Genomic DNA, 56,762 nt, shown 5'->3' on the forward strand with positions numbered 1-56,762 from the left:
GGGCCGGGTGTCACCGGCCTTGACCGTCCCGACGTCGGCGAAGGTCTTGAACTCGATGTCGGCGTAGCGGTTGCCGGTGAAGTAGAGGTAGGCGGCGGCCACGACCGCCACGACCGCGACCGCGGCGCCGGCACCCATCCACCACGACCGCCGGTGCCGCCACCCGTGGACGTCCACCGGTTCCCGGTCCGGCTCGGTCGGACGCGGGGGCGGGCCGCCGTAGCGGGAAGCGGACGGCGCCGCGGACACCGGGGCGGCGGGTTGCGGTGCCGGCCGGCTCGCCGGGGAGACCGGATACCCGACCGGACCACCCGACGGGTACGGCTGGCCGGGCGCCGCCGGCCCGCCCTGGCCGTACGGGGCCCCGGACCGGTACGGCGGCGCGGAGGCCACCCCCTGCTGGTACGGCGGCCCGGAGGAGGAATCCGGCCGGTACGGCGGCACGGACGCGACTCCGGCCCCCGGCGCCGGGCCGGGGCTGACCGGCGGTGCGGCGGGCGAACCGGCGGCATTCGACGCGTACGTCCCGGCCTGGTAGGTGGTGCCCGACTGGTACGGCGGGGCGGAGGTGACCGGCGGCCCGGACGGCGACGGCACCACCGCGCCGGCCGGCCCGACACCGGCACCGCCCGGCACCGTACCGGCGCCGGCCGGCCCGCCACCGGCCGGCGGGGCGCCGGGAACGCCCGGACCGGCCACGCCGGGCCCCGGCAGGCCCGGACCGGGAGCGGCCGGACCAGGAGCGAACGGACCGGAAGCGGCCGGACCGGAGCCGAGGCCGGCGACCACCGGGCCGCCGGCGGCGAGTCCGCCGGCCGCCAGGTCTCCGGCGCCCAGCGGACCGACCGGCCCGGCGACGGTCGCCGGCGACGGGGCCGGCGCGACGAGTTCGGCCAGGGCCCCCTCGGCCACCGGCAGCTCGGGCTGCTCCAGCACCGTCGGCGCGATGCCCAGTTCGGAGTGCAGGAGCCGGGCGACGAGCGGCACCCGCGACGAGCCGCCCACCAGGAACAGTCCCGCGAGTTCGTCGCTGGTCATCCGGCAGTTCGTGATGACGGTGCCCGCCTCCATGACCCCGCGTCGCAGCAGCGGGGTGGCCAGCCGCTCCAGTTCGTCACGGGTCAGGTGGACGGCCTGGTCGACGCCGGGGACCGGAACGGGGGCGACCGTGCTGCGCGACAGCATCTCCTTGGCGCCGCGTACGTCGTCCCAGAACTGGCGGCGGTTGCGCGACTGGGCCGGGGTGGCCGGCCGGGCGAGTTGCTGCCACGCTCCCGGGTCGGCGGTGTTCAGCAGCTGGCCGAGGTGGTCGACGAGGGCGGAGTCGAGGTCGAGACCGCCCAGCTCGGCGACGCCACCGGAGCCGACGACCACGAACCGGGGCCGGCCCCCGCCGTCCGTGCCCTCGTTGCGGACCACGGCGATGTCGAGGGTGCCGCCACCGAAGTCGAACACCGCGATCGCCTTGCCGACCGGCACCGGCCGGCGCAGTACGTCGGCGAAGTAGCGGGCGGCGGCGACCGGTTCGGGGAGCAGGATGGTGCCGGTGCCCTGGCGGACCTCGCCGCTGGCGACGGTGGCCGGGTCGACGGGCGGCCAGCCGGCGCGGCCGACCGCGGTGGCGAGCACCTCCCGGCGGCGGGCGCCCCACGCCGCCGGGTATGTCACCACCGCCGGCGGCAGGAAGCCGACGGCTTCGACCGCGGCCCGGGCGACGGCGCCGAGCAGCGCGCCGAGCAGGTCGACGGTGGCCACCTCGCGGTCGCCGAGCAGCGCCCCGGCCTCGTCGATCCGCCGCTTCGGGTTGGGCTCGTAGCGGGCCGGGTCGGCCTGGGCGAGCCGCTGCGCGTCCCGGCCGACGTGGAACCGACCGGACTCGTCGAGGAAGACCCCGGACGGCATGACCGGCTGGCCGTCGAACAGCAGGGGGCGGGTACGGCCGTCCGGCCAACGCAGCACGGCGACGGTGTTCGACGTGCCGAGGTCGACGCCGAGCGCGTAGCCGTCCTGGTCTGCCATCTGCCGACTCCTCCGGGGCGAGGGGATGCCCGGCCCTGCATGTTACGGGGGCCGCGCCGCCCCGAAACCGGTCCGGGGCCGCACGGCCCGTGGCAGTGGCTCCGCGGGTCAGGACTCCCGGCGCCGCCGGGCGATCTCGGCCAGCGACACGGCGGCGGCCACCGAGGCGTTGAGCGACTCGATCTCCGACACCATCGGGATGCTCACCCGCAGGTCGCAGGTTTCGCCGACCAGCCGGGACAGCCCGCGCCCCTCGGAGCCGACGACCACCACCAGCGGTCCGACCGCGGCTTCCAGGTCGTAGAGCCCGGTCTCGCCGTCGGCGTCGAGCCCGACCACCATGAAGCCGGCCTGCTGGCAGGCTTTGACGGCCCGGGTCAGGTTGGTCACCTGGCTCACCGGGACCCGGGCGGCGGCGCCGGCGCTGGTGCGCCAGGCGGTGGCGGTGATACCGGCCGCGCGGCGTTCGGGCATGAAGACGCCCTGCGCGCCGAAGGCGGCCGCCGAGCGGATCACCGCACCGAGGTTGCGCGGGTCGGTGACCCCGTCGAGCGCGACGAGCAGCGGCGCGGTGTGCTCGACCGACGCCGCGAGCAGGTCCTCGAAGATCTCGTACGCGAACGGCGGCACCTGCAGGCCGACGCCCTGGTGGAGCACGCCGCCGGTCATCCGGTCCAGTTCGGGCCGGCTGACCTCAAGGATCGCGATGCCCCGGTCGGCGGCGGTCCGGACCAGTTCGTTGACCCGGTCGTCGATGTCGATGCCGTGTGCGACGTACAGCGCGGTCGCCGGGACGTGCGTGCGCAGCGCCTCCACGACCGGGTTACGCCCGACGAGCAGTTCGGGGGCGTCCTTCGCCGGCATCGACTTGCGGCCGGGCGCCACCCGTGGCCCGCTGCGGGTCGGAGTCCGGGAACCGGCGCGGCCACCCGCCTTGCCGGCGGCCGCGCGGGCCGGCTTGCCGGCGCCCCGCTGGCCGACGCCCCAGGTGGTGTCCTTCGAGCCCGGTGTACCGATCTTGGGCGCCCGGCCCTCCTCGGCCGCCGCCCGCCGCTCCTTGTCCTGCTTCCAGGCGGTGCGCTGGGGCAGCTTCTCGGTGCCCGAGTACGCCTTGTGCCACGGACGCTCGTCGGCCGGGAGGGTCTTGCCCTTGCCGGCCAGACCCGCGCGGTTCTTGCCGCCCGAGCCGATCGTGGCGCCCTTCTTCGGGGTCACCCGACGCCCACGGCGTTGCGAGTTGCCAGCCATCAGTCCTGTTCTCCAATGGTCCAACGCGGGCCGTGTGGGGTGTCCTCCACCACGACTCCGGCGTGCTTGAGCTGGTCGCGCACCGCGTCGGCGGCGGCCCAGTCCTTCCGTTGCCGGGCCTGGGCGCGTTGCTCCAGGGCCAGCGCGACCAGCGAGTCGACGACCCCTCTCAGGTCGCCGCCCCGCTCACCGCCGATGTTTCCCGGGTCGAGCGGGTCGACGCCGAGGATGTCGAGCATGGCCCGTACCGTGGCCAGCGCGACGCGGGTGGCGTCGTCGTCGCCGTCCGCCAGCGCCGTGTTGCCGTCGCGCAGCGCGTCGTGCAGCACCGCCGTCGCCGCCGAGGTGTTGAGGTCGTCGTCCATCGCGGCGGCGAACGCCGCCGGCACCGCACCCGCACCGATGCGGCCGACGCGTTCCACGGCCCGCTGCACGAAGCCCTCGATCCGCCGGTAGGCGACCGCCGCCTCGCGCAGCGCCTCGTCGGAGTAGTCGATCCGGGACCGGTAGTGCGGGGACACGAGGTAGTAGCGCAGCTCGACCGGGCGGACCCCGATCGCGGTGACGTGGGCCAGGTCGATGACGTTGCCCAGGGACTTGCTCATCTTGGCCGGGCCGAGGTTGAGCAGGCCGTGGTGCACCCAGTAGCGGGCGAACCCGAAGCCGGCGGCCCTGGACTGGGCCACCTCGTTCTCGTGGTGCGGGAAGGTCAGGTCGAGCCCGCCGCCGTGGATGTCGAACTCGGTGCCCAGGTAGCGCCAGCACATCGCGGAGCACTCGATGTGCCAGCCGGGCCGGCCCCGGCCCCACGGCGACGGCCAGGAGGCGTCCGCCGGTTCGCTGGGCTTGTGCCCCTTCCACAGCGCGAAGTCGCGCGGGTCGCGCTTGGCGAACCCGGGCGCGTCCTCGGCCGCCCGCATCGCGTCCGGCTGCTGCCCGGACAGTTCCCCGTACGCGGGGTAGGAGCTGACGTCGAAGTAGACGTCGCCGGAGCCGTCCAGCGCCGGGTAGGCGTGCCCGTCGGCGATCAGCCGGGCGATCAGCTCGTGCATCTCCGGCACGTGCCCGGTGGCCCGTGGCTCGTAAGTCGGCGGCAGCACGTTGAGGCTGCGGTAGGCGGCCGAGAGGATCAGCTCGTTGGCGTACGAGATCGACCAGAACGGCCGGTCCTGTTCGCACGCCTTGTCGAGGATCTTGTCGTCGATGTCGGTGATGTTGCGGACGAAGGTCACCTCGTAGCCGTTGCGCAGGAACCAGCGCCGGAGCACGTCGTAGTTGACGCCGGAACGGAGGTGGCCGATGTGCGGCGGGGCCTGCACGGTCAGCCCACAGAGGTAGACGCCCACCTTGCCGCTCTCGCGCGGGACGAAGTCCCGCACCGATCGGGTCGCGGTGTCGTAAAGGCGTAGCGTCACCGTACAAGGGTAGCCGCAGCGGCCTTCCCGGCGGCGTCCGGACATACCTCTGATCCACCTTATCCGATCTTGGCGGCCGGCAGGGGCCGGCGTGGCGCCGGCCGACCCGCTCCGCGCGTAGGGTCTCGGTCGTGGAGAGCGCGCCCCGCCCGGGTGAGACGGCACAGACCCTCGACCGGGGGCTACGACTGCTGCAACTGGTCGCCGACGCACCCGCCGGGCTGACCGTCACCGAGGCCGCGGCCCGGCTCGGTGTCGGCCGTACGGTCGTCTACCGGCTGGTCACCGCGCTGGTCCAGCACGGCCTGGTCCGCCGCGACACGGCCGGCCGGCTCCGGCTCGGGGTGGGGGTGCTGCAACTCGCCCGCCGGGCGCAGCCGCTGCTCGCCGACGCCGCCCTGCCGGCACTGCGCCGGCTGGCCGAGCAGGTCGGCGCGACCGCCCACCTGACCGTGGCCGAGGGTGACGAGGGAGTCGCGCTGGCGGTCGTCGAGCCGAGCTGGACCGCGTTCCACGTCGCCTACCGGGCCGGGTCGCGGCATCCGCTCGACCGGGGCGCGGCGGGCCGGGCGATCCTCGCCGGCCGGCTCGGCGACCTCGGCCCGGTCGCCACCGTCGGCGAGCTGCAACCCGGGGCGTACGGCGTGGCCGCCCCGGTCCCCGGCGTCGAGGGTCTGGCCGCGAGCGTAGGCGTGGTGGCGCTCGCCGCCCTGGACATCGAATCGGTCGGCCCGCAGGTGACCGCCGCCGCCACCGCGATCGCCACCGCCCTCGGCTGAAGCACCCTCAAGATCCGCGTGATCAGGGGCTTTGCATGCCGGCGCACCGACGACACGCCAGACTTAGTCCCTGATCACGCGGATCTTGGCGGCTGGGCGTCCGGCCGGGGTCGCGTCGAGGGTCGGGCTGGCAGGGCGGCGATCGCGGCGGGCAACTCGGCGAGTGACCGGACCTGGCCGTCCGGGCGCAGCCCGGCCGGCACCGGGGCGCCGGAGCGGTTGAGCCAGATCGCCCGCAGCCCGGCCGCCTGGGCGCCGGTCACATCGTGTTCCGGCGAGTCGCCGACGTAGACCACCGCCGCCGGATCGACCGCGGCCGCCGACACCACGGTCGCGTAGAAGGCCGGGTCCGGCTTCTTCGGCACCCCGCCGACATGGGCGTAGATCTCGAACGCGAACTCGCCGGACAGCCCGCACCGCTCCGCCCGGCTGTTGCCGTTGGTGGCGAACCCCAGCGTGTACGTCTCCCGCAGCCGCCGCAGCGCCGGCAGCGCGTCCGGGAACGGGCGGGTCAGCTCGAAGCGCCGGGCGAAGAACAGCTCGGCCAGCCGGTCGAGTTCCGTCTCCAGGCCGGCCCGGGCCAACGACCGGGCCAGCGCGGCCCGCCGGATCTCGGTCACCGGCGCCGACGCCAACTCGCCGAAGACGGCGCCCCAGTCCGACTCCAGGTCGGCGAGTGTGACGTCCGCCGCCATCGGGGTCAGCCGCCACATCTCCTCGAGTACGGCCACCAGCCCGCCGGTCACCGCCGGCCGCAGGTCGATCAGCGTCTCGTCGGCGTCGAAGACCACAGTGGAGATCACATCGTCGAGGGTAGGCCGACGGCGGCCCCGGGCTCAGGGACGGGTCATCCGCAACACGTCGAGCGCCTCGTCGAGCTGCCGTTCGGTGAGCCGGCCCGACTCGACGTGGCCGCGCTCGATCACCACCTCGCGGATGGTCAACCCCTCGGCCAGCGCCTGCTTGGCGATCGAGGCGGCCTCGTCGTACCCGAGGTGGCGGTTGAGGGGGGTGACGATCGACGGCGAACTCTCCGCGTACGTCCGGGCGACCTTCTCGTCGGCGACCAGGCCGGCCACGCAGCGGTCGGCGAGCAGGCGACCGGCGGCGGCCAGGAGGCGGATGGACTCCAGCAGGTTGCGGGCCATCACCGGGAGCATCACGTTGAGTTCGAAGTCGCCCTGGGTGCCGGCGAACGACACCGTGGCGTCGTTGCCGATCACCTGGGCGCAGACCTGCCGGACCGCCTCGGGCACCACCGGGTTGACCTTGCCGGGCATGATCGACGAACCCGGCTGGAGGTCGGGGATCAGCAGCTCGCGCAGCCCGGCGGTGGGGCCGGAACCCATCCAGCGGATGTCGTTGACGATCTTGTAGAGGCTGACCGCGACGGTCTTGAGCTGCCCGGACGCCTCGACCAGCGCGTCGCGGGCGCCCTGCGCCTCGAAGTGGTCGCGGGCCTCGGTCAGCGGCAGTCCGGTCTCCTGGCGGAGCCGTTCGATGACCGCCGCGGCGAACCCGGGTGGCGTGTTGATGCCGGTGCCGACCGCGGTGCCGCCGAGCGGCAGTTCGCCGAGCCTCGGCAGGACGGACTCCAGCCGATCGACACCGAGCCGCACCTGAGTGGCGTACCCGCCGAACTCCTGGCCGAGGGTCACCGGCGTGGCGTCCATCAGGTGGGTACGGCCGGCCTTGACGACGGTGGCGAACTCGCCGGACTTCGCCGCCAGGGCGGCGTGCAGGTGCCGCAGCGCCGGCAGGAGATCGTGTACGACCGCCTGGGTGGCCGCCAGGTGGATCGACGACGGGAAGACGTCGTTGCTCGACTGCGACGCGTTGACGTGGTCGTTCGGGTGCACCTTCCGGCCGAGTTCACGCTCGGCGAGGGTGGCGATCACCTCGTTGGTGTTCATGTTCGACGAGGTGCCGGAGCCGGTCTGGAAGACGTCGATCGGGAACTGGTCGTCGTAGCCGCCGTCGGCCACGTGCGCCGCGGCGGTGGCGACGGCGTCGGCGATGTCCGGGTCGAGCACCCCGAGTTCGGCGTTGACCTCTGCCGCCGCCCCCTTGATCTGGGCGAGGGCGCGGATGTGCGCGGATTCCAGCCCGCGTCCGGAGATCGGGAAGTTCTCCACCGCGCGCTGGGTCTGGGCCCGCCAGAGAGCGTCGGCGGGCACCTGGACCTCGCCCATCGTGTCGCGTTCGATCCGGTAGCCCACAGCCTCAGGAGAAGTCACGTACTCCATCCTGCCCCGCGCGGCGCCGGCACGCAGAGATCCCCGCGATCTTGCACCTATCGCCCGACAGAACCGACAAAAGGAGGAGATAACTGCAAGATCGCGGGGAGCGGGGTGGTGGCGGTGAGGGTCAGCGGCGGCCGACCGTGAGGACGGGCTTGGTCACCTCGGCGAAGAAGTCGTTGCCCTTGTCGTCGACGACGATGAAGGCCGGGAAGTCCTCGACCTCGATCTTCCAGACCGCCTCCATGCCCAACTCCGGGTACTCCAGCACCTCCACGTGCCGGATGCAGTCCTGGGCCAGCCGGGCCGCCGGGCCGCCGATCGACCCGAGGTAGAAGCCGCCGTGCTGGTGGCAGGAACGGGTCACCTGGCCGGACCGGTTGCCCTTGGCGAGCATGACCTGCGAGCCGCCGGCGGCCTGGAACTTCTCCACGTACGCGTCCATCCGGCCGGCCGTCGTCGGGCCGAACGAACCCGACGCGTAGCCCTCGGGGGTCTTGGCCGGGCCGGCGTAGTAGACGGCGTGGTCGCGCAGGTACTGCGGCATCGGCTCGCCGGCGTCCAGCCGTTCGGCGATCTTCGCGTGGGCGATGTCGCGGGCGACGACCAGCGGCCCGGTCAGCGAGAGCCGGGTCTTCACCGGATAGCGGGAGAGTTCGGCCCGGATCTCGTCCATCGGCCGGTTGAGGTCGACGCGGACCACGTCGGAGTCGCCGCCGAGGGTCTCCTCGGTCACGTCGGGCAGGAAGCGGGCCGGGTCGGTCTCCAGCCGCTCCAGCCAGACCCCGGACGGGGTGATCTTCGCCACCGCCTGCCGGTCGGCGGAGCAGGACACCGCGATCGCGACCGGGCAGGAGGCACCGTGCCGGGGCAGCCGGACCACCCGTACGTCGTGGCAGAAGTACCGCCCGCCGAACTGGGCACCGATGCCGAACTGCCGGGTCAGCTCCAGCACCTCGGCCTCCAGCTCGACGTCACGGAAGCCGTGCGCCAGCATCGAGCCCTCGGTCGGCAGGTTGTCCAGGTACTTCGCCGAGGCGAGCTTCGCGGTCTTCAGCGCGTGCTCGGCGGACGTACCACCGATCACGACGGCCAGGTGGTAGGGCGGGCAGGCCGAGGTGCCGATCAGCCGCAGCTTCTCTTCCAGGAACTGCATCATCCTGGTCGGATTCAGCAGCGCCTTGGTCTCCTGGTAGAGGTAGGACTTGTTGGCCGAGCCGCCGCCCTTGGCCATGAAGAGGAACTTGTAGGCGTCCGGGTGGCCGCCCGGGTCCTCGGCGTACAACTCGATCTGCGCCGGCAGGTTGGTGCCGGTGTTGCGCTCCTCCCACATCGTGATCGGGGCGAGCTGCGAGTAGCGCAGGTTGAGCCGGGTGTACGCCTGGTAGACACCGCGGGCGATGGCCTCCTCGTCGGAGCCGTCGGTGAGCACGTGCCGGCCGCGCTTGCCCATCACGATCGCGGTGCCGGTGTCCTGGCACATCGGCAGTACGCCACCGGCCGCGATGTTCGCGTTGCGCAGCAGGTCGAGGGCGACGAACCGGTCGTTGGGCGAGGCCGCCGGATCGTCGATGATCGACCGGAGCTGGGCCAGGTGAGCGGGGCGCAGGAAGTGCGCGATGTCGTGCATCGCCTCGGCGGTCAGGGCGGTGAGCGCCGCCGGGTCGACGGTCAGGAACCGCCGGCCACCGGGACCGTTGACCACGTCGACGCCCTCGTCGGTGATCAGCCGGTATTCGGTCTGGTCGGCACCGAGGGGCAGCAGGGGAGAGTAGGAGAAGGCGGCGGCACTGCTCATGAACGGAGAGCCTAAGCCAGCGCGGCCGTCCGCTCCCACCCGCCGGCACCACGCATGTCCGCCGTCACCGAAGTACGCCGGTCACCCGTCCTTGGGCTGCGATGATTCACACTCCGGCTCCTTGGCGCCGCCGCACGACCCGCTGCCGTCGCCGTTGCCGCCGGGGTCGCCGTTGCCGCCGGGCGGTGGCCCGCCGCCACCCGGCTGGTCGGGCGCGGAGCCGTTGAAGGGGACGTACCCGATGTCGCGACCCTCGCCGATGATCATGCCGGCCGGGCCGACCGCGAGGACCTTCGCGGTCGTACGGAGGTTGACCAACTCCCGGCCGGTCGCCGGATCCAGGGCGATCACCCGGTCCGGGTCGCTGTCCACCACGACCGCCGCGAAGCGGGCCAGGGCCATCTCGGCGTCCGGGTGGACCGGCCGGTCCCAGCGCGGGCCGTCGACCGACAGCCGGTGCCCCGTCACCGACCTGCCGTCGGCGGCGCGGACCAGGGCGTAATGATCGTCGACCGCCCGCAGCCGCTCGCCCTGCGTGCCGACCCACAGGTAGCGCCCGTCGTACGCGTCGATCACCGTCTCGCGGGCGTCCGGGGCGATGCCGACGATGACGTTGAGCCCGCCCTGCGGATCCTCCCGCTGCACGCAGCCGGCGCCGTCCGCCGTACGCAGGTTGATCCCGGCCCGCTGCCAGATCCGCTGCCCGGTGTTGGGGTCGTGGGCCTCGACGTTGAAGTAGCAGGTGCCGTCCTCGGAACGGGCGGTTATCTTCAGCACCCGGCCGCCGACCACGACCAGCCGGTCACGCCGGTCCGGTTCCAGCCGCTGCACCACCCGGCCGGTGGCGGTGTCGACGACGTGCACCCGACCGTCGATCGGGAAGCCGATCAGGGCCGGCATGGGCTCGGGGCCGCCGGCGCCGGGGTCGACGCCGTCGGCGGTGAGCTTGCGGGTACCCAGCACGTCCGGGTTGTCGGCGAAGAGCACGAATCCCACGCCGGGGATGTCGGTGGACCACCGCGGGGTGGTGCCGCGCGGGTCCCAGGCGGTCAGCGTGCAGTCCTTCGGGTCCGAGCAGCGCACGTCGAGCAGGGCGTTGCGGTACGTCCACACGGCGACCGCCTCGGTGTCCTTGCGCCGTACGGCCCCGGTCGCCGGGTCGAGCACCTCGTAGCCCTTGATGAGCAGTTTGCCGACCGCGACCACGGGATCGCGGGCGTCACCGGCGACGGCGCTCCAGTCCGCCTTGCGGTCCCACAGCCGTACGCCGGAGGAGAGGTTGAGCGCCTCGACGGAGGTCCGGTGCTCGACCACGACGGCGTTGCCGGCTATCGTCACGCTCTTCGGCGTGCCACCGACCCGCTGCTGCCAGGCGACGTCCGGTTTGGACAGTGGTTGGCTACGATTCACCCAGTCCCACATCGTCGGGAACGGGTTCCACACCCCGGTGGCGGCGAGCGCGACGACGACGGCCAGCGCGAAGACGAGGTAGTACCGCACCCTCGGCTTCCCGTTCGCCATGCGGCACACGGTAGTGACGCCGGACCGCAGATTCCGCCAGCGCGATTCGTCCGTGTCGATCGGGTAAGGCACCTTATGTGCGATAGATCCGGCCGAGCCGGTGGCGCCGCGACCCGCTTCACCTGACCCGTACGGCTCCGGAACACGGCCACGGCGGGGCACCCACAGAACCGATGGTTAAGGTTCCAGCGTGAGAGCGAGCAGCGGACACCCCGGATCGGCGACGGCCACGACCCTACGGCTGGCGCCGTGAGCGAGCGAACCATCAGGCTCAGTGCCAAGCACGGTGCCGCCGAGCGGAGCGAGGTGACACCGTGAGCGTCGATCCTGGGTGGTACAAGGACCCGGCAGACCCGACCACCCAGCGTTACTGGGACGGCGAGGGCTGGATCGGCAAGCCGCTGCCCGCCGACGCCACCCCGCCCGCCGGCCCGCCGCCGCCCGAGCCGGAGGAACCGCCGGCCGCCGCCGAACCGGCACCGCAGGCACCGGCCGGCAACCAGCCGGTCACCGGACCTCCGGCCGGTCCCGTCGCGGCGCCCCCGCCCCACCACCCACCGGCCGGCCCTCCGCCGCCGGACTGGCACCCCGGCGCCCACCCCGGGGCGGCCCCCCACCAGCCGATGCCCGGTGCGCCCTATCCGCCGTACGGTTACCCGCCGTACGGATTCCAGCCGCCCCAGCCCCCGCCCCGGCCGCACGGGTTGGCACTGGCCCCGCTCGGCGGCCGGCTGCTCGCCCGGCTGATCGACATCGGGGCCGTCTTCGCGCTCAACGTCGTCGTCAACGGCTGGTTCGTGTGGCAGTACATCCAGGAACTCTCCCCGCTGTTCGCCGAGAGCTGGCGCCGGGCCATGGCCGGGGACCGCTCGACCGAGGGGCTTCCCCAACTGGACGCGCGGGCCGACGGGCTCCTGCTGACGATCCTGCTGCTCGCCACCGCGCTGTGGTTCGCGTACGAGGTGCCGGCGGTCGGCAACAGCGGCCAGACGCTCGGCAAGCGGATCGTCGGCATCAAGGTCGTGCCGTTGGAGGCCGACGAACGGATCGGCTTCGGCCGTTCGTTCCGCCGCTGGATCCGGATGGGCCTGCCGACCCTGCTCTGGTACTGCTGCGTCGGGTTCATCCTGCAACTCGTCGACTCGGCCTTCCTGCTCTTCGACCGGCCGCTGCGCCAGGCGCTGCACGACAAGTCGGCGCGTACGGTCGTGGTGCAGGTGCCGAAGAGTCCCGCCCCGCCGAAGGCCGGCGCCCCGTCCCCGCCGGCCGGTGACCGCACCGACACCCCAGGAGGCTCCGCATGACCAGCCCCCGTTCCGCCGAGCCGCAGCGACTCACCCGGGCCGACCTCGAGGCGCTGCCGAACTACGTACCCGGTCGCAGCCCCGCCGACCTCGCCCGGGAACTCGGCCTACCCGAGGCGATCAAGCTGGCGAGCAACGAGGTGCCGTACGGTCCGTTGCCCGGTGTGGTCGGGGCGGTGACCGATGCGGTCGCCAGTGCCCACCGTTATCCGGACATGGGCGTCGTCGCGCTGCGTGCGGCGCTCGCCGAGCGGTACGGCGTCGCCCCGGACCGGATCGCCACCGGCTGCGGCTCGGTCGCGCTCTGCGAGCACCTGGTGCGCGCGACCTGCCTGCCCGGCGACGAGGTGCTCTACTCGTGGCGTTCCTTCGAGGCGTACCCCATCATCGCGGCGACCAGCGGCGCGACCAGCGTGCGGGTGCCGAACGACGCCGGGCACGGTCACGATCTGGCGGCGATGGCCGCGGCCGTGACCGACCGGACCCGGATCGTGCTGGTCTGCAACCCCAACAACCCGACCGGCACCAGCCTGCGCCGGGCGCAGCTGGACCGGTTCCTCGACGCGGTCGGCGACGACGTGCTGGTGGTGCTCGACGAGGCATACCGCGAGTTCGTCACCGACGCCGAGGTGCCGGACGGCATCGAGGAGTACGCCGACCGGCCGAACGTGGTCGTGCTGCGCACCCTGTCCAAGGCGTGGGGGCTGGCCGGGCTGCGGATCGGCTTCATGGTTGGGCAGCCGGCCGTCGCCGCCGCCGTCCGCAAGGTGGTCACCCCGTTCTCGACCAACCTGGTCGCGCAGGCCGCCGCGCTCGCCGCGCTCGGCCAGGAAGACGAGGTACGCCGCCGCTGCGCGCTGGTCGTCGCCGAGCGGGACCGGGTCACCGAGGCGATGCGCAAGCTGGTCCCGGACGTGCCGGACAGCCAGGCCAACTTCGTCTGGCTGCCGTTGCGCGACCGGGCGGCGGCGTTCGGGGCGGCCTGCGAGGCACGCGGGGTGATCGTACGGCCGTTCCCGGGCGACGGGGTTCGGGTCACGATCGGCACGCCGGCGGAGAACGACGCGTTCCTGGCGGCGGCCGAAGCGGCTCTCTGACGCCTGGCGGCCCGACCGGCCGGCATCGACGTCCGGTCCGGCACCTGAGCCGGCGCCGGCTCAGGTGCCGGCGAGGATCATCGGCTGGACGACAAAGAAGCCGCCGGGGTCGGTGCCCTCCGGGTCGCCCTCGTGGGGCAGCCGCTCGATGCAGACCAGGCCGGCTTCGGCGTACACGTGACCGGGTTGCCAGTCGGTCTTCTGCCGGTTGGTGATGCCGACGGTGAGCACCGAGCGGGACAGTTCGGCGCCGGTGGCCGGGTCGAGGGTGACCAGTTGCCCGCCGGTGACCAGCAGGTGCAGCCGGCCAGGCTGGCTGGCCAGCAGGCGCACCGGCGGCACCGACAGGCCGGCGACCGCCGGCCCCGACGGTGCGGGTGTCCCGGTCGGCGCGGTGGTGTCGACGTCGCGGCTCCACCGCGGCGCACCGCCGTCCAGCGAGGTGGCGACGACCGTCGTGGGGTCGTCGCCGGGGGCGACGACCGTGTCCCCGGCGACGAGCGCCGTGGGCGGGTCGAGGGCGGGCACCGGCACCGGCGTCGGGCCGGCCGTCGACCAGCCGCGCCGCGCACCGGCGCTGAGAATCCGTACGGCGGGGCAGTCGGACGCGGCCGCCGCGCAGCTCACCCCGGTCACCTGGAGCGGTTTGCGGGCTTCCTCGGGCTGCCAGCGGGTCATCGCGCCGGTCGTCACGTCGTACAACTCGACCGGCGGCTCCTCGGTGGCGCAGACGTCGACGGTCAGGAAGGCTCCGCCGGTCGTGGTGAACCCGGTCGCCCGGCAGTTGGGTCGGTCGTACCTGGCCTGCCAGAGTTCGCGGCCGGTGGCGGCGTCGAAGCCGCGTACCTCGGTGGAGTTGCCGGCGATCAGCACCGGCGTGCCACCGGGCGGGTTCGCGGTGTGCAGCCCGTGCGGCCGGTAGACGATGTCGGCGCCGGTACGGCCGCCGGTGTATCCGGAGTCGATCGGCTCGGGTCCGGGGGTGCGCCAGCGCACCTCGCCGGTCAGGCCGTCGAGTCCGACGAGTTGGCCGTCGGACCACCGGCTGACGACGGTGTCGCCGGTGACGACCACCCCGACGAGTTGTTCCGGCCACCGGCGGTACGACCAGTACGGGCTGCGTTCGGTCTTGGCGTCGACCGGCCCGTCGGCGCGTACCTGGCGGGTGGCGGCGTAGATCCGCAGCTGGCCGGCGACGACCAGCGGGGCCGAGGTCAGTACGCCCCGGACGCCGGGACCGGGCTGCTCGCTGGCCGCCGGGAACGGCCCGGCCTGTGTCGTGCTCACCTCGGCCGGGGCGAGGACCCGTACGGCGATGGCGGCGGTGCCGGCGATGACCCCGGCCGCCAGGGCTGTGGCGGCGGTGATCCGCAGCCAGCGGGGTCCGCTCGACACGAACCGGCGAATCCCCATCTGCGCACCTCCGCGGGAACCCTATCCAGCGGAGATCGACCCGGTCTTGCCTCCCCCCTCGGCGGGGCTGCCTCGGAGGCAAGCGCTAGGTCGTCAGGTGCGTGGTTCAGACGGCGGCGATGCCACCGGTGTAGCTGGCGTCGGCGATCCCGTCGTAGTTGGTGTCGACCTCGGCGTACTCGGCCACGCCGTCGCCGTTCACGTCGTAGGTGACGATGTCGACGAGGCCGTCGCCGTTGGTGTCGGCCTGGGCCAGGATGCCGCCGTGCTCGTCGACCTCGACCCGGACCAGGTCGTCGTAGCCGTCGCCGTCGACGTCGGTCTCGATGAACTCAACCATTTCGCTGTCTCCTCTGTGTCGTACTGACAGGGAGAAGATTAGAAGCATCCGCGCGCCGGCGACTCCCCGATCAGTGCCAGCCGGCGCACCCTGATCGGCCGGCGGTCACCTGGCTGGCCGGACGGTGCCGCGGACCTCGCCGAGCGCCACGGTCGTGCCGTTCGGGCCGGGCGCGGTCGCGGTGACCGTCACGCTGTCGCCGTCTTCGAGGAAGGTGCGTGACGTGCCGTCGTCGAGCTGTACCGGCTCGCTGCCGCCCCAGGTCAGTTCGAGGAAGGAGCCGGTCTGCGACCGGTCCGGGCCGGAGACGGTGCCCGAGGCGAAGAGGTCGCCGGCGCGCACCGACGCCCCGTTCACGGTGAGGTGGGCGAGTTGCTGCGCCGGGGTCCAGTACATGGTCGCGAACGGTGGCCGGCTGACCGTGGTGCCGTTCCAGTCGACGGTCAGCCGCAGGTCGAGCCCGAGGTGCGGCGCGTCGGCGAGGTAGTCGAGCACCGCCGGGTCCTGCGCCGGGGCCGGCACCCAGGCGTCGGCGAGCGCCTCCAGCGGGGTGACCCAGGCCGACACCGAGGTGGCGAAGGACTTGCCGAGGAACGGCCCGAGCGGCTGGTATTCCCAGGCCTGGATGTCGCGCGCCGACCAGTCGTTGACCAGCACGATGCCGAAGACGTGGTCGGTGAACCGGTCGACGGGCACGGGTTCGCCGAGTTCGGTCGGTACGCCCACCACGAAGCCGACCTCGGCCTCGATGTCGAGGCGCCGGCTGGGGCCGAAGACCGGACCGTCGGGGGTGCCGCGCTGCCCGGACGGGCGGACCACCGGCGTATCGGAGACCACCACCGTGCCGGCCCGCCCGTGGTAGCCGATCGGCAGGTGTTTCCAGTTCGGCAGCAGGGGCGGCTGGCCGGGGCGGAAGATCTGCCCGACGTTGGCCGCGTGGTGTTCGGAGGAGTAGAAGTCGACGTAGTCGCCGACGGCGAACGGCAGCAGCAGCTCGACCTCGGCGAGCGGGACGAGCAGCGGCTCGACGGCGGCCCGGTGGTCGTCGTCGGTGAGCAGTTCGACGATCCGGCTGCGCACGGCCGTCCACTGCGGACGGCCGAGGGTCAGGAACTGGTTGAGCACCGGCTCGCGCAGCGCGCCGCCGGCGAGGATCAGTTCGGCGGCTTCGGCGCCGTCGAGGTCGAGCACGAGGTCGGCGATCCGTACGCCGATCCGGGCCCGGCCGTCCGCGGGGCGGAACACCCCGTACGGCAGGTTGTGCACCCCGTACGGCGATCCGGCCGCACCGTCCACCCAGCTCATCACTCGAATCCCCCGTCCACCAGGCCGAGCCTGATCAGGTCGGTCAGCGGTTCCAGGATGCTGCACGAGCCGAAGCCGATCCACAGCGGCCGGTCGGCGGCGCGGCTGGCCCGGGCCGGTTCGATCAGCGGCACCGGATCGGTGGCCGCGAGCAGTTCAGCGACCTCGGCGACCTCGGCGCCCCGCTCGGCGGCGAGGGTGCCGGCCAGCACGTTGAGGAAGCCGTGGTGGGTGAAGCCGGTCTCCGGGTCGGTGTGCCGCAGCGCGTGGTGCAGCCCGGCGGTGAGTTTGAACGGCAGGCGCCGGTCGCGGCAGGCGCAGACGACGGCGGCCAGTTCGACGGGGGTGGGGAAGAGTTCGGCGGCGAGTCCGCCGGTGCGGAACTTCGCCGCGACCGGGACGCCGTCGGCGCGGGCCGCGGCGAGGGTGTCGAGGGCGGCGAGCAGCCCCCAGGTCAGGGGCACCTCGGCGTAGACGGGGACGTCGGGCCAGTCCTGCCGCATGGCGAGCAACGCCTGGAGGCCGGGCTGCGGGTCCTGGCTGCGTTTGGCGACGGCGGCCTCGACCTGGCGGACGGCGAGCCGGGGGTCGGCGCCGGCGACCGTCGCGGGCAACTTCTCCAGCGGTACGTCGGCGACGACGCCGATCTCCAGCCGCTCGTCGGCGGCCAGGAGGGCGGGCACGTTGCCGAGGTCGGACGCCGGCACCAGCAGCGGGCCGACGAGTGACGCGTACCAGCCGCCGCGGTGCCCGCGGTGGGCGGTGACCGCGTCGGTCAGCGTGGCGCTGCCGGGCGGGAAGACGGCGGCGTCGTCGACGAGGCCGGTGTAGAGCGCGGGAATCAGCGCCGATGGTGAGTCGGTGGGGGACGAGGCCCGGCGTCCGTGCGTTGACACAAGCAGAGAACCTACGGGACGCTACGAGGAGCGGACAATAGTGTCCGATAATAGGACGACACCGTTCGGTGTTCGGAACGGAACGGAGGGTGGCCATGCCCTACTACCGCACCGTAGGCGAGATCCCCCGCAAGCGGCACACCCAGTTCCGCCAGCCCGACGGCAGCCTCTACGCCGAGGAGCTGATGGGCCAGGAAGGCTTCTCCTCCGACTCGTCCCTGCTCTACCACCGTCACCTGCCGACCGCGATCGTGGCGGCCGAGGAGTTCACCCCACCCGCCTGGTCACGGGTGCCCAACCTGCCGCTCAAGCCCCGTCACCTGCGTACCCACAAGCTCGACACACCCGGCGCCGACCCGGTGCTCGGCCGGCACCCGCTGCTCGCCAACGACGACGTCACCATCTCGTACGTCGTCGCCGACCGCCCGTCGCCGCTCTACCGCAACGCGGTGGGCGACGAGTGCCTCTACGTCGAGTCCGGCGCCGCCCAGATCGAGTCGACCTTCGGGGTGCTCGGGGTGACCGCCGGCGACTATGTGATCATCCCCACCTCGGTGATCCACCGGATCGTGCCGGTCGCGCCGGTCCCGCTGCGCCTGTTGACGATCGAGGCGACCGGGCACATCGGCCCGCCGAAGCGCTACCTGTCCGTACGCGGGCAGTTCCTGGAGCACGCCCCCTACTGCGAGCGCGACGTACGCGGCCCGGCCGAACCACTGCTGGTCGACGGCACCGACGTCGAGGTGCTGGTCCGGCACCGGCGCGGCTGGACCAACCACGTCTACGCCAACCACCCGTTCGACGTGGTCGGCTGGGACGGTCACCTCTACCCCTGGGCGTTCTCGATCCACGACTTCGAGCCGATCACCGGCCGGGTGCACCAGCCGCCACCGGTCCACCAGACGTTCGAGGGCCCCAACTTCGTCATCTGCTCGTTCGTCCCCCGCAAGGTCGACTACCACCCGCAGGCGATCCCGGTGCCCTACAACCACCACAACGTCGACTCCGACGAGATGCTCTTCTACACCGGCGGCAACTACGAGGCCAGGCACGGCTCCGGCATCGAGCAGGGCTCGATCTCGCTGCACCCGTCCGGCTTCACGCACGGCCCGCAGCCGGGCGCGGTCGAGCGGGCCATCGGGGTCGACTACTTCGACGAGCTCGCCGTCATGGTCGACACCTTCCGGCCGCTCGACCTATGCGAGCCGGCGCTGTCCTGCGAAGACGCCGGCTACGCCTGGACCTGGGCCCGCAACCCCGGCCGCTGACGGTCGGCGTCGGCCGGCGGCAGCGGTCGGCGGCAGCGGTCGGCGGCAGCGGTCGGCGTCCGGCCGGGCGCCGGCCCGGTCACGGCTGCCGGGTACGGAACACCGCGAGCTGGGCCACCGCCGTCGCCACGATCGCCAGCACCAGCGGCCACGGCGTGCCGACCGCCGCGTAGAGCAGGACCAGGAACGGGCCGGCGATCGAGGCGTACACCGCCAGGGCCATCAGCCGGTCCGTGCGCAACAGCTCCGACAGCATCCTGCCGATCGCGCCCGGCACCCGGGCGGCCATCACGCCGACGACCACGAAGCCGACCACGCCGGCGAACCCGGCCATGAAGCGGGAGATCGGCTCGTTCGCCGCGGCCATGAACGCGACCAGGACCGCGCCGACGATCGTGTAGCCGGCGCCGTAGACCACGAGCTGCCGGACCGTCTCGCCGACGGTCCGCTTGACCGGCTGCGGCTCCGCGACCGGGGTCAGGTCGACCCGGTCGGCCAGTTCCTCCAGGGCCAGCGCGTAGCGTTTGCGCTCCAGCCGGATGACGCCGGTGTCTTCGCGGGCGTCGGCGAGCGACGGGTCGAGCCGCAGCGCCTCCTGGTAGGCCCGTTCCGCCAGGTCGAAGAGCTGCAGCCGGGCCGCGACCAGGGCGAGCACCAGGTGCGCCTGCGGTTCCTCCGGGGCCAGTTCGGCACCCCGCCACGCCGCGTTGATCGACTTCTGGCCGTTGCGGGAGCCGGCCAGGATCGCGGCCGCGCTGCGGTGGGCGTACGCGTCGTCGGGTGCGCGGGCCAGGATCTCGTCGGCGACCTGGGCCGCCTCGCCGAACCGTCGCAGGTCGACGAGTGCCATCCCGCGGGCCACCAGCGCGCCGGGCAGTCCCGGCGCCGCGGCCAGGGCGGCGTCCGCGGCCGCCAGGGCCTCCGCCGGCCGCTCCGCCGCCAGGTGTACGCGGGCCAGCACGGTCAGCGTCGTCGGGTCGCCCGGCCGGCCGCCGCTCCCGTCGGTCAGCTCGTCGGCGGCCTCGTCGTATCGGCCCAGGTCGGCGAGCATCTCGGCCCGTCGTACGTGGCCGTCGTCGGACATGGCGTCCGGGTGGGGTGTGGCGTCGCTGGACACCGTCCGAGCCTAGCCGGCACCGTCACCTACCCCGCCGGTGCCTTTCAGCCGGCCGCGAGCCGGCCGTGCCGGTGGTGGCCGGGGATCAGCGTGGCAGCGCCGGGTCGGCGTGGATCAGCGCGTCAGCGCCGGGTCGGCGTGGATCAGCGCGTCAGCGCCGGGTCGGCGTGGATCAGCGCGCCAGCGCCGGGTCGGCGTGGATCAGCGCGCCAGCGCCGGGTCGGCGTGGATCAGCGCGACGGCGATGGCGGCCAACCCCTCCGCGCGGCCGGTCAGCCCCAGGCCGTCGGTGGTGGTGCCGGCCACGGTCACGGGTGCCCCGGCGGCCCCGCCGAGCGCCCGCTGCGCCTCGTCACGCCTGGTGCCGATCTTCGGGCGTACGCCGACGACCTGGATGGAGATGTTGCCGATCTCGAAGCCGGCGTCGCGTACCCGGCGGGCGGTCTCGGCGAGCAGCACCACACCGGCCGCTCCGGCCCACTCCGGCCGGTCGGTGCCGTAGTTCGAGCCCAGGTCGCCGAGCCGGGCGGCGGACAGCAACGCGTCGCAGGCCGCGTGGGCGGCCACGTCGCCGTCGGAATGCCCGGCCAGGCCGTCCTGGTCGGGCCAGAGCAGGCCGGCCACCCAGCACGGCCGGCCGGCCTCGAACGCGTGCACGTCGGTGCCGATGCCGACCCGGGGAACGATCACGGGTCGAAGCGTACGCCGCCGGACAGAAGGTGCTCGGCGAGCATCAGGTCGAACGGCCGGGTGATCTTCAGCGCCAGTTCGGAGCCCGGTACGCAGGTGACCGTACCGCCGCTCTTCTCGACCAGGCCGGCGTCGTCGGTGAGCGGGTCGAGGGCGGCGGCGTGGGCGGCGACGAGCACCGACCGGCGGAAGCCCTGCGGCGTCTGTACGGCCCGCAGCACCGACCGGTCGACGGTGCCGAGCACGACGTCGTCGGCCGACACCTCCTTGATCGTGTCGGTCACCGGCAGCACCGGAATCACCGCGTCGTGGCCGGCGCGGACCCGGGCGGCGACCAACTCGACGAGCGTCGCCGGGGTCAGCGCGCGGGCCGCGTCGTGGACCAGCACGATCTGCGGCCCGGGCGGTACGGCGGCCAGTGCGGCGGCGACCGACTGCTGGCGGTCCGCTCCGCCGGGTACCACCGTCACCGGGGCGACCGGGGCGAGCAGTCGACGTACGTGGTCGACGTCGGCGGCCGGCGCGGCGACCACGATCGTCGCGACGGACGGCGCCTCGGCGACGCGGCGTACGGCGTGGACCAGAAGCGGCTCGCCACCGAGTAGCCGCAGCGCCTTGGGGCCGCCGGGGCCGAGCCGGACGCCGGCACCCGCCGCAGGAACGAGGACCGCGACGTCACCGCGCGGGTTGAGCTGCGCGGTCACGTCGCGGTCCTCGTCGAAAACAGTGTGTGGGTTGTGGGCCGGGCTTCTCAGGCCTCGGTCAGCACCTTGTCGAGCAGCGTCTCCGCCTCGTCTTTGGTGCTCTTCTCGGCGAGCGCGACTTCGCCGACGAGGATGTCACGAGCCTTGGCGAGCATCCGCTTCTCCCCCGCCGACAGGCCGCGCTCCCGCTCCCGGCGCCACAGGTCACGCACGACCTCGGCGACCTTGAGGGGGTTACCGGAAGCCAGCTTCTCCAGGTTTGCCTTGTAACGCCGCGACCAGTTGGTCGGCTCCTCGGTGTGCGGAGCCCGGAGCACGTCGAAGACCTTACCCAGACCTTCTTCGCCGACCACCTCGCGCACGCCCACGATCTCGGCATTCTCGGCGGGCACCCGGACCGTCAGGTCACCCTGAGCGACCCGCAGGACGAGGTATTGCTTAGGCTCGCCCTTGATGACCCGAGTCTCGATTGCCTCGATGAGTGCGGCCCCGTGGTGGGGGTAAACAACGGTCTCGCCGACACTGAAATCCATAGGTTCGAAACCCCTTTCGCTGTGTCTAGGGTAACACGCTCAGGCACCGATGTCCCACTCCGGTCCTGACCATTAGCGCAGCTCAGAGGCCATGTGAGAGGTCTTGCTCCAGCTTGACAACCGGCCAATTCGCCATTTCCGCCACTCTCCGTGACGCCCGGATCACCAGCGCGCCGCCGAGCTGGAAAAATCGGATCTAGGACGTTGCGGTCATTCCATCATATCTCGGGTCGCTCGCCGGGTGCCGGCACTGGCAATCCCCCCGTCGTTGGGCGAGGCTGGACGACAGGGTTCTGATCGACTCCACGGTTCCGATCGACACCACGGTTCCGATCGATTCCGCGCGGAAAACCCCAGGGGGCGCCATGGGCACACCCGGCAACGGTGACAGCCGACCCGACCGCGAAGGCCTACCTGACCTGCCCGCCGAATGGGGCACGATCGTCGTTCCCGACGACGCGTCCGCACTCGACGCCGAGGCCGCCCAGGTCCGCCGCGAACTCCGTCGGCGTCGCAGGGTCGTACGCCCCGGCGCGGGTCCCGTCGACGGCCACCCCGGGAGGTTCGAACCCGCCTCCCTGCGCATCCCGCTGCTCATCGTCTCGCTCGCGGTCCTGGCGGCACTGACCAGCCTGATCGCCGTCATCTGGCAGGGCCAACGCCAGTCCGACGACACCCCGGGCACCAGCGGTGGCGGCGCCGTCCCGGCCGCCACCCTGCCGGCCCTGGACCTGACCGGCCCCGACGGCGCCCCGGTGCCCGTACGCGGCCTGCTGCCCGCCGTACTCGTGCTCGTCAAGGACTGCGCCTGCGACGCCCAGATACAGGCCGTCGCGGCCGGCGCACCGGCACAGGTCACCGTCGTACCGGTCGGCGGCCGACCGGCCCCCACCGGCGCCCCCGGGCCGGGCACCGCCCCGATCCGTCCACTGGGCGACCCGGACGCCCGGCTGGACGCGTTCGTCGACGGGCTCGTCCCCGGCCAACCCGGCCCCACGGTGCTGCTCGTCGCCGCGTCGGGACGGATCGTCCGGACCCTGCCCGCGACGACACCGGTCGAGGCGTACCGGGAAGACCTGGCCCTGCTCCCGAGCCGCTGACCGACCGGTCAGGGCACCGCCACGATCTGCACGGCGGCCTCCACCGGCCCCGGGCCGATCCTGCGGAAGGCGACGGTCATGGTGTCCTCCGCCGCCGTGACGTCGACCGACTCGAACGTGTCGCCACAGCTCAGCCGATGCCGCCGGCCCTCCGGCCCGACACCGCCCAGGCGGACCTCCAGCACACCGTTCCCCACGCACACGAACTGCACCAGGAAGCGGGCTCCGGAATCCGTCGAAATCGCCCAGCGCTGCCAATCGTCCGAATCGAACCCCCACACCTCGCGCCGTACGGTGCCGGCGAACTGCGGCAGCCGGTTGTCGGCGCTCTCCCCCAGGACGACGATTCCCGCCCCGTCGGTCACCGGCGGACTGCCGGCTTCCGGCGACCAGTCACTCTCCTCACCCACCACCGGTGAGCCGCCCAACTCCGGCCGCGGCACCCCCGCAGGCGCGGCGGACACCCACCACCCGACCCCGACGACCAGCGCCGCAACCGTCAGGAAAGCGAGCACGGCCCCGGAATACCGCTGCGAATCGTCGGTCTGCACCCGGCGACTATATGGGGCGCTTCCGGACACCGGACGAGACACTTCAGGGCTCCGGAATCCACTCCAGCAACGCCGCGTAGAGCGTCAGACCGGGACCGAACGCCAGCATCACCACGCGGCGCGGCGGACGCGCGGAACGCCGCAGCCGGTCGAGGATCAGCAGCACCGTCGGTGACGAACAGTTGCCCCGCTCCGCCAGGATCGCCCGCGACACCGCCATCGCCTCGGCCGGCAACCCCAACTCCCGCTCGACCACGCCGAGAATCCGCGGCCCGCCCGGATGCACCGCCCAACCATCCACGTCGGACAGTCGAAGGTCGTGCCGGCCCAGCAGGTCGTCGACGAGCCCGCGTACGTGCATCGACAGGACCTTCGGCACCCGTGGCGACAACCCCATCCGGAACCCGAGATCGGTCACCTCCCACGTCATGTGGTCGGCCGTCGACGTGTCCGTCACCGCGGCGACCTCCCGGACCGCGTACCCGCCGGCCCGCGACGGCAGCACCACCGCCGCCGCCGCCGCGTCCGAGAAGAGGGCGTGCGCCACGATCTGCTGGGTGTCCACCCGCGCCGACGCGGGCTGTACGTGCAGACTGGTCAACTCGACACAGAGCAGCAACGCCGGTCGCCCCCGGGCGGTGACGAAATCGCCCACCGTCCCCAGCCCGGGCAGGGCCGCGTAGCAGCCCATGTGCCCGACGAAGAGCCGCTGCGTGTCAGGCGCCATGCCCAGATCCCGGGCGAGCAGGATGTCCAGCCCCGGAGTGGCGTAGCCGGTGCACGAACACACCGCGAACAGGCCGAGGTCGCCCGCTGCCACGCCGGCGTCGGTCAGCGCCCGGCCGACCGCCTCCTTGCCCAGCGGAAGCGCCTCGACCAGATACCGCGCCATCCGCCGCTCCGTGGACCAGCCGGACAGGTCCTCCAGCAGTGGATTGACCACCGCCTGCCGGGTCGTCACCCCGGAGTTGGTGAAGATCCGTTCAGCGAGGGACCGGGTCGCACCCCCGTAGTAGCCGGCGAAATACCCCTCCCACAGATCATGCTGGGCCGCGGTGGGCGGCAGCGCCACACCCAATCCGGCGACCACCGGAACGATCCTCCGTTCACCCACCGATACGGCCTCCCGTCACCCGCCACGCTTCCGCCCGCTCACCGTGCCAACTCTTGTCCACACCGCGGGGCTCACTCGCTACGCTCGCTCACTCCTCGTACTCACCGTGCCGACCTTTGTTCACACTCCGGGGCTCACTCGCTACGCTCGCTCACTCCTCGTACTCACCGTGCCAACCTCTGTTCACACTCCGGGGCTCACTCGCTACGCTCGCTCACTCCTCGTGCTCACCAACGCGGGGTGGTTGTGTCGCGGTCCGGATCACCGCCCAGCGCCGCGACCCCCAACCAGTCGGCGCACACGTCGGACGTCGCCGGGTGCAGCGAGCCGCACCTGGCGTCGCGGTAGAGACGTTCGAGCGGATGACCACGCCGCGTCGCCGAGGTGCCCGCCGCCTCCAGCATCGACGCCGCGACCTCGGCCGCCGTCGTGCCGGCCAGCAGCTTCGCCCGCCACACCCAGCGGTTGGTCTCCGCGTCGCCGGGCGCCGCGTCGACCCGGTTGGCCGCCTCGTCGACCACCAGCCGGGCTGCCGCGACCGCCGCGTCGGCCCGGCCGATCCGGGCCCGTACGGCCGGCAGCCCGGCCAGGCCCCGCGCGTTCACGTGCTCCACCGCCGCGTCGACCGCCGCCCGCGCCACCCCGACGTAGACCGCGGCGTAGCTGGCGATCAGCCAGTGCGGCATCAGCTGGGCGATCACCAGGGCCAGCCCCTCAACACCACCGAGCAGCGTGTCGGCCGGCACCCGTACGTCGAGATGCAGGTCGTGCGAGGAGGTCGCGCGCATGCCCAGCGAATCCCAGGTCGGCTCGACCTCGATCCCGGCCAGGGTCGCCGGCACCAGGAACTGCGACACCACGTCCGGATCGGCGGCGCTGCGGGCCGCGACCAGGTAGGCGTCGGCGTTGCCGGCACCGGAGCAGAACGTCTTCGCGCCCTTGATGTGGTAGCCGCCGTCGACCGGCTCGTAGACGGTGGCGAGCTGCGACAGGCGGGAGCCGGCCCGCCGCTCGCTCATCGCCACGCCGTACCAGGATCCGGCCGCCGCGGCGGCGAGCAGCCGGTCGCGGGCGGCCAGGGCCTCGTCCGGCACGCCCAGCGCCTCCGCGGTCTGCTCGTCGACCGCGCCGAGCGCCCCGGTCACCGAGGCGTGCATGTTGAAGACCAGGGCGGTGGCCCCGTTGCCGCGGGCCAGCTCGTAGGCGACCGCGGTGTATTCGGCGAAGCTCGCCCCCACTCCGCCCAGTTCGCCCGGGACCATGAGGCCGAAGAGCCCGGCCCGACGCAGGTCGGCGAAGTCCTCGACCGGGAAGGTGCCGTCCCGGTCGTGTCCGGCCGCCCGGGCCGCCAGCCGCGGCGCCAATCGACGTGCGGCACCGATCGCATCCACCGCCATGCCTCCCCTTCCGCCCGCGGATCACGCTTCAGCTCTGCTTGACGCCACGCCCCTGGTAGAGGACCGCCGTGGACCAGGTGGGAACGATGCGGGGCGCCGGCCGGTCGACGGTCGACGCCGAACGTCCGGTAGCCGTCCGAACTACCCAGCCGGCGGTACGCCAGAACGTCGGCCGTACCCCGCGCACCCACAGACGTACGCCGTGCCGGGCGCACAGCCGGGTCAGCTCGCGCGGGTCGACGAACAGGGCCGGGTCGTGGATGCCCCGGGGCACCCCCGGCACCAGTTCGGCCAGCCGTACGGCGAGCAGCCGGCTCAGCGCGGTCGCGTTGAGGGTGTCGATGACCAGCAGGCCGCCCGGCCGCAGGATCCGGCAGATCCCGGCCACCGTGGCCGGCAGGTCCGGCACGTGTTCGAGCAGCTCGCCGGCGACCACCACGTCGGCGCAGCCGTCGGCCAGCGGCACCGCGGTCGCGTCACCGGCGACCGGGACGACGCCGTGACCGGCGGCCTGCACGAGGGCCGAGCGCACCAGGTCGACGCCGACGTGCCGGTAGCCCTTGCCGCGCAGGTGCGGGGCGAGCAGGCCGGCGCCGCAGCCGACGTCGACGAGCAGCGCGTCGGCGCGGGTGGCCGGCGGGACGAGCCGGGCCCGGGCCGCGGCCAGCCAGTGCAGCATGGCGAACGCGCCGTCCGGCTGCCACCACTGGTCCGCGAGGTCGTCGTACTGCCGGGGGTCGTTGGGCGGCAGGGCCCGCGGCCCGGCGCGGTCGTGTTCCGCGTCGACCGCCCCGGAGCTGTCCATGGGTCGAGCGTGGCACGACGGGCCGGTAACAACCAGACTTCCTCTATGTCGCGGACGGTGTTAGGGCTGATACGAGCGAGCCACCCCGAGCCGGCGGTGGCGGTGACCACGGTGTCCGCCCTGCTGGCGTGGGGGGTCGGTCACGGACCTTCCGGAATCGTCCGGGTCGCGGCGGCGGTCCTGGCCAGCCAGCTCGCGGTCGGTTGGGTCAACGACCGGCTCGACGCCGACCGGGACGCGCTCGTCGGCCGCCCGGACAAGCCGCTGGTCACCGGCGCGGCCGGCCGGCGCGCGGTGGCGATGGCGGGCCTGCTGGCGGCGGTGGCCACCCCGCTGCTGGCCGCCACGACCACCTGGCCGGCCGCGGCCTGTGCCACGCTCGCCCTGGTGTCGGCCCTGCTCTACGACTGGCCGCTCAAGTCGACCCCGGTGTCGGTGCTGCCGTATGCGGTCTCGTTCGGCGCGCTGCCCGCGTTCGTGGTGCTGGCCCTGCCGGGGGCGCCGGCGCCCCCGGTGTGGCTGGTCGGGGCGGCCGCGCTGCTGGGCGCGGGTGCCCACTTCGCGAACGTACTGCCCGACCTCGACGACGACGGGCGGACCGGCGTACGCGGGCTCGCACACCGGATCGGTGCGGCCTGGTCGCGGGGCGCCGCCGGAACGCTGCTGCTCGCGGCGACGGCGACGCTGGTGTTCGGCCCGCCGGGGCCGCCGTCGTGGGTCGGGCTCGCGGCGATCGTCGCCGCCGTCGTGGTGCTGCCCACCGGCTGGTACGCCGCGCGCCGGGCGGCCCGGCGGGGTGGTCGCCAGGTCGCCGTGTTCCGGGCCGTCATGCTGATCGCGTTGATCGACGTCGTGCTGCTCGTCGCCGGCGGCCGGGGCCTCTGACCCCGTCCGCCCGGGCCGGATCCGGCGAGGTGGCGGGCCGGATCGGGGTACGGACGGGCCGCCAACTAGTCTGGTGCGTGGTCTGTACGGGTGTGCCCACCACGCCCGGGCCGATCGGGCGCCGCCCGACGCGTCGACAGACCACGCCCCGATGTGCCGGCCGGTTCCGTGACCGGGCGGGATCGCGACGAGGAGGACCGACGTGACGCGCTCGATCAGTGGGACCCGCCACCGGGCGGCTCTGCTGGGCGGGGTGGCTCTCGCCACCGCACTGCTGGTGTCGGGTTGCGGCGCGGGCCAGATCGCCGAAACCGCGGCGAAGGCGCCGTCGGTGCCCGGCGTCAACGTCCAGTCCTCCGACGGTTCCGTCCTGATCCGGAACCTGCACGTCGTCTACCAGGGTCCCGAGGGCTACCCGGCCGGCGGCGACGCGCCGCTGGCGCTCAGCCTCTACAACCAGTCCGACCAGCCGGTGATGGTCCGGATCACCCCGGCCGCCCCCTCGGGCTCGGACAACCAGGCGACGGTGGTCTCGGGCAGCTCGGTCGTGTTCAGCGACCTGACGACTCCCGCGCCGCCGCCCGCCTCGCCGTCGGCGCCCGCGTCCCCGTCGGCGCCCGCCTCGCCGTCGGTGCCGGCCTCCACCGACACCGCCTCCCCGTCGGCCCCCGCCTCGCCGTCCGCTCCGGCTTCCCCGACCACGCCGCCGGCCCCGGCGACCCGGCCGGCCGTGATCGAGATTCCGGCGCTGGGCTCCGTCGTCATCTCCGGGACCGGCGACGAACTCCTCCAGGTCGAGGGCCTGACCACGGCGCTCACCCCGGGCAAGTCGGTCAGCCTGACGTTCGAGTTCAGCAACGGGGCGCCGCCGCTGGTCACGTCCGCGCCGACCGGGGTGCCGCTGTCGCCGGCCCCGCGCGCGACCTCGGTGACCGGCGACGAAGGACACTGACCCCCACACCGGCAACCCGGGCGGGCCACCACCTCCTCACGGCGGTTGGTGCCCGCCCGCGTCGTACCCGCTGTCTAGAGTCGTGGCGTGACCTCCCGACCCGCGTCGCGGCCCCGGGCCGCAGCCCGTGACCCGCGTCCCGCGTACGAGTGCGACGCCTGCGGCCACCAGCCACCGAAATGGGTCGGCCGCTGCCCCGAGTGCGGTGAGTGGGGCTCGGTGGTCGAGTCCACCGTCACCGGCCCGCTGGTCTCCGGGCGGGTGGTCACCTCCCGCCTGCCGTCGGAGCCGGCCCGGCCCATCGCCACGATCAGTGCCGCGCCGGCGAAGGCCCGTCCGACCGGCGTGACCGAACTCGACCGGGTGCTCGGTGGTGGCCTGGTGCCCGGCGCGGTGGTCCTGCTGGCCGGCGAACCAGGGGTGGGCAAGTCGACGCTGCTGCTCGACGTGGCCCAGCAGTGGGCGGCCGGAGCGGGCAGCCCCTCGCTGGTGGTCAGCGGCGAGGAGTCGGTGAGCCAGATCCGGTTGCGCGCCGAACGGATGGGCACCCTGCACGAGCGCCTCTACCTGGCCGCCGAGAGCGACCTCGGGGCGGTCATCGGGCACCTCGACGCGGTCAAGCCCGGCCTGCTGGTGCTCGACTCGGTGCAGACCATCTCCACCCCCGGCACCGAGGGGGTGCCGGGCGGGGTGACCCAGGTGCGGGCGGTGACCGCCGCCCTGGTCGCCATCGCCAAGGAGCGCGGGGTGGCGACCGTCCTGGTCGGCCACGTCACGAAGGACGGGCAGGTCGCCGGTCCCCGGGTGCTGGAGCACCTGGTCGACGTGGTGCTCCACTTCGAGGGCGACAAGCACTCGTCGCTGCGGATGGTCCGCGGCGTCAAGAACCGGTTCGGGGCCGCCGACGAGGTCGGCTGCTTCGAGATGCACGAGGGCGGCATCAGCAGCCTGCCCGACCCGTCCGGCCTGTTCCTGACCCGCTACTCCGAGGCCGTGCCGGGCACCTGTGTCACGGTGGCGATGGAGGGCCGGCGGGCCCTGGTGACCGAGGTGCAGGCGCTGATCGGCGCCACCGTGGCCGGTTCGCCGCGGCGGACCGTGTCCGGCCTGGACAGCGCCCGGCTGGCGATGGTGCTGGCCGTGCTGCAGCGGCGCACCGAACGGCTCACGCTGCACGACCGGGAGGTCTTCGCGGCCACCGTCGGCGGGATCCGGGTGGTGGAGCCGGCGGCGGACCTGGCGGTCGCGCTGGCCGTGGCCTCCGGCGGCCTCAACCTCGCGATCGCGCCGAATCTCGTCGCGATCGGCGAGGTGGGGCTCACCGGCGAGGTACGCCGGGTCGGCGCGGTTCCCCGCCGGCTGGCGGAGGCGGCCCGGCTCGGCTTCCGGTTCGCCATCGTGCCCAACGGCTGCGGGCCGGAGTCGACGGGAGTGAAATCCGACACGATCCGGGTGGTGGAGGTCGCCGACGTACGGGCGGCTCTCCAGTGGGCGGCCCGGGCCTCGGCCGAGTAGCCGGACCGGTAGGCGGCGACCGTCCTCTGCCCGCGCGTCGACGGGGTGCCGGCGGGACCGGCCGCCCACGTGGATGACGTCCGGATTCGAGTTGACTGTCGTCGCCCGGCCCGCGCCGGCGCCGAGTCGACCGGCGCCGGCACCGCCACGACGCACAGTGGGAGGTCACGGCAGCGCGACCGAGCCAACCGCGACCGCAGCGGGCGGGTGACGATCCGTAGACTGTCCAGGTGCCGATCGACCGCGATGCGAACAAAACCGCTGGCGTCAGCCCTCCGGGGCGCGCCGGCGTCGTCGGCTCGCCCGTCCGCGTGAGTGCCAGTTCCTCCGCGCTCGCCGGCTCCGGGGCGACCGGCGACCCGTTGCGCGCCAACCTGGCGCTGATGGCACCGGGCACCGCGCTGCGCGACGGGCTGGAGCGGATCCTGCGTGGCCGCACCGGGGCGCTGATCGTGCTCGGCTACGACAAGGTCGTGGAGGGGCTGTGCACCGGCGGCTTCCCACTCGACGTCGAGTTCTCCGCGACCCGGGTACGTGAGCTGTGCAAGATGGACGGCGCGGTGGTGCTCTCCAGCGACGGCACCCGGATCGTACGGGCCGCCGTCCACCTGATGCCCGACCCGACCATCCCCACCGAGGAGTCCGGCACGCGGCACCGCAGCGCGGAGCGGGTCGCCCGGCAGACCGGCTATCCCGTGATCTCGGTGAGCCAGTCGATGCGGATCATCAGCCTCTACGTCAACGGGCAGCGTCACGTGCTCGACGACTCGGCCGCCATCCTGTCGCGCGCCAACCAGGCGCTGGCCACCCTCGAACGCTACAAACTGCGGCTCGACGAGGTCTCCGGCACCCTGTCCGCGCTGGAGATCGAAGACCTGGTGACCGTACGTGACGCGGTGGCCGTCGTGCAGCGGTTGGAGATGGTGCGCCGGATCGCCGACGAGATCGCCGGCTACGTCGTCGAACTGGGCACCGACGGGCGGCTGCTGGCGCTGCAACTCGACGAGCTGATGGCCGGCGTCGACTCCGACCGCACCCTGGTGATCCGCGACTACCTGCCGGTCGGGCGCAAGGCCCGGACCCTGGACGAGGCGCTGGTCGAACTCGACCTGCTGACCGCGACCGAGCTGATCGACCTGGTGGCGGTGGCGAAGGCGATCGGCTACCCGGGTGCGTCCGACGCCCTCGACGCGGCGGTGAGCCCGCGCGGCTTCCGGCTGCTGGCGAAGGTGCCCCGGCTGCCCGGCACGGTCGTCGACCGGCTGGTCAACCACTTCGGCAGCCTGCAGCGGCTGCTCGGCGCGACGGTCGAGGACCTCCAGGCGGTCGACGGGGTCGGCGACGCGCGGGCCCGGGGCGTACGGGAGGGACTTTCCCGGCTCGCCGAGGCATCCATCCTGGAGCGGTACGTCTGACCTGGCCGGTCACTTGCCGTGACAGGTCCGACCTGGCCGGTCAGTTGGTGACGGTGAACTTCACCGGCTCGCTGAGCTTCTGGTCCAGTCGCCCGATGATCTGGTATTCGCCGGGCTTGGGGGGATCGCCACCGGCCAGGTTGCCGTTGCACGTGCTGGTGGTCTTGCCGTTCCAGCCGACCCGGAACTCCATCTCGTGGTTCGGGATGAACGACTGGACGTCGTTGCCGCGGGCGGCGCCACACGTGTCCGACGACCACACCTTCTCGGCGCCCTGCTTGATGTAGATCTCCTGCATGTCGGCACCGACGTCCCGCGTGCACGTACGGCTGGAAATGTTCTTGATCTTCAGCCGGATGTCGATGGTGACGCCCGGCTGGGCGGAGGCCCGCGCCGGCACCGGGATCACCGACATCTCCGCGTCGGTGCAGGTGTCGCCCGTCGGCGGGTTCTGCGGTGCGGGGTTCTGCGGCACCTGCTCCGAAGGAGCGGCCGAAGTTGGGGCGGCGGTGGGCGGCGGAAGGACGGGCGTTTCGCCGGTCGGCGGCGCGCCGGTCTCCGGCGTCAGCAGCGTCGCCGTCGCCTCGGGGGTCGGCGTGGGCTCGTTGCCGACCGGTGAGGTGTTCGGATCGTCACCGCCGCTGCACGAGTAGAGCAGCACGATCACCGGCAGCAGGATGGCGACGAGCACGATGGCCCGTCGCCGCCAGTAGACGGCGGACGGCAGTGGGCCGACCGTCAATCGCATGATGCCCTCACCGTATCGGGATGGGATGTGGTGGCTCGGACGACGCGCCGGAGGGGACCCACGCACACCTCTGCCGCCCACGGCACCGTCAGAGATAGACCTTCCGTTGGTAGATCGCGTGGGCGCCAGCGACGCGGTCGAGGAACAGCAGACCGGCACAATGGTCGATCTCGTGTTGCAGCGCGCGCGCTTCGAAACCGTCCGTCGCCAAGCGTACCGGTTGTCCGGTTCCGGGCAGCACGCCCTCGACCGTGACCCGGCTGGCCCGTTTCACGTCACCGGTAAGGTCCGGCACCGACATGCAGCCCTCACGACCGAGCCGCCACCGGCTGGCCTCGACCAGCTTGGCATTGCACAGCACGAACGTGCCGTGCAAGGTGACCGACTTCGGGTGGCCGGTCACGTCGACCGCGAACATCTGCGCGGCGACCCCGACCTGCGGGGCGGCCAGACCGACGCAACCGGGCGCCGACCGCATCGTCGCGACCAGGTCGGCGGCCAACCGGACGACCTCGTCGGACAGCGGGTCGACCTCCGGCCCACCGCCGCTGAGCACCTGCGCCGGCGCCGTCACGACCGGAAGTATCCGGCCCGGCCCACCCAGCGCGTCGAGGGTCCACCCACCCAGCGCCCCCGTCACAGCAGATCGGATCCCGCCGGGCGCAGGGTGACCCCGACCTCCAGCGCGGTCGCCACCTCGGTCAGCCGCGCGGACACCTCGGCCGCGCTCCCCGCCGGCAGTTCGACCTCGGCGACCAGCACGTAGAGCGGGCCGGCCAGCCGGGTGGTCAGGTCGGTGACGTTGCCGCCCGCCTCGGCCAGCACCCGGGTCACCGCGGCGACGATGCCGAGCCGGTCGGCGCCGTGCACGCTGACGACGTACGGCTCACCGGCCGGGGTCTGCGGGCCGTCCGGCCGGACCTCGCGTACGGTCGACACGAGCTGGCCGTCCGCGCTCAGCGGGGCCAGCGCGGCCTCGACCTCGGCCACCCCCGGCCCGGAACAGACCAGGGTCATCGCGAAGTGGCCACGGAGCCTGGTCATGGTCGAATCCGTCAGGTTGGCGCCGAGGCCCGCGAGAAGTTCGGCCACGTCGGCAACGATGCCCGGCCGGTCCGGGCCGATCACGGTGATCGCGAGCTCGCTCATCCGGGCAGTCTGCCTGATCGGGGCCGTCCGATGTCGCCGCCGTCGACGCGCCGCCCACGTTACGGGACGGGCGGCGGCCGACTGGGTGCCGCCCGCCCTGGGCTCGTCCGGCCGGCGTGCGAGGATCGGCGGCGAGATGGCGGAGAAGGAACTGGCTGCGACGGCGATGCGGTGGTTCGACGAGAACGCGCGCGACCTGCCGTGGCGCGAACCGGATGTCGGCGCCTGGGCGATCCTGGTCAGCGAGGTCATGCTCCAGCAGACCCCGGTCGTACGGGTGCTGCCGGCGTGGCGGGCCTGGCTGGCCCGGTGGCCGGTGCCGGCCGCACTGGCGGCGGACCCGCCGGCCGAGGCGATCCGGATGTGGGGACGGCTCGGCTATCCCCGCCGCGCGTTGCGGCTGCGCGAGTGCGCCGTGGCGATCGTCGAGCGGCACGGCGGGCAGGTGCCGACCCAGCTCGACGAACTGCTCGCCCTGCCCGGTGTGGGCACGTACACGGCGCGGGCGGTGGCCGCCTTCGCGTACGGGCAGCGGCATCCGGTCGTCGACACCAACGTACGGCGGCTGGTGGCCCGGGCGGTCGCCGGGGAACCCGACGCCGGTCCGGCGACCCGGCCGGCGGATCTCGTCGCGACCGCCGAACTGTTGCCGGTGGAGCCGGCCCGGGCGGCGCGGGCGAGTGCCGCGTTCATGGAACTGGGGGCGCTGGTGTGCGTGGCCCGGGCACCCCGGTGCGTCGACTGCCCGCTGGCTTCGATGTGCGCGTGGCGGGCGTCGGGGCGTACGGCCCCGGTGGGGCCGACCCGCCGCCCGCAGCGGTACGCCGGCACGGACCGCCAAGTACGCGGGATGCTGCTGGCGGTGTTGCGGGAGACGACGGGGCCGGTGCACCGGGACCGCCTCGACCTGGTGTGGGACGACGACGCGCAGCGCGCCCGGGCGCTGGCCGGTCTGGTCGACGACGGTCTGGTCGAGCCGGTCGGCGAGGCGTACGTCCTCGCCGGCGACCGTCACCTCGCCGATCGCCGCATTCCCGGGCCTCGGCCGGCGGCCGGTCCGGAAGCCGGTGTCGATCCGGTCTGAGACACGGAAAAGCCGGGCCGGAGTGGGAACTCCGACCCGGCTTCTCTGCCGTTGTTACTCGGTCGTCTCGGCCGTCTTGGTCAGGTTGGCCGGAACGGCGTCCGGGACCTCGACCGGCTTGTCGGCGCCGCGGAACACGAGCTTGGACTTGTCGATGTCCTCCGGGTCGCCTTCGCAGTCGATGACGACGATCTGGCCCGGCTTCAACTCGTTGAACAGGATCCGCTCGGACAGGTTGTCCTCGATGTCACGCTGGATCGTCCGACGCAACGGACGCGCACCCAACACAGGGTCGAACCCCTTCTTCGCCAGATACCGCTTGGCGTCGTCGGTCAACTCCATACTCATGTCCTTGTTCCGCAACTGCGTCTCGATCCGACCGATCATGATGTCCACAATCGAAAGGATCTCCGTCTGCCGCAACTGATGGAACACGATCGTGTCATCGATCCGGTTCAGGAACTCCGGCCGGAAATGCTGCTTCAACTCATCGTTGACCTTCGTCTTCATCCGCTCGTAGTTCGACTCCGAGTCCTCAGAAGCCTGGAAACCAAGAGACACAGCCTTCGCCACATCCCGCGTACCCAGGTTCGTCGTCAGGATGATCACCGTGTTCTTGAAGTCCACGATCCGACCCTGACCATCAGTCAACCGACCGTCCTCCAGGATCTGCAACAACGTGTTGAACACATCCGGATGAGCCTTCTCGATCTCATCGAACAACACCACCGAGAACGGCCGACGACGGACCTTCTCCGTCAACTGCCCACCCTCGTCGTAGCCGACGTAACCAGGAGGCGCACCCACCAGCCGCGACACCGTGTACCGGTCATGGAACTCACTCATGTCCAACTGGATGAGCGCGTCCTCACTACCGAACAGGAACTCCGCCAAAGCCTTCGACAGCTCCGTCTTACCAACCCCGGACGGGCCGGCGAAGATGAACGAACCCGACGGACGCTTCGGATCCTTCAACCCGGCACGGGTACGACGGATCGCCTTGGAGACCGCCCTGACCGCGTCCTCCTGACCGATGACCCGCTTGTGCAGCTCGGCCTCCATACGCAGCAGCCGCGAAGTCTCCTCCTCGGTCAGCTTGTACACCGGAATACCCGTCCAGTTCGCCAGGACCTCGGCGATCTGCTCGTCGTCGACCTCGGACACCACGTCCAGGTCCCCGGCCTTCCACTCCTTCTCCCGCTGCGCCTTCTGACCCAGCAGCTGCTTCTCCTTGTCCCGCAACTGCGCCGCCCGCTCGAAATCCTGCGCGTCGATCGCGGACTCCTTGTCCCGACGCACCTGCGCGATCCGCTCGTCGAAGTCCCGCAGGTCCGGCGGCGCCGTCATCCGACGGATCCGCATCCGCGCACCCGCCTCGTCGATCAGGTCGATCGCCTTGTCCGGCAGGAACCGGTCCGAGATATACCGGTCCGCCAGCGTCGCCGCCGCGACCAACGCCGCGTCGGTGATCGTCACCCGGTGATGCGCCTCGTAACGATCCCGCAAACCCTTCAGGATCTCGATCGTGTGCGCCAGCGACGGCTCACCCACCTGGATCGGCTGGAACCGCCGCTCCAACGCCGCGTCCTTCTCCACATACTTGCGGTACTCGTCCAGCGTCGTCGCACCGATCGTCTGCAACTCACCACGAGCCAACATCGGCTTCAGAATCGACGCCGCGTCGATCGCACCCTCCGCGGCACCCGCACCCACCAACGTGTGAATCTCGTCGATGAACAGGATGATGTCACCACGGGTACGGATCTCCTTGAGCACCTTCTTCAAGCGCTCCTCGAAATCACCCCGATACCGCGAACCCGCGACCAGAGCACCCAGATCAAGCGTGTAAAGCTGCTTGTCCTTCAGCGTCTCCGGCACCTCACCCTTGATGATCTTCTGGGACAAACCCTCGACCACCGCGGTCTTGCCGACGCCGGGCTCACCGATCAGCACCGGGTTGTTCTTGGTGCGGCGGGACAGCACCTGCATGACCCGCTCGATTTCCTTCTCGCGCTCGATGACCGGGTCGAGCTTGCCCTCACGGGCCGCCTGGGTCAGGTTACGACCGAACTGGTCCAGCACGAGGCTCGTCGACGGGGCGGCCTCGCCGGTGGTGGCGCCGGCCGCGGCGGGCTCCTTGCCGCCCTGGTAGCCGGACAGGAGCTGGATCACCTGCTGGCGGACCCGGTTGAGGTCGGCGCCGAGCTTGACCAGCACCTGGGCGGCCACGCCCTCGCCCTCACGGATCAGCCCGAGCAGGATGTGCTCCGTACCGATGTAGTTGTGCCCGAGCTGCAACGCCTCACGCAGCGACAGCTCCAGGACCTTCTTCGCCCGCGGCGTGAACGGGATGTGCCCGCTCGGCGCCTGCTGGCCTTGGCCGATGATCTCCTCGACCTGCTGGCGAACGCCCTCCAGGGAGATACCGAGACTCTCCAGGGCCTTCGCAGCCACGCCCTCACCCTCGTGGATGAGGCCGAGCAGGATGTGCTCCGTGCCGATGTAGTTGTGGTTGAGCATCCGGGCTTCTTCCTGAGCCAGGACGACAACCCGTCGCGCTCGGTCGGTGAACCGCTCGAACATGCCCTCGTGCTCCTCACGTGCCGTGCGCCAGTGGTCGTGGCGGGGCCAGCGCCCGGAACGTCCAGGCGGACGCCCGTGGCATTACTCTATCGTCGCGAGCCGACTCTGCTGTGGTCGTGCGTGCCGGACCGGGTCGGGTACGCGATGATTTATCCAACTCTGCACGCTCACCGGGTGTTCCCGGGGGCCGTGCTGTACGCGCAGAGCGAAATTGGCACCTCGCGGAGCGACGGGAAACCTCGGCCGACGTTCTCCACAGGATGTGGACAACGTCTTCCACCGACTGTGGAGAACTTCCGGCATACCTCTCAAGCAGGCACAAAACACGCCCGGGTCCGAGGTGTGACACCTCGGACCCGGGCGAAGGACCGGAGAACCCGCGGCCGGCTCAGCGCCCGGCCTTCTGGTGGTACTCGTCCACGATCTCCTGGGGAATCCGCCCCCGGTCGGAGATCTCCTTGCCTTCCTTCTTGGCCCAGGACCGGATCGCCTTGTTCTGCTCCCGGTCGGCGGCCGCCCCGCCCCGGCCACGGGCGGCCCGCCCGCCGACCACGACTCCGCCCCGTCCGATCTTCGAGCCGGCGGTGACGTACGGGGCGAAAAGATCCCGCAATTTACCGGCGTTCTTGTTGGAGAGGTCGATCTCGTACTGAACGCCGTCGAGCGAGAACTTGACGGTCTCGTCCGCGTCGCCGCCGTCCAGGTCATCGACCAGCTTGTGAATGATGTGCTTCGCCACGTGCCACAATCCTTTCGCGCAGGTTCACCCGCAAACAAGAGAACAATAGCCCGATAGGCGCACGGCACGTCAATAGGACACGGAAACTGTGTCGAATCTACTGGGCCCGGGTGAGCGGGAAGAGGATGGTTTCCCGAATTCCCAAGCCGGTCAGCGCCATCAGGAGCCGGTCGATTCCGAATCCCATGCCCCCGGACGGCGGCATTCCGTACTCGATCGCACGCAGGAAGTCCTCGTCGAGCGGCATGGCCTCGCTGTCGCCACGGGCCGCCAGCCGGGCCTGGGCGATCAGCCGTTCCCGCTGCACGACCGGGTCCACCAGCTCCGAGTAGGCCGTACCGAGCTCGAAGCCGAGCACGTAGGCGTCCCACTTCTCGGTCAGGCCCGGCTCGCTGCGATGTGCCCGGGTCAGTGGGCTGGTCTCCTCCGGATAGTCGCGCACGAAAGTGGGCTCACGCAGCCCCGGCACGACCAACTCCTCGAACAGCTCCTCGGCGAGCTTGCCCGGCCCCCACTTCGGGTCGACCGCGAGATCGTGCTTCTCCGCGTAACGGACCAGGTGCGCCATGTCGGTGCGGACCGTGACCTCTTCGCCGAGCGCTTCGGAAAGCGATCCGTAGAGCGTGATCGACCGCCACTCACCGCCGAGGTCGAACTCCTGCCCATCGGCGTGGGTGACTACGTGCGAACCGCTGGCGGCCATAGCCGCCTCTTGGACGAGTTCCCGCAGGAGGACGGCCATCGTGTCGTAGTCGCCGTAGGCCTCGTAAACCTCGAGCATCGCGAACTCCGGCGAGTGGGACGAGTCCACGCCCTCATTGCGGAAGTTGCGGTTGATCTCGAAGACCCGCTCGATCCCGCCCACCACGGAGCGCTTCAGAAACAACTCCGGAGCGATTCGGAGATACAGATCGGTGTCCAGCGCATTGCTGTGCGTCACGAATGGCCGAGCCGCGGCGCCGCCATGGACCAACTGAAGCATCGGGGTCTCGACTTCAATGAAGTCCCGCCGGTGCAACGAATCCCGCAGGCTGCGCACGACCGCGGACCGGGTGCGGACGGTCTGCCGCGCCTGGGGGCGGACGACGAGGTCGACGTAACGCTGCCGGACCCGGGCCTCCTCGCTCAGCGGCTTGTGCGCGACCGGGAGCGGGCGGAGCGCCTTCGCGGTGACCGCCCACGAGTCGGCGAGCACCGACAGTTCGCCGCGCCGGCTGGTGATGACCTCGCCGGTGACCCCGACGTGGTCGCCGAGGTCGATCAGCCGCTTCCAGTCCTCCAACCGGTCGGCACCGACCCGGTCGAGGGAGAACATCGCCTGCAACTCCGTGCCGTCACCCTCACGCAACGTGGCGAACGCCAGCTTCCCGGTGTTGCGGATGAAGATGACCCGCCCGGCCACGGACACCTTGTCGCCGGTGGCCGTGTCGGTCGGCAGATCGGCGTAACGTGCCCGGATCTCCGCCAGTGTCGCGGTCCGCGCGAACCCCACCGGGTACGGCTCGATCCCCTCGGCCAGCATCCGGTCCCGCTTGGCCCGGCGGACCCGCATCTGCTCCGGAAGGTCGTCGTCGGGCTCGACGGGGGCGGGGTTCTGCTCGGTCACGAAAGGCGTCCTCGGGTAGTCCTGGGCATGGTTTCGGCCCCGAGCGTACTCAAGGCGTCCGGCGGCGGTTACCGGGTTATGGCCGGCAGAGCGGGTCACACGTTGCGTTCGAAGACCATCCGCAGCCCGATGAGAGTGATCATGGGTTCGTGGTGGGTGATCGTGCGGCATTCGTCGATCACCACCGGGGCGAGCCCACCGGTCGCGATCACCGCGCGCAACTCCCCCAACTCCTCGGCCATCCGCTCGACGATCCGGTCGACCTGGCCGGCGAACCCGAAGTACATCCCGGCCTGGAGGCACTCGACGGTGTTCTTGCCGATCACGGAACGGGGACTGGTCGGCTCGACCTTGCGCAACTGGGCGGCCCGGGCCGCGAGGGCGTCCAGCGAGATCTCGATGCCCGGTGCGAACGCCCCGCCGAGGAACTCCCCCCGCGCGCTGATCACGTCGAAGTTGGTGGTCGTGCCGAAGTCGACCACGATCGACGGTCCGCCGAAGAGGGCGTGTGCCGCGAGGGTGTTGACCACCCGGTCCGCGCCCACCTCCTTGGGGTTGTCGATCGCCAACTGCACGCCGGTGCGGATCCCCGGCTCGACCACCACACTCGGGATCCCGCCGTAGTAGCGGGCCAGCATCGTCCGCAGCGAGCGCAGCGCGGCCGGCACCGTCGAGCAGGCCGCGACGCCGGTGATCTCGACCGCGTCGCCGGCCAGCAGGCCCCGGAACATCAGGCCCAGCTCGTCGGCGGTCGACCTGGCATCGGTCTTGATCCGCCAGGAGTGCACGAGCTTGTCACCGTCGAAGGTGGCCAGGACGGTGTTGGTGTTACCGATGTCGATGCAGAGCAGCATGGTCAGCTCCGGAGCCGCAGATCGAGGGCGATGTCCAAGATAGGTGACGAGTGGGTGAGCGCCCCCACCGACAGGTAGTCGACGCCGGTGGCGGCGTACTCCGGTGCCACGTCGAGGGTCAGCCCGCCGGTGGCCTCCAGCTCGGCCCGGTCGCCGACCGCTGCCACCACCTCGCGCAGCAGCATCGGGGTCATGTTGTCGCAGAGCAGGAAGTCCGCCCCGGCGTCGACCGCCTCGACCGCCTCGTCGACCGTGGTCACCTCCACCTGCACCGGCACCCGCGGGAACATCTCCCGGACCCGCCGGTAGGCCGCGGTGATCCCGCCGGCGGCGAGCTTGTGGTTGTCCTTGATCATCGCGACGTCGTACAGGCCCATGCGCTTGTTGGTGCCGCCACCGGCGCGCACGGCGTACTTCTCCAGCACCCGCAGGCCCGGGGTGGTCTTGCGGGTGTCGAGCACCATCGCCTTGCTGCCGTCGAGGGCGTCGGCCCAGGCCCGGGTGTGGGTCGCCACCCCGGACATCCGGCTGAGCAGGTTGAGCGCGGTCCGCTCGGCGGTCAGCAGCGAACGGGTCGGCCCGGACACCGTCGCCAGTACGTCCCCACGCGCCACCCGGGTCCCGTCGGACACCTGGGGTGACACCTGCACCGTGCTGCTGGTCGCCAGGTCGAACACCGCCGTCGCCACGGCCAGCCCGGCGACCACCCCGCCGGCCCGGGCCACCACGTCGGCGGTGTCGAACTGGTCGTCCGGGATCGTCGCGACACTGGTGACGTCGAGTCCCTCCGGGCCCAGGTCCTCTTCGAGGGCGGTCCGGACGATCCGCTCGACGAGCACCGGGTCGAGCCCGTCGGCCCGCAACGCCTCGACGGTGGACGGTTTCAGCACGATGCCTCCCAGGTGTGTCCGACGGCGCCGTCGGGTCCGATCGACGCGACCAGGTGGCCCAGCCACTCGTCGCTGGCGGCGACATGGTCGTCGCGCCAGTGGCAGCCCCGGGTCTCGCGACGCCGGTAGGCCGCACCGACCAGCACGGACGCGATGGTGAGCAGGTTGGTCGCCTCCCAGCTCGCCGTACGCGGCGTGCTCCGGCCGGCGCCGAGCCGGACCAGGTCGGCCGCGGTGCCGGCGAGGGTGTCGGCGGACCGCAGCACGCCCGCGCCACGGGTCATGGCCCGCTGCAACGGAAGCCGGATCTGCGGGTCGACCACCCAGCCGGCTTCCCGCTCGGCCGGATCGGCCGGCACCGGATCGGCCTGCGCCGGCAGGTCGCGCCGGATGTCCTCGGCGATCCGCCGGGAGAAGACCAGCCCTTCCAGCAGCGAGTTGCTGGCCAGCCGGTTGGCGCCGTGTACGCCGGTGCAGGCGACCTCGCCGCAGGCGTACAGCCCCGGGATCGAGGTACGGCCGTACAGGTCGGTCCGGACCCCGCCGGAGGCGTAGTGCGCGGCCGGTGCGACCGGGATCAGGTCGGTGACCGGGTCCACCCCGGCGGCCCGGCACGAGGCGAGGATCGTCGGGAACCGGTGCTCCAGGAACTCGCGGCCGAGGTGCCGGGCGTCGAGGAAGACATGGTCGGTGCCGTCGGCCAGCATGACCCGGTGGATGCCCTTGGCCACCACGTCGCGAGGTGCCAGCTCGGCCAGTTCGTGCCGGCCGACCATGAACCGCCGGCCGGCCGCGTCGACCAGGTGGGCGCCCTCGCCCCGCAGCGCCTCGGAAACCAGCGGCTGCTGTGCCCGAGGCGCCCCGCCGGCATCGGTGATCACCAGCGAGGTCGGGTGGAACTGGACGAACTCCACATCGGTCACTGCCGCGCCGGCCCGCAGGGCGAGCGCGACACCGTCACCGGTCGACACCACGGGATTGGTGGTGGCCGCGAAGACCTGGCCCAGTCCCCCGGTCGCCAGCACCACCGCCCGGGCGAGAATCGCGCCGACGCCGTCCTCGCTACCCTCGCCGAGGACGTGCAGGGTGATGCCGCAGGCCCGCCCGTCCGCCGCCCGCAGCAGGTCGAGGACGAGGGCGTGCTCGACCAGCCGGATCCACGGGTCACGACCGACCGCGGCGTGCAGCGCCCGCTGGACCTCCGCCCCGGTCGCGTCACCCCCGGCGTGCACGATCCGGTTGGCGCGGTGACCGCCCTCGCGGGTCAGCATCAGCGAGCCGTCGGGATGCCGGTCGAACTCCGCGCCCATCCGGATCAGCTCGCGGACCCGGCTCGGTCCCTCCTCGACCAGCACCCGCACCGCGGCCGGGTCGCACAGGCCGACGCCGGCGATCTCGGTGTCGGAGGCGTGCGCGGCCGGCGAGTCCAACGGGTCGAGTACGGCGGCGATGCCGCCCTGCGCCCACCGCGTAGAGCCGTCGTCGATGTTGACCTTGGTTACGACCGTGACGTGCAGCCCCGCCTCGCGCAGGTGCAGCGCTGCGGTCAGGCCGGCGATCCCCGACCCGACGACCACCACGTCGGTGTTCTCCACCCAGCCCGGGGCCGGTGCCGCCAGAGCACGGGGCAGTGCGGGCAGACCAGGTGTCGGCACGTCCATCCGGACAGTCAACCGCGCCCCGCTCGGCGGGCGGCGGGCGGGGGCCACCGGAGTGGCCCCCGCCGCCCCGGACGGGTCACTGGTACTGGATCGGCAGCCCGTTGTTGCCGGTGCCCTTCAGCGACCGGGTGAACTTCTTGTCGGCCATCCACAGGTAGCAGCGCACGCCACGGTTGCCCGCCTGCCACTCGGACTGGCCGTTGGGCAGCGCGATCACGCCGGTGCGGTAGCGCAGGTTGTTGTCCAGCGGTACGCCGACGTACCGCCCGACCAGCGTGCGGCACTCCGAGTAGAACTTGTTCCAGTCGGTGTCCTTGCTGGGGTAGTTGCCGTCCGGTGCGGTCCAGACCCCGACGAACTCGCTGTTGTGCTCCTTGGTGCACTCGACCGGGTCCATCGTGTCGACCCGCTCGCTGCTGTTCAGCTTGACCGCGTAGCAGCCGAGGTTCAGCGGCGAGGTGCTCTTCAGCGCGTCACGCAGGCTCGCCGTGCGGCTCACCGTCTCACTGTCGCCGTCGTTCTCGACCGTCGACTCCTCGGTCAGGTCGCACCGGAACCAGCGCGCCCCGCCGCTCCACGCCTGCGGCGACGGCACCGCCACGCCGAGCCAGAGCCGGCCGGTCCGCCAGTCGGCGCCGACGAACTCCTTCGCCTTGGCGTCGCACTCGGTGTAGGCCGGCTTGATGTCCGTCGAGGAGACGGTTGGCGGGTTCTTCGCGTCGGCGGCCGCGCCGGTCAGGGTCCCGACGAAGATCGTCTCGACCCGGTGCGAGGCCGAGCAGTCGACCGGGTTGTACGACGACAGGTAGGCGGTCTCGGCGAAGTCGGCGCTGTGGCAGACGTCGGCCGCGGGCGTGAACGTCTTCGGCTCCGGGAACGCCGCCCAACCGTTGACCAGGTCGCCGTCGACCCCGGCCGGATTGCCGCACCCCGTCAGCAGCAGCGTGGCTGTGCCGGCGACAGCGACAGCGGTCAACCAACGGCGCATCGCGACCCTCCCCAAGGCGTACGCGGCTCGGATCGCCGAGCATACGTCAGTCCTCTGAACGGGACATCCCGGCAACCGCTCAGACGGCCGCCGCGACCTGGTCCCCCCGGACCGGGTCGCCGACCATCCCGGGCGCGGTGCCCGCCGGGTCGGCACCCAACTCGATGATCCGGTTGGCGGCGTCCACGTGCACGATCCGCGGCCGGTAGGAGCGGGCCGTCGCGTCGTCGAGTTGGGCGTACGAGATCAGGATCACCAGGTCACCGGGCTGCACCAGCCGCGCCGCGGCGCCGTTGATGCCGATCACCCCGGTGCCGCGCGGCCCCGGGATCGTGTACGTCTCCAGCCGGGCCCCGTTGGTGATGTCGACGATCGTGACCTGCTCGCCGGGGAGCAGGTCGGCGGCGTCCAGCAGATCCTCGTCGACGGTCACCGAGCCGACGTAGTGCAGGTCGGCCTGGGTGACGGTGGCTCGGTGGATCTTGGACTTGAGCATGGTGCGGTACATCGGGACGACTCCTCGACTCGACAGGGTTCAGTGGGTGGCCGGCGGGGCCAGCTCGATCGCCGCGTTGTCGATCAGCCGGGTCTGGCCGACCCAGGCCGCCACCAGCAGCCGGGCCGGGCCGGTGACCGGGGCGGACCCCAGGTCCGGATCGGTCAGCACGAGATAGTCCAGCTTCGGGGCGTCGTCACCGACGGCCGTACCCGGCTCGAAGGCGGTCCGGGCGGCGGACAGCGCGGCGGCACCACCCAGCCCGTCCGCCGCGGCGGCCGCCCCGGCGCGCAGCGCCGCCGACAGCCGCACCGCCGCCCGACGCTGCGGACCGGACAGGTAGCGGTTACGGCTCGACAGCGCCAGCCCGTCCGGCTCCCGCACGGTCGGCACGCCGACGATCTCCACCCCGAGGTCGAGGTCGCGCGCCATCCGGCGGACCAGGGTGAGCTGCTGATAGTCCTTCTCGCCGAAGAACGCGAAGTCGGGCCGGGTCAACTGGATCAGCTTGAGCACGACGGTGAGCACGCCGTTGAAGAACCCCGGCCGGCTCTGCCCCTCCAACTGCCCGCCGAGCGCGCCCGGGTCGACGCGGACCATCGGCTCGCCGCCCGGATAGATCTCGTCGCGGGTCGGGGCGAACACCACGGCCACCCCCGCCGCCCGGCAGATCTCCAGATCCACCTCCAGGGTGCGGGGATAGCGGTCGAAGTCCTCGTTCGGCCCGAACTGCAGCGGGTTGACGAAGATGGTCACCAGCACGTGGTCGGCCCGCTCGGCGGCGGCCCGCAGCAGGGTCTCGTGCCCGGCGTGCAGCGCGCCCATCGTCATCACCACGGCCACGCTGCCCGGCAGCGCCGCCCGGGCCGCGGCCAGCGCCTGCCGGTCCGATACGACGACGGTCACGCGTCCACCTCCTGACGCTGGTCGGCGAGTACGCCGAGCAGCGGTTCCGCGTCGGCCGGCCGCAGCCGTCCGGCCGCGATCGCCCGGTCCGCCGTACGGCGGGCGAGCGCGAGGTAACCCGGCACCGAGTCGGGTGCCGAGACGGCCAGCGTGGCCAGGTGCCGGGCGACCGTGCCGGCGTCGCCCCTCGACACCGGACCGGTCAGGGCCGCGTCGCCGAGCCGCAGCGTGTTGTCGAGCGACGCCCGCAGCAGTGGTCCGAGCACCTTCTCCGGCCGGGCCACCCCGGCGTCCCGCAGCCGGTCCAGCGCCTCGTTGACGAGCGTGACCAGGTGGTTCGCCCCGTGCACGAGCGCCGCGTGGTAGAGGGCGCGGTCGGCCTCGGCCACCCACTCCGGCGTACCACCGAGGTCGGCGACCAGCCGGGCGGCGAACGGTCGCAGGGCGTCGGGCGTGGTCACGCCGTACGAGATCCCGGGCAGGTTCGCCAGGTCGGCGGCGGTGCCGGTGAAGGTCATGGCCGGGTGCAGCGCGAGTGGGTGGGCACCGGCGGCGGTGGCCGGCGCCAGGACGTCGAGCCCGTGTGCCCCGGACGTGTGGGCGACGACCTGACCGGAACGCAGTACGCCGGTGTCGGCGAGCCCGGCGACGACGGCCCCGATGCGGTCGTCCGGTACGGCGACGATCAGCAGGTCGGTGGCGGCGCGGGCGACCCCGTCGGCGGGCAGGTTGGCGGTGTCCGGCAGGAGTTGGCCGATGCGTGCCCGGGTGGCGGCGGAGACCCCGGACGCGGCGACGATTCGGTGGCCCGCGCGGGCGAGGGCGGCTCCGAGCACCGCGCCGACACGGCCGGCACCGACGATGCCGATGGTCAGTGGGCGGGTGGTCACGGTGGTTGGCCGGCCCGTACGGCCCGACCCGGCCCCGGCGGGTCCGCCGGTGTCGGCACGGCGGGTGGAAGCGGTCGGCCGCGGGCGCGATGGTGCGCTCATAGCGATGATCCAGTCCTCGAAAATGTGGTACCGGTCGATCGCAAGTATGCGTCGTTGTTACAGACCGGGGACAAGCATGTGTGAAAACCTTCACCGCCCTGGCGGGTGCCCCGACGCGGCAACGCCGGTCGATCGACCGGTGCACCTTTTATCCGATTACCTGGGCGCCGGGCGGGTACCGACCGTCGCCCACCGCTAGGGTGGCCCGGTCATCGACGGAAGGTGTGGAAGTGCCCTCGATCCGCTGGCGGGAGGCCATGTCCGCGGCCCTGTACGGCCCGGACGGATTCTTCGTGACCGGACCGGGACCGGCCGGCCACTTCCGCACCAGCGTCCACGCGTCGCCCGCCTTCACCGGCGCCGTACTGCGCCTGCTCGACCGGACCGACCGGGTCCTGGGCCGGCCGGACCCGTTGCACGTGGTCGACGTCGGGGCCGGTCGGGGTGAACTCCTCACCGCCCTCGCCGGCCTCGCCCCCGCCGGGCTTCGCGAGCGGCTCCGGCTGACCGCGGTCGAACTCGCCCCCCGCCCGGCCGACCTGCCCGCCATGATCGGGTGGCGGGACCGGCTCCCGGACCGGGTGACCGGCCTGCTGCTGGCGACCGAGTGGCTCGACAACGTACCGCTCGACGTCGCCGACCGCGGGACCGCCTCGCCGCCCCGTTACGTCCTGGTCGACCCCGAAACCGGCGTGGAATCGACCGGTACGCCGCTCGACCCCGCCGACGCCGGGTGGCTGACCTCCTGGTGGCCCGGCGCCGGGCCGGCGGAGATCGGATTGTCCCGGGATCTGGCCTGGGCGGAAGCGGTCGGCACGCTCGACCGCGGGCTGGCCCTCGCCGTCGACTACGGGCACGTACGGGCCGACCGGCCGGCGACCGGCACCCTCACCGGTTTCCGCCACGGCCGCCAGGTGCTCCCCGTACCCGACGGCTCGTGCGACGTCACCGCGCACGTCGCCGTCGACTCCGTCGCCGCGGCCGGCGCGGCGGTGGCCGGTCTGCCGTACCAGCTGCTCGCCCAGCGGACCGCGCTGCGCGCGCTCGGGGTCGACGGCGGCCGGCCGCCGCTGACCCTGGCCTCGACCGACCCGACGGGGTACGTCCGCGCCCTCGCCGCCGCCTCCGCCGCCGCCGAACTGCTGGCGCCGACCGGACTCGGGGGACACTGGTGGCTGCTCCAGCCGGTCGGCATCGACCCGATCGTCCTCGATTGACCGGCCCGGGCGGTCCCGTCCCACCGCGTCGCCATGGCACGATGACGGGCATGACCACCGGTGCGCTACGCGAGGTGACCGTCGGCACCGGCGCCGGCCTGGACACCGCCGACATGGTGCTCAACATCGGCCCGCAGCATCCGTCGACGCACGGGGTGCTGCGGCTCAAACTCGTCGTCGACGGCGAGCGGGTGGTCTCCTGCGAGCCGGTCGTCGGCTACATGCACCGGGGCGCCGAGAAGCTGTTCGAGGTACGCGACTACCGCCAGATCATGGTCCTCGCCAACCGGCACGACTGGCTGTCGGCGTTCTCCAGCGAACTCGGCGTGGCGCTCGCCGTCGAGCGGCTGATGGGGATCGAGGTGCCGGAGCGGGCCGTGTGGCTGCGCACCGCGCTCGCCGAACTCAACCGGGTGCTCAACCACCTGATGTTCCTCGGCTCCTACCCGCTGGAGATCGGCGCGCTCACCCCGATGTTCTACGCCTTCCGGGAGCGGGAGACCCTCCAGGCGGTGCTGGAAGAGGTCTCCGGCGGCCGGATGCACTACATGTTCAACCGGGTCGGCGGCCTGAAGGAAGAGGTCCCGGCCGGCTGGACCCAGCGTGCCCGCGCGGCGATCGGGCAGGTCCGCGGCCGGCTGCCCGACCTCGACAACCTGATCCGACGCAACGAGATCTTCCTCGCCCGCACCGTCGGGGTCGGTGTGCTCACCGCCGCGCAGGCGGCCGCCTACGGCGCGTCCGGGCCGGTCGCCCGGGCCAGCGGGCTCGACTTCGACCTGCGTCGCGACGATCCCTACCTGGCGTACGGGTCGCTGACCGTCCCGGTCGTCACCCGCGACACCGGCGACTGTCACGCCCGGTTCGAGGTCCTGCTCGACCAGGTGTACGTCTCCCTCGACCTCGCGGAACGCTGCCTCGAGGAGGTCGACCGGATCACCGGCCCGGTCAACGTCCGGCTGCCCAAGGTGGTGAAGGCCCCGGAGGGACACACGTACGCCTGGACCGAGAACCCGCTCGGCGTCAACGGCTACTACCTGGTGTCGCGGGGCGAGAAGACGCCGTGGCGGCTGAAGTTGCGCACCGCGTCGTACGCCAACGTGCAGGCCCTGTCCGCGCTGCTGCCCGGCTGCCTGATTCCCGACCTGGTGGCGATCCTCGGGTCGATGTTCTTCGTCGTCGGCGACGTCGACAAGTAGCCGTCAGCGCCAGCGGTCGTCGGTATGCCGGCTGACGTCGTACCCGGACGACAGTTCCTCATCGTCGTCCCGGCGGCGGCGCCCGCGCCGCGACGGCTGCTCGCCACGGCGCCCGGCTCCGGCTTCCCTGTCCGGCTCCCGGTCCCGCCAGCCCGGCCCGTCGGGTTCGCGGTCCCGCCAGCCCGGCTCCTGCTCGGCCCGCCCCCGGTCTGCCCGGCCCGGATCACGGCCCGGCGCGGCCCGGGACCCGACCGGCCACTCGTCGTCCGGTTCGGCCCGGCGGCGCCCCCCGGTTCGCGGCTCCTCCCGCCGTACGGTCGCCCACCGGTCCTCGACGTGCAGTTGCGCGCCGGACCCGTCGGCGTGGGCGGCCGCCCGCCGTTCACCGACCCGTAGTTCGCTGCCGTGCTCGTCGCTGCGCAGGCTGGCCCACCGGTTCGCGGAGCGGTGGGCGTACCCGGTCGGGGCCGCCTCCACGGCGCGCGGCTCCGAATCCCAGCGGTCCGGGGCGGGCGGTCCGGGATCCGGCGGTTCGGGAACCTCGGGCCGGTAGGGACGGCCGTGCAGGCCACCGGACCGCTCCTGGCCGTAGTCCGGACCGTCCTCGTCGACGATCGTGTGCCGGGTCGTGACATGGACGGTTTCGGTGTGCCGGACCACCCCCCGCGACATCGGGGCGCTGCCGGGAACCGACGCCCGCCCACCGGCCGGGGGCGGGGCCGCGCCGACGGCCGGCGGCGCACCGACGGCCGCGGTGCCGGCGTACGGCGACGCGGCGACGCCCTGGTGCGCGCCGCCGCGGCCGGGGGCGGCCGGCGCGGGTTCGGCCCACCCCGGACCGGACCGCATCGCCTCGAGCTGTCCGCGCAGGGACTGCACCTCGTCGTGGAGGCGCTGGAGCTGCTCACCGGAGACGCGGTGCGCGCCGCGCGCGGCGGTCGAGATGTCGGTGCGCAACTCCTCACGCAGGACGTCGATCTCGTCGAGCAGCCGGTCCTCCAGACCGGCGCGACCGACGCCGACGTCCCGGCCGAGGGTCACCGAGAGCCCGATCAGCACCGTGCCGAGGACGGCGAGCACGGCCGCGATCCGCAACACACCCTCGCCCCGGGCCAGCAGGATCAGCAGCGCCGCGAGCGGCGCGAGCCCGACCCCGACCCAGAACAGAGTGGGCAGCAGGGGCCGTACGGCCAACTTCAGGGGTGCCTCCTCGGCGGGCATGGCTGTGCAGCCTACCGACCGAACCTTCGACGTGGAACCGGAGCGGCCACGGCACCGGCGCCGACCGCCCGGACCGGTGGCCCCCGGTCGGGGCCGGGCACGGAACGGGCCGGCGTCCGCCCGGACGCCGGCCCGTTCACCACGGTACGGGTCAGCCGGCGAGCGCGCCGTCCGACGAGAAGACCAGCCCGACACTCACGGTGCCGCTGGTCAACGCCGACTTCGTCTGCGGTCCGCCGGCGTCGAGCGAGCTGAACGAACCGGCCCGGAAGTCGTAGACCTCGATCAGACCGGCCTGGCACTTCGGCCGCTGCGGGCACTCCGGCGGGCCGGCCAGCACCGTCGCCGAACCCGAGCACTTGCTGGCCAGGTCGGACAGCGTGGTGACGCCGTACTGGTCGGCGAACTCCTTGGTCACGGCGAAGGCGTTCTGGTTCTGCGCCTGCGACGGCTTGCCGAACGTGATGCCGACCGGCTCGCCGACGGTCTTCAGCCCGGTCACGGTCTGGTCGAGGTCGGGCGACGAGACGGCCGGCGCGTTCGCGCCGTTGACCTTGCCGTTGAGGAAGTCGGCCATGGTGGCGGCGTATTCCGGGACGACCTGGATCTCGCCCTTCTCCAGCGCCGGCTCGTAGAGTTCCCGGTTGCCGATCTGCTGCACGGTGACGTCGTAGCCGGCCGCCGTGAGCACGATGCGGTACAGCTCACCGAGGGTCTGGTTCTCACTGAAGTTGGCGGCACCGACGGTGATGGCGCCGCCCGGGCCGGCGGTGACACCGGTCGTGAGGTTGTTGGCGGTCGCGAACTCCTCGGCCGCCACCTTGGGCGTCTTGCGGTCGACGTCGACCGCCTTGTTGAGCGCGATGAGCTTGGTGGTGTCGAGCGCGTCGGAGACCTTGTCGAGCGCCGCGATCAGCTCGGGGGTCGCCGCCTCGGCGTTGACCGCCGGGATGATGTTGTCGGTGTTCTGCAGCTTCTTGTCGTCTTCGAGGACGACGAGTTGGGTGCCGGCGACCGGGGCGCACCCGGCCCCCGAGGCACCGGTGTCGGGGGCCTCGGTGCCGGAGGAACCGGCATCGCCGCAACCGGCGAGGAAGCCCGCGGCGGCGAGCATTCCCACCGCACCCAACGCCAACCGTGAACCTGCGCGCATCAGCCCGCCTTCCGTGTCCCGGCGCGACCACGATGGCCGGCCGCGTGTCCGACGGGCGGATTCGTCGATGTCGCCGCCCGTTACTTTTCACCCAACCCAATGAGCGTCGGGTGCGACAACTCGAGGGCGATGTTGTCATCAGATCGTCACGTGGCGTTGAGGAGTTACGTGTGGTGACCGGTTCTGCCTGTCCGGTCAGGCCTTGCCGACCGGTGCCGCCTGCCGCCGCGCCGCCCGTCCCCGGGTACGCCGCAACGGCCGCGGCGTCACCGCCCGCTCGACGACGGCGAGCACCCCCTCGACCAGTACGGCGAGCACCGCGACGAGCAGACCGCCGGCGAGGATCTGCCCACCGCCGACCGACATGCCCAGCCCGAACCCGGCACTGATGATCTGCCCGAGCCCGCCCCCGTTGACGAACGAGGCGAGCGCGGCCGTGGCGATCACCTGCACCGCGGCGGTACGGAACCCGGCGGCCAGGTAGGGCACCGCGAGCGGCAGCTCGACCCGGCGCAGCACCTGCCCACCGGACAGTCCCATCCCGCGGGCCGCCTCCCGGGTCTCTGGGTCGACCTGGCGCACGCCGGTGTAGGCGTTGGCGAGCAGCGGCGGGATCGCGAAGACCGCCAGCGCGATGATCACGGGCGGCTTGCCGAAGCCCAGGAAGGTCAGCGGCAGGATGGTCAGCAGGGCGATCGTCGGGATCGACAGGGTCAGGTTGGAGATGAGCACCACGGCGCCGCCGCCCCGGCCGGTGTGCCCCAGCCAGAGCCCGACCGGCCAGGCGATCAGGCAGCCGAGCGCGACCGCCGCCGCCGAGATGTAGAGGTGCTCGCCGAGCCGGTCCAGGACCCCGCCGGGATTGGTCCAGTTGAGCGGGTCGTTGAGCCAGACGATCGCCTGCTCGATCGGGTTCATCGCACGCTCCCGCGGGCCCACGGGGTGAGCAGCCGGCCGATCCCGGCCAGCAGCAGGTCGAGCACGAGGGCGAGGCCCACGCACAGGATGGTGCCGGTCAGGATCTCCGCCTTGTAGAAGTTGTTGCGGAACCCGCCCAGGATCAGGTCGCCGAGGCCGCCGAACCCGATCAGGGAACCGACGGTGACCAGCGCCACGGTCGAGACGGTCGCGAGCCGTACGCCGGTGATGATGCCCGGCAGCGCGAGCGGCAGGTCGATCCGCAGCAGTCGCCCGAGCCTGCCGTAGCCCATTCCGAGCGCGGCGTCCCGGGCCTCCTCCGGCACCTGGTTGAGTCCGGCCAGGGTGTTGCGCACCATCAACAGCAGGGCGTACAGCACGAGGGCGATCAGCACCGAGGCCGGATTGGTCGTGCCGACATACGGGGCGACGAAGGCGAGCAGCGCCAGCGAGGGAATCGTGTAGAGGACGCCGGACAGTGCGAGAATCGGCCCGGTGAGGGGCCGGAACCAGTACGCGACCACCGCCAGCGGCAGTGCCACCACCGCCGCGATGACGACCGCCTGCGCGGTCAGGGTCGCGTGCTCGCGCAGTGCGGCGAGGATGGTCTCCGAGTTGTCCCGAACGTACCGCCAGGAGAACCAGGGATTGCCCGGGCCCTCGTAGGCGAATCGCTCGCCGGCCAGCACGGTGAGGCTGGACAATCCGCGGAAGGACATACGTGGACGTTACCCCGGAGGCGGGCTCCGCCGCGCCCGCAGCGACCGTGCCGTCCGGCGCCGCGCCGATCGCGCTCGACCGGATCCGCAAGCAGTATCCCGATGGGACGGTGGCGGTCTCGGAGCTGAGCCTGGAGGTCGAGGCGGGCGAACTGATGGTCCTCATCGGCCCGTCCGGCTGCGGCAAGTCGACCGTCCTGCGAATGATCAACCGGCTGATCGAGCCGTCCGGCGGCCGGATCCTGCTCGGTGGTGAGGACGTGACCAGCGCCGACCCGGTGACCCTGCGCCGCCGGATCGGATACGTCATCCAGAACGTCGGGCTCTTCCCGCACCAGACGATCCGCACCAACGTCGGTACCGTGCCGCGGCTGCTCGGCTGGCCGAAGGACCGGATCCGCAAGCGGGCCGACGAACTCCTCGAACTGGTCGGCCTCGACCCGGGCAAGTTCGCCCGGCGCTACCCGCACGAACTCTCCGGCGGGCAGCGACAGCGGGTCGGCGTGGCGCGTGCCCTGGCCGCCGACCCGGTCGTGCTGCTGATGGACGAACCGTTCTCGGCCGTGGACCCGATCGTGCGTACCCGGTTGCAGGAGGAGTTCCTGCGCCTCCAGGCCGAGGTACGCAAGACGATCGTCCTGGTCACCCACGACCTCGACGAGGCGGTCCGGCTCGGCGACCGGATCGCGGTGCTGTCCCAGGGCGGCCGGCTGGAGCAGTACGCCTCACCGGCGAAGCTGCTCGGCGAACCGGCCTCGGCCTTCGTACGCGAGTTCGTCGGCACCGACCGGGGTATCCGCCGGCTGGCCGTCACCCCGGTGTCCCGGGACGTGCTCGACCCGCTATCCACTGTGGATGACATCGACGAACTGCCCACGGTGGAACTCGGTTCGTCGCTCTACGACGCGCTCGCCAGGATGCTGACCACGAACGCCGACCACTGCCGGGTCGTCGAGGGGGCGGAGCCGGTCGGCCTGCTGAGCCGGCATCGCATCCTCAGCATCGACTACCCGGCCGACCCCGCACGGTAGCGCCGGGGAGTGCGCGGCCGGACCCGGGGGACAAGCCCGGCCGCGCACCGGGGGTGGTGCCGAATCAGGTCTGCGGTAGCCGCCGAGACCCGCGACGCCGACGGCCCGTTGGTGTACGACCGCTGGCGGGGCTCGCACCGGCGTCGGACCGCCCAGGCGCCCCGGAGCAGTCCGATAACGACCCCTGCAAGCCATGTGCCCGGTATTTCCCACAGGTCCATCGGCGAAACCGACTGTCCGGAAACCGGCGGCCTTGTCCGACCCACCAGTCGGCTCGGGTCAGTGCTTGAGCAGGTAGTCGATGAAGGCGGCGCGCAGCAACGGCTCCGACTCGGCGTAGCCGTGCCCGGTGAACTCACGCCACAGCGCGACCGCGTCGTCGATCGTCGGCCCCACCGAGTTCGGCGAACCGTCCAGCTCCGCGGCGTCGTCGGCGTGCGGAAGGTGCCGCAGGACCGACCAGAAGAAGGCCACGTCCCGGTTGTCCCGCGCCACGGCGAAGGCCCGCTCGCGCAGTTCCTCGGTGGGCAGGGCGTCCAGCTCGGCGAACTCGGGGCCGGACCCGCCGCCGGACGACTCGGTCATGCCCCGCACCCGCTTCGCTCGCTCATGGGCCGAGCGTAACCGTTGATCGTCCCGCCGGCACGGCCGGTGCCCGGGAGTCGGCGCCCCCGAACACGCCGGATCAGCGGTCCTCCGAACCCCAGCGGCCGCTGCCCCACGAGTCCAGCCGCCGGTCGGCGGGCTGCGGCGGCAACCCGCTCGACCACGAGTCCGGATCCTGCGACCGCAGCTCCGACCAGCCCGAGGTACGGGTGATCGCCGGCTCGTTCAGCCAGTCCTCGTCACGTACGGTGGCCGACCTCGGCCGCCCGAACGTCTCGACCAGCCGGCTGACCACCAACCCGGCCACGATCGTCGCGGCGGCCACCGCGTACAGCGAGATGTCCCAACCACGTTCCGCCGCGTACGTGATGAACAGCGTGACGAGCACGACGGTCAGCAGGCTGCCGAAGATCCCGCCGCGCCGGCCGAACACGCTGGTCCCGCCCAGCAGGGTGGCGCCCAGCGCCAGCCCGGTCCACTCCAGTCCCGGGGTCGGCACGACCGGGCCGGTCGTGCCGCCGGCGAGGAGGACCCCGGCCACCACGGCGAACAGCATCGACGAGACGAGCACCGCCGCGGCGAGCGCACCCGCCAGTGCTCCCCGGCGGCGCGCCGGGTCGGCGACCGGCCGGAACCGCCCGACCGTCCGGCGGATCGCCCTGATGCTGCCGAGCAGGCCACCGAGCAGGGCGAGGGCGGCGAACCCGCCGAAGAAGTACAGTGCCTGCCCGGTCGGGTCGTACGTGCTCTGCACCGTCACGGGCGCCGACCGCTGCCCGATGAAGACCATGACCGCGAGCGCGGCACCGAGCGTGGCGGCCCACGCGGGTACGTGGAACCCGACGACCACGACGGCGATCACCGCGCCGAGGGCGGCGGCGGCGAGCGCGGCGACCGCGACCGTGTCAAGGACCCCCCGGTCGCTCTGCTCCGCGAAGTGCAGCGCCGCGGCGATCGCGACCGGTCCCAGGGCGAGGTTCGGCGTGCCGGCGCGCAGGGTCAGGCCGGTGGCGAGGGTGAGCAGGCCGAGCGCGGCCGCGAAGACCAGCAGCGAGTCGAGCGCGTCGACGCGTACGGCGTCGGGGTTCTCCCGGTACAGCAGGAACGCCACGGCCAGCACGCCGAGCAGCAGAACGATCTCCCACGCCACGTGGATCGCCATCCGGTCGCGGCCGGGCTCGCCGTGCGCCGGGTCGTCGAAGACGTCCTCGAGAACGGCCGGCGGCACGGTGCGCTGCGTCGCGGTCGTGCCCGGATCGGCCGTACGGCGCTCGCCGGCCCCGTCCGGGCCGGTGCTGGAGCCGGTGGCCGCGGTCGTGGCGACGCCGGCGGGGCTGGTCGCGGCCGGGCCGCCAGGGGCGCGGCGCCCCGGAAGCGGATCGGGGTCGGAGTCGCGTCCGGGGTCGAGGGCCGAGTCGTTCCGCGAGCCGAACAGCGGATCGGTGCCCGCCGGGTCACGTCGGGGCAACCTCGACTCGTCGTACGACATCTCACGGGCCTCCTGTGGTCATTCAGCCGACCACTGCCTGGCCCTTCGTCGCCGTCGGGACGCCGAGTCGGTCGGATGACCGGCCCGATCCGACGACGTCGGCGGGGTCGAACCAGTCGGACGCACCGTACCCGCGTGGCCGCCTGGGCGTCACCCCCCGTATCTGTTGTCGCTGCCCGGGGTTTTCCCGATCATTCCCGCGACTCGTCCGCCTGCTGCTCCTCGTCGGGCCGCTTCGGCACCCGGCAGGACCGCTCCAGCCACAGCGCGGCACCGACCAGCGCGAGCGACGCGACCAGTCCGCCGACGGCGGCGGGAAGGTCGTCGGACGCCGCCTTCGTCGGCTCGATCAGCAGCCAGGCGGCGATCCCACCGTAGAAACCGGCGAATATCGAGGCGGCCAGCGAGGACGCCTTGGCGAGCACGACGAAGCGCGCCACCGTCAGCGGTTCCACCGGTTCCCGCCCCGGCCGGCGGTCGATCCGGGCCCGGGTGTTCACGGCCGCGTAGCCCTCCAGCACGGCCAAACCGAGGATCGTCACCGTCGGTAGCCAGGGCAGGTCCGGGAACGCCCGGTAGTAGACATTGCTGATGACGAGCCAGGCCAGCGCCGCCGCGGCCAGCCCGGCGACGACCAGCGTGGCCGGTCGGGTCTGGCCCAGACGTGGCTGCTCGGGCGCCGGCCGACGCCGGGAAGAGTCCGGTTCGCTCACGAAACCGACTCTAGTGGCAGATCCGGTCGCGGGCTGAGGTCCGTGACCTCGCTCGCCAGCGGCTCCGCGTTGAGCAGGTCGGTCAGCCATCCGTGGCCGGGCAGCCGCCCGTACGGGTCGATGTCGATCCACGGCCGGAGCACGAAGGCCCGCAGGTGCGCCCGGGGGTGCGGCAGGGTCAGTTCCGGGTCGTCGCTGAGCACCGGCTCGCCGTCGGCGTCCCAGACCACGATCACGTCGACGTCGAGGGTGCGCGGCCCGAAGCGGCGGGCCGGGTCCCGCTCCCGGCCGGCCGCCACCTCGGCGGCCCGGGCCCGTTCCAGCCACTCCCGCGGCGTGGCCTCCGCGTCCTCGACCAGGATCGCCGCGTTCAGGTACG

At 72.6% G+C, this 56,762-nt stretch carries 53 protein-coding genes (2 of these 53 running past the window's edge); 13 read left to right on the forward strand and 40 right to left on the reverse strand.

Translation table 11 applies throughout. The features are described 5' to 3' along the window. The 3 genes from QCD66_RS33825 to cysS all read right to left on the reverse strand — a co-directional run. Positions 1-2,019: the 5' portion of an Hsp70 family protein gene (locus tag QCD66_RS33825; protein ID WP_407566922.1), read on the reverse strand. It extends 1,194 nt beyond the left edge of the window; the window shows 2,019 of its 3,213 coding nt (coding positions 1-2,019); it begins with the start codon at positions 2,017-2,019; its stop codon lies off the left edge, out of view. 108 nt (positions 2,020-2,127) lie between these two features. Then, positions 2,128-3,267: a 23S rRNA (guanosine(2251)-2'-O)-methyltransferase RlmB gene (gene rlmB / locus QCD66_RS33830; RefSeq protein ID WP_357535397.1), complete on the reverse strand. Its 1,140-nt coding sequence runs from the start codon at positions 3,265-3,267 to the stop codon at positions 2,128-2,130. Then, positions 3,267-4,682, reverse strand: a complete 1,416-nt coding sequence (gene cysS, locus QCD66_RS33835; RefSeq protein WP_364211101.1) for a cysteine--tRNA ligase — start codon at positions 4,680-4,682, stop codon at positions 3,267-3,269. The genes rlmB and cysS overlap by 1 nt, the downstream gene beginning before the upstream one ends. 131 nt (positions 4,683-4,813) lie before the next feature. Here cysS and QCD66_RS33840 point away from each other — a divergent pair, with 131 nt between their 5' ends. Continuing rightward, positions 4,814-5,461 (forward strand): helix-turn-helix domain-containing protein, encoded by a 648-nt coding sequence (locus QCD66_RS33840; RefSeq protein ID WP_357535394.1) that lies wholly within the window; start codon positions 4,814-4,816, stop codon positions 5,459-5,461. Between the two features lie 74 nt (positions 5,462-5,535). On the opposite strand, the gene QCD66_RS33845 is transcribed toward QCD66_RS33840, so the two are convergent. From QCD66_RS33845 to QCD66_RS33860, 4 genes are all read right to left on the reverse strand, one after another. Beyond that, positions 5,536-6,264 carry an HAD family hydrolase gene (locus QCD66_RS33845; RefSeq protein ID WP_375735600.1) on the reverse strand — a complete coding sequence of 243 codons (729 nt, stop codon included), beginning with the start codon at positions 6,262-6,264 and terminating at the stop codon, positions 5,536-5,538. Positions 6,265-6,297: 33 nt separating this feature from the next. Then, positions 6,298-7,707 carry a class II fumarate hydratase gene (locus QCD66_RS33850; protein ID WP_375735599.1) on the reverse strand — a complete coding sequence of 470 codons (1,410 nt, stop codon included), beginning with the start codon at positions 7,705-7,707 and terminating at the stop codon, positions 6,298-6,300. A gap of 121 nt (positions 7,708-7,828) precedes the next feature. Further along, positions 7,829-9,499: a fumarate hydratase gene (locus QCD66_RS33855; RefSeq protein ID WP_364211089.1), complete on the reverse strand. Its 1,671-nt coding sequence runs from the start codon at positions 9,497-9,499 to the stop codon at positions 7,829-7,831. 81 nt (positions 9,500-9,580) lie between these two features. Beyond that, positions 9,581-11,020: a PQQ-binding-like beta-propeller repeat protein gene (locus tag QCD66_RS33860; RefSeq protein ID WP_375735598.1), complete on the reverse strand. Its 1,440-nt coding sequence runs from the start codon at positions 11,018-11,020 to the stop codon at positions 9,581-9,583. A 314-nt stretch (positions 11,021-11,334) separates the two neighbouring features. Here QCD66_RS33860 and QCD66_RS33865 point away from each other — a divergent pair, with 314 nt between their 5' ends. Then, positions 11,335-12,324 carry an RDD family protein gene (locus QCD66_RS33865; RefSeq protein WP_375735597.1) on the forward strand — a complete coding sequence of 330 codons (990 nt, stop codon included), beginning with the start codon at positions 11,335-11,337 and terminating at the stop codon, positions 12,322-12,324. Next, positions 12,321-13,421, forward strand: a complete 1,101-nt coding sequence (gene hisC, locus QCD66_RS33870; RefSeq protein ID WP_357535383.1) for a histidinol-phosphate transaminase — start codon at positions 12,321-12,323, stop codon at positions 13,419-13,421. Before QCD66_RS33865 ends, hisC begins: the two co-directional genes overlap by 4 nt. A 60-nt stretch (positions 13,422-13,481) precedes the next feature. On the opposite strand, the gene QCD66_RS33875 is transcribed toward hisC, so the two are convergent. The 4 genes from QCD66_RS33875 to QCD66_RS33890 form a co-directional block, all read right to left on the reverse strand. Continuing rightward, positions 13,482-14,834, reverse strand: a complete 1,353-nt coding sequence (locus QCD66_RS33875; protein WP_407566923.1) for a PQQ-binding-like beta-propeller repeat protein — start codon at positions 14,832-14,834, stop codon at positions 13,482-13,484. A gap of 106 nt (positions 14,835-14,940) precedes the next feature. Beyond that, positions 14,941-15,174, reverse strand: coding sequence for a hypothetical protein (locus tag QCD66_RS33880; protein ID WP_357535379.1), 234 nt, complete (start codon positions 15,172-15,174; stop codon positions 14,941-14,943). Positions 15,175-15,279: 105 nt separating this feature from the next. Further along, entirely contained in the window at positions 15,280-16,479 is a 1,200-nt protein-coding gene (gene fahA, locus QCD66_RS33885; protein WP_364211076.1) for a fumarylacetoacetase, read from the reverse strand. Beyond that, positions 16,479-17,321, reverse strand: a complete 843-nt coding sequence (locus tag QCD66_RS33890; RefSeq protein ID WP_375735605.1) for a hypothetical protein — start codon at positions 17,319-17,321, stop codon at positions 16,479-16,481. The genes fahA and QCD66_RS33890 overlap by 1 nt, the downstream gene beginning before the upstream one ends. Positions 17,322-17,470: 149 nt before the next feature. Here QCD66_RS33890 and QCD66_RS33895 point away from each other — a divergent pair, with 149 nt between their 5' ends. Further along, on the forward strand, positions 17,471-18,643 hold the full coding sequence (locus QCD66_RS33895) for a homogentisate 1,2-dioxygenase (protein ID WP_375735595.1): 1,173 nt from the start codon (positions 17,471-17,473) through the stop codon (positions 18,641-18,643). A gap of 79 nt (positions 18,644-18,722) precedes the next feature. Here QCD66_RS33895 and QCD66_RS33900 read toward each other — a convergent pair whose 3' ends face one another. From QCD66_RS33900 to QCD66_RS33915, 4 genes are all read right to left on the reverse strand, one after another. Continuing rightward, on the reverse strand, positions 18,723-19,727 hold the full coding sequence (locus QCD66_RS33900; protein ID WP_375735604.1) for a tetratricopeptide repeat protein: 1,005 nt from the start codon (positions 19,725-19,727) through the stop codon (positions 18,723-18,725). A 234-nt stretch (positions 19,728-19,961) separates the two neighbouring features. Then, the gene (ispF, locus tag QCD66_RS33905) at positions 19,962-20,450 is read right to left on the reverse strand and encodes a 2-C-methyl-D-erythritol 2,4-cyclodiphosphate synthase (protein WP_375735594.1); all 489 of its coding nucleotides are present in this window, start codon (positions 20,448-20,450) and stop codon (positions 19,962-19,964) included. Next, complete coding sequence (ispD, locus tag QCD66_RS33910) at positions 20,447-21,154, reverse strand: 2-C-methyl-D-erythritol 4-phosphate cytidylyltransferase (RefSeq protein ID WP_375735593.1); 708 nt, start codon at positions 21,152-21,154, stop codon at positions 20,447-20,449. Before ispD ends, ispF begins: the two co-directional genes overlap by 4 nt. Positions 21,155-21,201: 47 nt before the next feature. Then, on the reverse strand, positions 21,202-21,687 hold the full coding sequence (locus tag QCD66_RS33915) for a CarD family transcriptional regulator (RefSeq protein WP_212825823.1): 486 nt from the start codon (positions 21,685-21,687) through the stop codon (positions 21,202-21,204). A gap of 365 nt (positions 21,688-22,052) precedes the next feature. Here QCD66_RS33915 and QCD66_RS33920 point away from each other — a divergent pair, with 365 nt between their 5' ends. Then, entirely contained in the window at positions 22,053-22,787 is a 735-nt protein-coding gene (locus QCD66_RS33920) for a hypothetical protein (protein ID WP_375735592.1), read from the forward strand. Between the two features lie 8 nt (positions 22,788-22,795). Here the strand turns inward: QCD66_RS33920 and QCD66_RS33925 are convergent, their stop codons facing one another. The 4 genes from QCD66_RS33925 to QCD66_RS33940 all read right to left on the reverse strand — a co-directional run bounded on the left by QCD66_RS33925 (position 22,796) and on the right by QCD66_RS33940 (position 26,654). Beyond that, positions 22,796-23,338 carry a hypothetical protein gene (locus tag QCD66_RS33925; RefSeq protein WP_375735591.1) on the reverse strand — a complete coding sequence of 181 codons (543 nt, stop codon included), beginning with the start codon at positions 23,336-23,338 and terminating at the stop codon, positions 22,796-22,798. A 43-nt stretch (positions 23,339-23,381) separates the two neighbouring features. Next, a complete protein-coding gene (locus tag QCD66_RS33930; protein WP_375735603.1) occupies positions 23,382-24,437 on the reverse strand; it encodes a type III polyketide synthase in 1,056 nt (351 codons plus the stop codon). 242 nt (positions 24,438-24,679) lie between these two features. Next, positions 24,680-25,849, reverse strand: a complete 1,170-nt coding sequence (locus QCD66_RS33935; protein ID WP_364211060.1) for an acyl-CoA dehydrogenase family protein — start codon at positions 25,847-25,849, stop codon at positions 24,680-24,682. 28 nt (positions 25,850-25,877) lie between these two features. Next, entirely contained in the window at positions 25,878-26,654 is a 777-nt protein-coding gene (locus tag QCD66_RS33940) for a methyltransferase domain-containing protein (RefSeq protein WP_364211057.1), read from the reverse strand. A 45-nt stretch (positions 26,655-26,699) separates the two neighbouring features. On the opposite strand from QCD66_RS33940, the gene QCD66_RS33945 reads away from it, so the two are divergent. The 4 genes from QCD66_RS33945 (at position 26,700) to disA (ending at position 31,421) form a co-directional block, all read left to right on the forward strand. Then, a complete protein-coding gene (locus QCD66_RS33945) occupies positions 26,700-27,539 on the forward strand; it encodes a UbiA family prenyltransferase (RefSeq protein ID WP_375735590.1) in 840 nt (279 codons plus the stop codon). Between the two features lie 202 nt (positions 27,540-27,741). Beyond that, positions 27,742-28,491 carry a hypothetical protein gene (locus tag QCD66_RS33950; RefSeq protein WP_364211051.1) on the forward strand — a complete coding sequence of 250 codons (750 nt, stop codon included), beginning with the start codon at positions 27,742-27,744 and terminating at the stop codon, positions 28,489-28,491. 87 nt (positions 28,492-28,578) lie between these two features. Then, positions 28,579-30,006, forward strand: a complete 1,428-nt coding sequence (radA, locus tag QCD66_RS33955; RefSeq protein ID WP_364211048.1) for a DNA repair protein RadA — start codon at positions 28,579-28,581, stop codon at positions 30,004-30,006. A gap of 230 nt (positions 30,007-30,236) precedes the next feature. Then, a complete protein-coding gene (gene disA, locus QCD66_RS33960; RefSeq protein WP_357535353.1) occupies positions 30,237-31,421 on the forward strand; it encodes a DNA integrity scanning diadenylate cyclase DisA in 1,185 nt (394 codons plus the stop codon). A 40-nt stretch (positions 31,422-31,461) separates the two neighbouring features. Here disA and QCD66_RS33965 read toward each other — a convergent pair whose 3' ends face one another. From QCD66_RS33965 to QCD66_RS33975, 3 genes are all read right to left on the reverse strand, one after another. Next, positions 31,462-32,169, reverse strand: a complete 708-nt coding sequence (locus QCD66_RS33965) for a hypothetical protein (protein WP_375735589.1) — start codon at positions 32,167-32,169, stop codon at positions 31,462-31,464. Positions 32,170-32,257: 88 nt separating this feature from the next. Next, positions 32,258-32,821, reverse strand: a complete 564-nt coding sequence (locus QCD66_RS33970; protein WP_357535666.1) for a peptide deformylase — start codon at positions 32,819-32,821, stop codon at positions 32,258-32,260. Then, positions 32,806-33,318 (reverse strand): ACT domain-containing protein, encoded by a 513-nt coding sequence (locus QCD66_RS33975; protein WP_364211039.1) that lies wholly within the window; start codon positions 33,316-33,318, stop codon positions 32,806-32,808. Before QCD66_RS33975 ends, QCD66_RS33970 begins: the two co-directional genes overlap by 16 nt. 136 nt (positions 33,319-33,454) lie before the next feature. Here QCD66_RS33975 and QCD66_RS33980 point away from each other — a divergent pair, with 136 nt between their 5' ends. Then, positions 33,455-34,402 carry an A/G-specific adenine glycosylase gene (locus QCD66_RS33980; protein ID WP_375735588.1) on the forward strand — a complete coding sequence of 316 codons (948 nt, stop codon included), beginning with the start codon at positions 33,455-33,457 and terminating at the stop codon, positions 34,400-34,402. Between the two features lie 54 nt (positions 34,403-34,456). Here QCD66_RS33980 and QCD66_RS33985 read toward each other — a convergent pair whose 3' ends face one another. The 10 genes from QCD66_RS33985 to QCD66_RS34030 all read right to left on the reverse strand — a co-directional run bounded on the left by QCD66_RS33985 (position 34,457) and on the right by QCD66_RS34030 (position 46,117). After that, on the reverse strand, positions 34,457-36,985 hold the full coding sequence (locus QCD66_RS33985) for an ATP-dependent Clp protease ATP-binding subunit (RefSeq protein ID WP_407566924.1): 2,529 nt from the start codon (positions 36,983-36,985) through the stop codon (positions 34,457-34,459). A 388-nt stretch (positions 36,986-37,373) separates the two neighbouring features. Then, positions 37,374-37,724 carry an Lsr2 family protein gene (locus tag QCD66_RS33990; protein ID WP_357535343.1) on the reverse strand — a complete coding sequence of 117 codons (351 nt, stop codon included), beginning with the start codon at positions 37,722-37,724 and terminating at the stop codon, positions 37,374-37,376. A gap of 97 nt (positions 37,725-37,821) precedes the next feature. Further along, a complete protein-coding gene (lysS, locus tag QCD66_RS33995) occupies positions 37,822-39,330 on the reverse strand; it encodes a lysine--tRNA ligase (protein WP_407566925.1) in 1,509 nt (502 codons plus the stop codon). A gap of 95 nt (positions 39,331-39,425) precedes the next feature. Next, positions 39,426-40,184 carry a type III pantothenate kinase gene (locus tag QCD66_RS34000; RefSeq protein WP_212825796.1) on the reverse strand — a complete coding sequence of 253 codons (759 nt, stop codon included), beginning with the start codon at positions 40,182-40,184 and terminating at the stop codon, positions 39,426-39,428. Between the two features lie 2 nt (positions 40,185-40,186). Continuing rightward, a complete protein-coding gene (gene nadC, locus QCD66_RS34005; protein ID WP_364221162.1) occupies positions 40,187-41,071 on the reverse strand; it encodes a carboxylating nicotinate-nucleotide diphosphorylase in 885 nt (294 codons plus the stop codon). Further along, on the reverse strand, positions 41,068-42,735 hold the full coding sequence (locus QCD66_RS34010) for an L-aspartate oxidase (RefSeq protein ID WP_375736795.1): 1,668 nt from the start codon (positions 42,733-42,735) through the stop codon (positions 41,068-41,070). The genes nadC and QCD66_RS34010 overlap by 4 nt, the downstream gene beginning before the upstream one ends. A gap of 76 nt (positions 42,736-42,811) precedes the next feature. Further along, on the reverse strand, positions 42,812-43,711 hold the full coding sequence (locus tag QCD66_RS34015; protein ID WP_364220992.1) for a septum formation family protein: 900 nt from the start codon (positions 43,709-43,711) through the stop codon (positions 42,812-42,814). Positions 43,712-43,802: 91 nt separating this feature from the next. After that, on the reverse strand, positions 43,803-44,231 hold the full coding sequence (gene panD / locus QCD66_RS34020) for an aspartate 1-decarboxylase (RefSeq protein WP_364220995.1): 429 nt from the start codon (positions 44,229-44,231) through the stop codon (positions 43,803-43,805). Between the two features lie 27 nt (positions 44,232-44,258). Next, positions 44,259-45,125: a pantoate--beta-alanine ligase gene (gene panC / locus QCD66_RS34025; protein ID WP_375736794.1), complete on the reverse strand. Its 867-nt coding sequence runs from the start codon at positions 45,123-45,125 to the stop codon at positions 44,259-44,261. After that, complete coding sequence (locus QCD66_RS34030) at positions 45,122-46,117, reverse strand: DUF2520 domain-containing protein (RefSeq protein WP_375736793.1); 996 nt, start codon at positions 46,115-46,117, stop codon at positions 45,122-45,124. The genes panC and QCD66_RS34030 overlap by 4 nt, the downstream gene beginning before the upstream one ends. 257 nt (positions 46,118-46,374) lie before the next feature. Here QCD66_RS34030 and QCD66_RS34035 point away from each other — a divergent pair, with 257 nt between their 5' ends. Together QCD66_RS34035 and QCD66_RS34040 are read left to right on the forward strand one after the other, a co-directional pair. Continuing rightward, positions 46,375-47,334, forward strand: coding sequence for an SAM-dependent methyltransferase (locus QCD66_RS34035; protein ID WP_375736797.1), 960 nt, complete (start codon positions 46,375-46,377; stop codon positions 47,332-47,334). 41 nt (positions 47,335-47,375) lie between these two features. Then, positions 47,376-48,533, forward strand: coding sequence for an NADH-quinone oxidoreductase subunit D (locus QCD66_RS34040; RefSeq protein ID WP_375736792.1), 1,158 nt, complete (start codon positions 47,376-47,378; stop codon positions 48,531-48,533). Positions 48,534-48,536: 3 nt separating this feature from the next. Here the strand turns inward: QCD66_RS34040 and QCD66_RS34045 are convergent, their stop codons facing one another. The 4 genes from QCD66_RS34045 to QCD66_RS34060 all read right to left on the reverse strand — a co-directional run bounded on the left by QCD66_RS34045 (position 48,537) and on the right by QCD66_RS34060 (position 52,544). Then, positions 48,537-49,754: a hypothetical protein gene (locus QCD66_RS34045; protein WP_407566926.1), complete on the reverse strand. Its 1,218-nt coding sequence runs from the start codon at positions 49,752-49,754 to the stop codon at positions 48,537-48,539. 151 nt (positions 49,755-49,905) lie between these two features. Then, positions 49,906-50,907 carry a glycine betaine ABC transporter substrate-binding protein gene (locus QCD66_RS34050; RefSeq protein ID WP_357535330.1) on the reverse strand — a complete coding sequence of 334 codons (1,002 nt, stop codon included), beginning with the start codon at positions 50,905-50,907 and terminating at the stop codon, positions 49,906-49,908. Positions 50,908-51,102: 195 nt separating this feature from the next. Then, positions 51,103-51,825 (reverse strand): ABC transporter permease, encoded by a 723-nt coding sequence (locus QCD66_RS34055; protein ID WP_357535328.1) that lies wholly within the window; start codon positions 51,823-51,825, stop codon positions 51,103-51,105. Beyond that, positions 51,822-52,544 carry an ABC transporter permease subunit gene (locus tag QCD66_RS34060; RefSeq protein WP_357535326.1) on the reverse strand — a complete coding sequence of 241 codons (723 nt, stop codon included), beginning with the start codon at positions 52,542-52,544 and terminating at the stop codon, positions 51,822-51,824. The genes QCD66_RS34055 and QCD66_RS34060 overlap by 4 nt, the downstream gene beginning before the upstream one ends. 2 nt (positions 52,545-52,546) lie before the next feature. Between QCD66_RS34060 and QCD66_RS34065 the strand changes: the two genes are divergently transcribed. Then, complete coding sequence (locus QCD66_RS34065; protein WP_375735836.1) at positions 52,547-53,575, forward strand: ABC transporter ATP-binding protein; 1,029 nt, start codon at positions 52,547-52,549, stop codon at positions 53,573-53,575. 279 nt (positions 53,576-53,854) lie between these two features. On the opposite strand, the gene QCD66_RS34070 is transcribed toward QCD66_RS34065, so the two are convergent. From QCD66_RS34070 to folK, 4 genes are all read right to left on the reverse strand, one after another. Beyond that, a complete protein-coding gene (locus QCD66_RS34070) occupies positions 53,855-54,160 on the reverse strand; it encodes a hypothetical protein (RefSeq protein WP_364221015.1) in 306 nt (101 codons plus the stop codon). A 100-nt stretch (positions 54,161-54,260) separates the two neighbouring features. Continuing rightward, positions 54,261-55,670 carry an ABC transporter permease gene (locus QCD66_RS34075; protein WP_375735835.1) on the reverse strand — a complete coding sequence of 470 codons (1,410 nt, stop codon included), beginning with the start codon at positions 55,668-55,670 and terminating at the stop codon, positions 54,261-54,263. A gap of 191 nt (positions 55,671-55,861) precedes the next feature. Continuing rightward, positions 55,862-56,332 (reverse strand): DUF3180 domain-containing protein, encoded by a 471-nt coding sequence (locus QCD66_RS34080; RefSeq protein WP_375735839.1) that lies wholly within the window; start codon positions 56,330-56,332, stop codon positions 55,862-55,864. 47 nt (positions 56,333-56,379) lie between these two features. Further along, on the reverse strand, positions 56,380-56,762 hold the 3' portion of the coding sequence (gene folK / locus QCD66_RS34085; RefSeq protein WP_364221021.1) for a 2-amino-4-hydroxy-6-hydroxymethyldihydropteridine diphosphokinase. 181 nt of this gene lie beyond the right edge of the window; the window shows 383 of its 564 coding nt (coding positions 182-564); its start codon lies off the right edge, out of view; it ends in the stop codon at positions 56,380-56,382.

It is taken from the genome of Polymorphospora sp. A560 (assembly GCF_045781765.1).
Taxonomy (GTDB): domain Bacteria; phylum Actinomycetota; class Actinomycetes; order Mycobacteriales; family Micromonosporaceae; genus Polymorphospora; species Polymorphospora lycopeni.

Excerpts from the sequence above, each read along its gene's own strand:
- QCD66_RS34045 (WP_407566926.1), bottom strand. The coding sequence starts at position 49,754 with ATGCCCGCCGAGGAGGCACCCCTGAAGTTGGCCGTACGGCCCCTGCTG.
- QCD66_RS33935 (WP_364211060.1), bottom strand. The coding sequence starts at position 25,849 with ATGGCGGTGGATGCGATCGGTGCCGCACGTCGATTGGCGCCGCGGCTG.
- QCD66_RS34055 (WP_357535328.1), bottom strand. The coding sequence starts at position 51,825 with ATGAACCCGATCGAGCAGGCGATCGTCTGGCTCAACGACCCGCTCAAC.
- QCD66_RS34030 (WP_375736793.1), bottom strand. The coding sequence starts at position 46,117 with ATGAGCGCACCATCGCGCCCGCGGCCGACCGCTTCCACCCGCCGTGCC.
- QCD66_RS33940 (WP_364211057.1), bottom strand. The coding sequence starts at position 26,654 with ATGGACAGCTCCGGGGCGGTCGACGCGGAACACGACCGCGCCGGGCCG.
- QCD66_RS33875 (WP_407566923.1), bottom strand. The coding sequence starts at position 14,834 with ATGGGGATTCGCCGGTTCGTGTCGAGCGGACCCCGCTGGCTGCGGATC.
- fahA (WP_364211076.1), bottom strand. The coding sequence starts at position 16,479 with ATGAGCTGGGTGGACGGTGCGGCCGGATCGCCGTACGGGGTGCACAAC.
- QCD66_RS33855 (WP_364211089.1), bottom strand. The coding sequence starts at position 9,499 with ATGAGCAGTGCCGCCGCCTTCTCCTACTCTCCCCTGCTGCCCCTCGGT.
- QCD66_RS34010 (WP_375736795.1), bottom strand. The coding sequence starts at position 42,735 with ATGGACGTGCCGACACCTGGTCTGCCCGCACTGCCCCGTGCTCTGGCG.
- QCD66_RS33980 (WP_375735588.1), top strand. The coding sequence starts at position 33,455 with ATGGCGGAGAAGGAACTGGCTGCGACGGCGATGCGGTGGTTCGACGAG.
- QCD66_RS33900 (WP_375735604.1), bottom strand. The coding sequence starts at position 19,727 with ATGTCCGACGACGGCCACGTACGACGGGCCGAGATGCTCGCCGACCTG.
- QCD66_RS33860 (WP_375735598.1), bottom strand. The coding sequence starts at position 11,020 with ATGGCGAACGGGAAGCCGAGGGTGCGGTACTACCTCGTCTTCGCGCTG.
- QCD66_RS34040 (WP_375736792.1), top strand. The coding sequence starts at position 47,376 with ATGACGGGCATGACCACCGGTGCGCTACGCGAGGTGACCGTCGGCACC.
- QCD66_RS33920 (WP_375735592.1), top strand. The coding sequence starts at position 22,053 with ATGGGCACACCCGGCAACGGTGACAGCCGACCCGACCGCGAAGGCCTA.
- QCD66_RS33975 (WP_364211039.1), bottom strand. The coding sequence starts at position 33,318 with ATGAGCGAGCTCGCGATCACCGTGATCGGCCCGGACCGGCCGGGCATC.
- QCD66_RS33880 (WP_357535379.1), bottom strand. The coding sequence starts at position 15,174 with ATGGTTGAGTTCATCGAGACCGACGTCGACGGCGACGGCTACGACGAC.
- QCD66_RS33965 (WP_375735589.1), bottom strand. The coding sequence starts at position 32,169 with ATGCGATTGACGGTCGGCCCACTGCCGTCCGCCGTCTACTGGCGGCGA.
- QCD66_RS34000 (WP_212825796.1), bottom strand. The coding sequence starts at position 40,184 with ATGCTGCTCTGCATCGACATCGGTAACACCAACACCGTCCTGGCCACC.
- QCD66_RS34035 (WP_375736797.1), top strand. The coding sequence starts at position 46,375 with ATGTCCGCGGCCCTGTACGGCCCGGACGGATTCTTCGTGACCGGACCG.
- QCD66_RS33915 (WP_212825823.1), bottom strand. The coding sequence starts at position 21,687 with ATGGATTTCAGTGTCGGCGAGACCGTTGTTTACCCCCACCACGGGGCC.
- hisC (WP_357535383.1), top strand. The coding sequence starts at position 12,321 with ATGACCAGCCCCCGTTCCGCCGAGCCGCAGCGACTCACCCGGGCCGAC.
- QCD66_RS33895 (WP_375735595.1), top strand. The coding sequence starts at position 17,471 with ATGCCCTACTACCGCACCGTAGGCGAGATCCCCCGCAAGCGGCACACC.
- QCD66_RS34075 (WP_375735835.1), bottom strand. The coding sequence starts at position 55,670 with ATGTCGTACGACGAGTCGAGGTTGCCCCGACGTGACCCGGCGGGCACC.
- QCD66_RS34050 (WP_357535330.1), bottom strand. The coding sequence starts at position 50,907 with ATGCGCGCAGGTTCACGGTTGGCGTTGGGTGCGGTGGGAATGCTCGCC.
- QCD66_RS34060 (WP_357535326.1), bottom strand. The coding sequence starts at position 52,544 with ATGTCCTTCCGCGGATTGTCCAGCCTCACCGTGCTGGCCGGCGAGCGA.
- QCD66_RS33850 (WP_375735599.1), bottom strand. The coding sequence starts at position 7,707 with ATGGAGTACGTGACTTCTCCTGAGGCTGTGGGCTACCGGATCGAACGC.
- QCD66_RS33985 (WP_407566924.1), bottom strand. The coding sequence starts at position 36,985 with ATGTTCGAGCGGTTCACCGACCGAGCGCGACGGGTTGTCGTCCTGGCT.
- QCD66_RS33945 (WP_375735590.1), top strand. The coding sequence starts at position 26,700 with ATGTCGCGGACGGTGTTAGGGCTGATACGAGCGAGCCACCCCGAGCCG.
- rlmB (WP_357535397.1), bottom strand. The coding sequence starts at position 3,267 with ATGGCTGGCAACTCGCAACGCCGTGGGCGTCGGGTGACCCCGAAGAAG.
- QCD66_RS34070 (WP_364221015.1), bottom strand. The coding sequence starts at position 54,160 with ATGACCGAGTCGTCCGGCGGCGGGTCCGGCCCCGAGTTCGCCGAGCTG.
- panD (WP_364220995.1), bottom strand. The coding sequence starts at position 44,231 with ATGTACCGCACCATGCTCAAGTCCAAGATCCACCGAGCCACCGTCACC.